The organism is Stenotrophomonas sp. YJH_SMC_32 (assembly GCF_059369975.1).
The window spans coordinates 1-54,553 of record NZ_JCAFTE010000011.1 but is presented as its reverse complement, the minus strand read 5'-3'; the positions used below and the strand labels follow the sequence as shown (position 1 = coordinate 54,553).

Annotated in this window: 55 protein-coding genes, 1 pseudogene and 1 riboswitch (1 of these 57 cut by a window edge); of the genes and pseudogenes, 31 read left to right on the top strand and 25 right to left on the bottom strand. The window is 67.3% G+C overall.

The window, feature by feature from the left end; translation table 11 throughout:
* Together AC5P7S_RS13735 and AC5P7S_RS13730 are read left to right on the top strand one after the other, a co-directional pair.
* Positions 1-156, top strand: the 3' portion of a protein-coding gene (locus AC5P7S_RS13735) for a superoxide dismutase family protein (RefSeq protein ID WP_095378432.1). The gene continues 414 nt to the left of window position 1, outside the view; 156 of the gene's 570 nt are visible here — the last part of the coding sequence; its start codon lies beyond the left edge, outside the window; its stop codon occupies positions 154-156.
* 32 nt (positions 157-188) lie between these two features.
* Complete coding sequence (locus tag AC5P7S_RS13730) at positions 189-815, top strand: superoxide dismutase family protein (protein ID WP_053497798.1); 627 nt, start codon at positions 189-191, stop codon at positions 813-815.
* Positions 816-936: 121 nt separating this feature from the next.
* On the opposite strand, the gene AC5P7S_RS13725 is transcribed toward AC5P7S_RS13730, so the two are convergent.
* Positions 937-1,824, bottom strand: a complete 888-nt coding sequence (locus tag AC5P7S_RS13725; RefSeq protein ID WP_032954708.1) for a hypothetical protein — start codon at positions 1,822-1,824, stop codon at positions 937-939.
* 93 nt (positions 1,825-1,917) lie between these two features.
* On the opposite strand from AC5P7S_RS13725, the gene AC5P7S_RS13720 reads away from it, so the two are divergent.
* Complete coding sequence (locus AC5P7S_RS13720) at positions 1,918-3,213, top strand: acetyl-CoA C-acetyltransferase (RefSeq protein ID WP_005420942.1); 1,296 nt, start codon at positions 1,918-1,920, stop codon at positions 3,211-3,213.
* Positions 3,214-3,374: 161 nt separating this feature from the next.
* Here AC5P7S_RS13720 and AC5P7S_RS13715 read toward each other — a convergent pair whose 3' ends face one another.
* The 3 genes from AC5P7S_RS13715 to AC5P7S_RS13705 form a co-directional block, all read right to left on the bottom strand.
* Entirely contained in the window at positions 3,375-4,670 is a 1,296-nt protein-coding gene (locus AC5P7S_RS13715) for a heme biosynthesis HemY N-terminal domain-containing protein (protein WP_005420940.1), read from the bottom strand.
* 6 nt (positions 4,671-4,676) lie between these two features.
* Complete coding sequence (locus AC5P7S_RS13710) at positions 4,677-5,654, bottom strand: uroporphyrinogen-III C-methyltransferase (protein ID WP_053497792.1); 978 nt, start codon at positions 5,652-5,654, stop codon at positions 4,677-4,679.
* 105 nt (positions 5,655-5,759) lie between these two features.
* On the bottom strand, positions 5,760-6,569 hold the full coding sequence (locus tag AC5P7S_RS13705) for a uroporphyrinogen-III synthase (protein WP_095378431.1): 810 nt from the start codon (positions 6,567-6,569) through the stop codon (positions 5,760-5,762).
* A gap of 35 nt (positions 6,570-6,604) precedes the next feature.
* Between AC5P7S_RS13705 and AC5P7S_RS13700 the strand changes: the two genes are divergently transcribed.
* The 5 genes from AC5P7S_RS13700 (at position 6,605) to AC5P7S_RS13680 (ending at position 9,690) form a co-directional block, all read left to right on the top strand.
* On the top strand, positions 6,605-7,072 hold the full coding sequence (locus tag AC5P7S_RS13700; RefSeq protein WP_005407593.1) for a YiiD C-terminal domain-containing protein: 468 nt from the start codon (positions 6,605-6,607) through the stop codon (positions 7,070-7,072).
* Positions 7,073-7,104: 32 nt separating this feature from the next.
* Positions 7,105-7,530, top strand: a complete 426-nt coding sequence (locus tag AC5P7S_RS13695; RefSeq protein ID WP_095378430.1) for a hypothetical protein — start codon at positions 7,105-7,107, stop codon at positions 7,528-7,530.
* A gap of 57 nt (positions 7,531-7,587) precedes the next feature.
* Positions 7,588-8,025 (top strand): rhodanese-like domain-containing protein, encoded by a 438-nt coding sequence (locus tag AC5P7S_RS13690; protein WP_049416566.1) that lies wholly within the window; start codon positions 7,588-7,590, stop codon positions 8,023-8,025.
* 100 nt (positions 8,026-8,125) lie between these two features.
* Complete coding sequence (gene secB / locus AC5P7S_RS13685; protein ID WP_005407596.1) at positions 8,126-8,644, top strand: protein-export chaperone SecB; 519 nt, start codon at positions 8,126-8,128, stop codon at positions 8,642-8,644.
* Positions 8,645-8,664: 20 nt separating this feature from the next.
* Positions 8,665-9,690, top strand: coding sequence for an NAD(P)H-dependent glycerol-3-phosphate dehydrogenase (locus tag AC5P7S_RS13680; protein WP_005420929.1), 1,026 nt, complete (start codon positions 8,665-8,667; stop codon positions 9,688-9,690).
* Positions 9,691-9,833: 143 nt separating this feature from the next.
* On the opposite strand, the gene AC5P7S_RS13675 is transcribed toward AC5P7S_RS13680, so the two are convergent.
* A complete protein-coding gene (locus AC5P7S_RS13675) occupies positions 9,834-10,289 on the bottom strand; it encodes a YybH family protein (RefSeq protein WP_095378429.1) in 456 nt (151 codons plus the stop codon).
* 135 nt (positions 10,290-10,424) lie between these two features.
* On the opposite strand from AC5P7S_RS13675, the gene AC5P7S_RS13670 reads away from it, so the two are divergent.
* Positions 10,425-11,099, top strand: a complete 675-nt coding sequence (locus tag AC5P7S_RS13670; RefSeq protein WP_095378428.1) for an Ivy family c-type lysozyme inhibitor — start codon at positions 10,425-10,427, stop codon at positions 11,097-11,099.
* Positions 11,100-11,112: 13 nt separating this feature from the next.
* Here the strand turns inward: AC5P7S_RS13670 and AC5P7S_RS13665 are convergent, their stop codons facing one another.
* From AC5P7S_RS13665 to AC5P7S_RS13645, 5 genes and pseudogenes are all read right to left on the bottom strand, one after another.
* Positions 11,113-11,487 carry a hypothetical protein gene (locus AC5P7S_RS13665; RefSeq protein ID WP_065185557.1) on the bottom strand — a complete coding sequence of 125 codons (375 nt, stop codon included), beginning with the start codon at positions 11,485-11,487 and terminating at the stop codon, positions 11,113-11,115.
* A 487-nt stretch (positions 11,488-11,974) separates the two neighbouring features.
* The gene (gene arsB, locus AC5P7S_RS13660) at positions 11,975-13,006 is read right to left on the bottom strand and encodes an ACR3 family arsenite efflux transporter (protein ID WP_095378427.1); all 1,032 of its coding nucleotides are present in this window, start codon (positions 13,004-13,006) and stop codon (positions 11,975-11,977) included.
* A 13-nt stretch (positions 13,007-13,019) separates the two neighbouring features.
* Positions 13,020-13,523, bottom strand: coding sequence for an arsenate reductase ArsC (locus AC5P7S_RS13655; RefSeq protein WP_242441377.1), 504 nt, complete (start codon positions 13,521-13,523; stop codon positions 13,020-13,022).
* Positions 13,524-13,559: 36 nt separating this feature from the next.
* Positions 13,560-13,979, bottom strand: a pseudogene (arsN2, locus tag AC5P7S_RS13650) (arsenic resistance N-acetyltransferase ArsN2); the annotation flags it as partial.
* 1 nt (position 13,980) lies between these two features.
* A complete protein-coding gene (locus AC5P7S_RS13645; protein WP_053497775.1) occupies positions 13,981-14,310 on the bottom strand; it encodes an ArsR/SmtB family transcription factor in 330 nt (109 codons plus the stop codon).
* Between the two features lie 17 nt (positions 14,311-14,327).
* On the opposite strand from AC5P7S_RS13645, the gene arsH reads away from it, so the two are divergent.
* A complete protein-coding gene (gene arsH, locus AC5P7S_RS13640) occupies positions 14,328-15,056 on the top strand; it encodes an arsenical resistance protein ArsH (RefSeq protein ID WP_095378425.1) in 729 nt (242 codons plus the stop codon).
* A gap of 15 nt (positions 15,057-15,071) precedes the next feature.
* Here the strand turns inward: arsH and AC5P7S_RS13635 are convergent, their stop codons facing one another.
* The 3 genes from AC5P7S_RS13635 to AC5P7S_RS13625 form a co-directional block, all read right to left on the bottom strand.
* Positions 15,072-15,758, bottom strand: coding sequence for a L,D-transpeptidase family protein (locus AC5P7S_RS13635; RefSeq protein ID WP_095378424.1), 687 nt, complete (start codon positions 15,756-15,758; stop codon positions 15,072-15,074).
* 158 nt (positions 15,759-15,916) lie between these two features.
* Positions 15,917-16,189: a hypothetical protein gene (locus AC5P7S_RS13630; protein WP_069138119.1), complete on the bottom strand. Its 273-nt coding sequence runs from the start codon at positions 16,187-16,189 to the stop codon at positions 15,917-15,919.
* Between the two features lie 218 nt (positions 16,190-16,407).
* Positions 16,408-17,397, bottom strand: a complete 990-nt coding sequence (locus AC5P7S_RS13625; RefSeq protein ID WP_242441376.1) for a DUF2268 domain-containing putative Zn-dependent protease — start codon at positions 17,395-17,397, stop codon at positions 16,408-16,410.
* A gap of 161 nt (positions 17,398-17,558) precedes the next feature.
* Between AC5P7S_RS13625 and AC5P7S_RS13620 the strand changes: the two genes are divergently transcribed.
* The 4 genes from AC5P7S_RS13620 to AC5P7S_RS13605 all read left to right on the top strand — a co-directional run bounded on the left by AC5P7S_RS13620 (position 17,559) and on the right by AC5P7S_RS13605 (position 20,478).
* On the top strand, positions 17,559-18,134 hold the full coding sequence (locus AC5P7S_RS13620) for an OmpO family porin (protein WP_049416584.1): 576 nt from the start codon (positions 17,559-17,561) through the stop codon (positions 18,132-18,134).
* A gap of 193 nt (positions 18,135-18,327) precedes the next feature.
* Positions 18,328-18,651, top strand: a complete 324-nt coding sequence (gene yecR, locus AC5P7S_RS13615) for a YecR family lipoprotein (RefSeq protein WP_495213635.1) — start codon at positions 18,328-18,330, stop codon at positions 18,649-18,651.
* A gap of 254 nt (positions 18,652-18,905) precedes the next feature.
* Positions 18,906-19,880: a Dyp-type peroxidase gene (locus tag AC5P7S_RS13610; protein WP_095378422.1), complete on the top strand. Its 975-nt coding sequence runs from the start codon at positions 18,906-18,908 to the stop codon at positions 19,878-19,880.
* A gap of 181 nt (positions 19,881-20,061) precedes the next feature.
* Complete coding sequence (locus AC5P7S_RS13605; RefSeq protein ID WP_095378421.1) at positions 20,062-20,478, top strand: hypothetical protein; 417 nt, start codon at positions 20,062-20,064, stop codon at positions 20,476-20,478.
* Between the two features lie 96 nt (positions 20,479-20,574).
* Here the strand turns inward: AC5P7S_RS13605 and pnuC are convergent, their stop codons facing one another.
* The 5 genes from pnuC to AC5P7S_RS13580 all read right to left on the bottom strand — a co-directional run bounded on the left by pnuC (position 20,575) and on the right by AC5P7S_RS13580 (position 26,361).
* Positions 20,575-21,159 (bottom strand): nicotinamide riboside transporter PnuC, encoded by a 585-nt coding sequence (pnuC, locus tag AC5P7S_RS13600; protein ID WP_095378420.1) that lies wholly within the window; start codon positions 21,157-21,159, stop codon positions 20,575-20,577.
* Positions 21,156-23,345, bottom strand: a complete 2,190-nt coding sequence (locus AC5P7S_RS13595; protein WP_095378419.1) for a TonB-dependent receptor — start codon at positions 23,343-23,345, stop codon at positions 21,156-21,158. Before AC5P7S_RS13595 ends, pnuC begins: the two co-directional genes overlap by 4 nt.
* Positions 23,346-23,415: 70 nt before the next feature.
* A riboswitch (TPP riboswitch) is annotated at positions 23,416-23,511 on the bottom strand.
* 98 nt (positions 23,512-23,609) lie between these two features.
* Positions 23,610-24,734 (bottom strand): phosphotransferase enzyme family protein, encoded by a 1,125-nt coding sequence (locus tag AC5P7S_RS13590; RefSeq protein WP_095378418.1) that lies wholly within the window; start codon positions 24,732-24,734, stop codon positions 23,610-23,612.
* Between the two features lie 128 nt (positions 24,735-24,862).
* Positions 24,863-25,255 (bottom strand): glycine zipper 2TM domain-containing protein, encoded by a 393-nt coding sequence (locus tag AC5P7S_RS13585; protein ID WP_053497758.1) that lies wholly within the window; start codon positions 25,253-25,255, stop codon positions 24,863-24,865.
* A gap of 467 nt (positions 25,256-25,722) precedes the next feature.
* Positions 25,723-26,361: a response regulator gene (locus AC5P7S_RS13580; RefSeq protein ID WP_005420808.1), complete on the bottom strand. Its 639-nt coding sequence runs from the start codon at positions 26,359-26,361 to the stop codon at positions 25,723-25,725.
* A 75-nt stretch (positions 26,362-26,436) separates the two neighbouring features.
* Between AC5P7S_RS13580 and AC5P7S_RS13575 the strand changes: the two genes are divergently transcribed.
* Complete coding sequence (locus tag AC5P7S_RS13575; RefSeq protein ID WP_095378417.1) at positions 26,437-30,036, top strand: ATP-binding protein; 3,600 nt, start codon at positions 26,437-26,439, stop codon at positions 30,034-30,036.
* Here AC5P7S_RS13575 and AC5P7S_RS13570 read toward each other — a convergent pair.
* Positions 30,030-30,431, bottom strand: coding sequence for a c-type cytochrome (locus AC5P7S_RS13570; protein WP_053497753.1), 402 nt, complete (start codon positions 30,429-30,431; stop codon positions 30,030-30,032). The genes AC5P7S_RS13575 and AC5P7S_RS13570 overlap by 7 nt on opposite strands.
* A 65-nt stretch (positions 30,432-30,496) precedes the next feature.
* Positions 30,497-32,173, bottom strand: coding sequence for an electron transfer flavoprotein-ubiquinone oxidoreductase (locus AC5P7S_RS13565; protein ID WP_095378416.1), 1,677 nt, complete (start codon positions 32,171-32,173; stop codon positions 30,497-30,499).
* Positions 32,174-32,475: 302 nt separating this feature from the next.
* Here AC5P7S_RS13565 and AC5P7S_RS13560 point away from each other — a divergent pair, with 302 nt between their 5' ends.
* The gene (locus AC5P7S_RS13560; protein WP_095378415.1) at positions 32,476-33,639 is read left to right on the top strand and encodes an acyl-CoA dehydrogenase family protein; all 1,164 of its coding nucleotides are present in this window, start codon (positions 32,476-32,478) and stop codon (positions 33,637-33,639) included.
* Between the two features lie 82 nt (positions 33,640-33,721).
* Complete coding sequence (locus tag AC5P7S_RS13555; protein ID WP_141239382.1) at positions 33,722-34,207, top strand: hypothetical protein; 486 nt, start codon at positions 33,722-33,724, stop codon at positions 34,205-34,207.
* A 302-nt stretch (positions 34,208-34,509) separates the two neighbouring features.
* Here the strand turns inward: AC5P7S_RS13555 and AC5P7S_RS13550 are convergent, their stop codons facing one another.
* Complete coding sequence (locus tag AC5P7S_RS13550) at positions 34,510-34,989, bottom strand: tRNA (cytidine(34)-2'-O)-methyltransferase (RefSeq protein ID WP_005420795.1); 480 nt, start codon at positions 34,987-34,989, stop codon at positions 34,510-34,512.
* Positions 34,990-35,058: 69 nt separating this feature from the next.
* Entirely contained in the window at positions 35,059-35,535 is a 477-nt protein-coding gene (locus AC5P7S_RS13545) for an XAC0231 family protein (RefSeq protein ID WP_014035556.1), read from the bottom strand.
* 416 nt (positions 35,536-35,951) lie between these two features.
* Between AC5P7S_RS13545 and AC5P7S_RS13540 the strand changes: the two genes are divergently transcribed.
* The 4 genes from AC5P7S_RS13540 to AC5P7S_RS13525 all read left to right on the top strand — a co-directional run bounded on the left by AC5P7S_RS13540 (position 35,952) and on the right by AC5P7S_RS13525 (position 41,496).
* Complete coding sequence (locus AC5P7S_RS13540; protein WP_095378414.1) at positions 35,952-38,801, top strand: M16 family metallopeptidase; 2,850 nt, start codon at positions 35,952-35,954, stop codon at positions 38,799-38,801.
* A 227-nt stretch (positions 38,802-39,028) separates the two neighbouring features.
* The gene (locus AC5P7S_RS13535) at positions 39,029-39,346 is read left to right on the top strand and encodes a DUF4156 domain-containing protein (RefSeq protein WP_095378413.1); all 318 of its coding nucleotides are present in this window, start codon (positions 39,029-39,031) and stop codon (positions 39,344-39,346) included.
* A gap of 102 nt (positions 39,347-39,448) precedes the next feature.
* Positions 39,449-40,465 carry a 3-oxoacyl-ACP synthase III gene (locus AC5P7S_RS13530; protein WP_005420782.1) on the top strand — a complete coding sequence of 339 codons (1,017 nt, stop codon included), beginning with the start codon at positions 39,449-39,451 and terminating at the stop codon, positions 40,463-40,465.
* 140 nt (positions 40,466-40,605) lie between these two features.
* Positions 40,606-41,496, top strand: coding sequence for an alpha/beta fold hydrolase (locus AC5P7S_RS13525; protein WP_095378412.1), 891 nt, complete (start codon positions 40,606-40,608; stop codon positions 41,494-41,496).
* Positions 41,497-41,572: 76 nt separating this feature from the next.
* On the opposite strand, the gene AC5P7S_RS13520 is transcribed toward AC5P7S_RS13525, so the two are convergent.
* Positions 41,573-42,004 (bottom strand): YkgJ family cysteine cluster protein, encoded by a 432-nt coding sequence (locus AC5P7S_RS13520; RefSeq protein WP_005407630.1) that lies wholly within the window; start codon positions 42,002-42,004, stop codon positions 41,573-41,575.
* A gap of 104 nt (positions 42,005-42,108) precedes the next feature.
* Between AC5P7S_RS13520 and oleC the strand changes: the two genes are divergently transcribed.
* The 3 genes from oleC to AC5P7S_RS13505 all read left to right on the top strand — a co-directional run bounded on the left by oleC (position 42,109) and on the right by AC5P7S_RS13505 (position 44,993).
* Positions 42,109-43,767: an olefin beta-lactone synthetase gene (gene oleC, locus AC5P7S_RS13515; RefSeq protein ID WP_005420778.1), complete on the top strand. Its 1,659-nt coding sequence runs from the start codon at positions 42,109-42,111 to the stop codon at positions 43,765-43,767.
* Positions 43,764-44,756, top strand: a complete 993-nt coding sequence (gene oleD, locus AC5P7S_RS13510) for a 2-alkyl-3-oxoalkanoate reductase (RefSeq protein WP_095378411.1) — start codon at positions 43,764-43,766, stop codon at positions 44,754-44,756. The genes oleC and oleD overlap by 4 nt, the downstream gene beginning before the upstream one ends.
* Before the next feature lie 81 nt (positions 44,757-44,837).
* Positions 44,838-44,993 carry a DUF1328 domain-containing protein gene (locus tag AC5P7S_RS13505; protein WP_005407633.1) on the top strand — a complete coding sequence of 52 codons (156 nt, stop codon included), beginning with the start codon at positions 44,838-44,840 and terminating at the stop codon, positions 44,991-44,993.
* Positions 44,994-45,069: 76 nt separating this feature from the next.
* On the opposite strand, the gene ddlA is transcribed toward AC5P7S_RS13505, so the two are convergent.
* Entirely contained in the window at positions 45,070-46,164 is a 1,095-nt protein-coding gene (gene ddlA, locus AC5P7S_RS13500; RefSeq protein WP_095378448.1) for a D-alanine--D-alanine ligase, read from the bottom strand.
* A gap of 417 nt (positions 46,165-46,581) precedes the next feature.
* On the opposite strand from ddlA, the gene AC5P7S_RS13495 reads away from it, so the two are divergent.
* From AC5P7S_RS13495 to AC5P7S_RS13480, 4 genes are all read left to right on the top strand, one after another.
* Positions 46,582-47,217, top strand: a complete 636-nt coding sequence (locus tag AC5P7S_RS13495) for a ubiquinone biosynthesis accessory factor UbiJ (protein WP_095378410.1) — start codon at positions 46,582-46,584, stop codon at positions 47,215-47,217.
* On the top strand, positions 47,214-48,869 hold the full coding sequence (gene ubiB, locus AC5P7S_RS13490; RefSeq protein ID WP_005420771.1) for a ubiquinone biosynthesis regulatory protein kinase UbiB: 1,656 nt from the start codon (positions 47,214-47,216) through the stop codon (positions 48,867-48,869). Before AC5P7S_RS13495 ends, ubiB begins: the two co-directional genes overlap by 4 nt.
* 32 nt (positions 48,870-48,901) lie before the next feature.
* Positions 48,902-49,453, top strand: coding sequence for an O-methyltransferase (locus AC5P7S_RS13485; protein ID WP_170944945.1), 552 nt, complete (start codon positions 48,902-48,904; stop codon positions 49,451-49,453).
* A gap of 85 nt (positions 49,454-49,538) precedes the next feature.
* Positions 49,539-50,282 (top strand): pseudouridine synthase, encoded by a 744-nt coding sequence (locus AC5P7S_RS13480; RefSeq protein ID WP_005420759.1) that lies wholly within the window; start codon positions 49,539-49,541, stop codon positions 50,280-50,282.
* A 75-nt stretch (positions 50,283-50,357) separates the two neighbouring features.
* On the opposite strand, the gene AC5P7S_RS13475 is transcribed toward AC5P7S_RS13480, so the two are convergent.
* Positions 50,358-50,912: a DUF2059 domain-containing protein gene (locus AC5P7S_RS13475; protein ID WP_428993469.1), complete on the bottom strand. Its 555-nt coding sequence runs from the start codon at positions 50,910-50,912 to the stop codon at positions 50,358-50,360.
* Positions 50,913-51,025: 113 nt separating this feature from the next.
* Between AC5P7S_RS13475 and arfB the strand changes: the two genes are divergently transcribed.
* From arfB to dcp, 3 genes are all read left to right on the top strand, one after another.
* The gene (gene arfB / locus AC5P7S_RS13470; protein WP_005420755.1) at positions 51,026-51,457 is read left to right on the top strand and encodes an alternative ribosome rescue aminoacyl-tRNA hydrolase ArfB; all 432 of its coding nucleotides are present in this window, start codon (positions 51,026-51,028) and stop codon (positions 51,455-51,457) included.
* 4 nt (positions 51,458-51,461) lie between these two features.
* The gene (locus tag AC5P7S_RS13465) at positions 51,462-52,064 is read left to right on the top strand and encodes a lysophospholipid acyltransferase family protein (RefSeq protein WP_049405171.1); all 603 of its coding nucleotides are present in this window, start codon (positions 51,462-51,464) and stop codon (positions 52,062-52,064) included.
* Between the two features lie 110 nt (positions 52,065-52,174).
* Positions 52,175-54,331, top strand: coding sequence for a peptidyl-dipeptidase Dcp (gene dcp, locus AC5P7S_RS13460; protein ID WP_049405170.1), 2,157 nt, complete (start codon positions 52,175-52,177; stop codon positions 54,329-54,331).
* Positions 54,332-54,553: the final 222 nt, after the last annotated feature.

Here is a 54,553-nt window from a genome sequence, read left to right as displayed (position 1 = left end):
ATCCACCTCAAGGGGGTTACCCTTGGCGGAGGCGCCGCCACCGATATCGCCGGACGCGCACTGGTCGTGCATGCCAACGCCGACGACTATCGCAGCCAGCCCGCCGGCAATGCCGGCGTCCGCATCGCCTGTGGCGTGATCCGGGTCGTCCGCTGATCACTGCAGGCATCATCGAGGGAGAGATTCCAATGCGTCTGATCCACACTTCGCTGTTTGCGGCCATCGCCGCGCTGGGCCTGGCGGCCTGCAACCAGCAGCCCGCCGCGCCGCAGACTGAAACCCCGCCGGCCGCGCCGGCTGACGGCGCCACCACCGAACCGGCTGCAGCGCCGGCACCGGCGGCTGCACCGACGGGCGATGCTTCGGCAACGGCCGAACTGGCACCGACCCAGGGCAACGAGACCAAGGGCAGCGTCACCTTCAAGGTGGTTGATGGCAAGGTCCACGTGACCGGCCAGATCACCGGCCTGAAGCCGGGCAGCGAACATGGCTTCCACATCCACGAGAAGGGCGACTGCAGCGCGCCGGACGGCATGAGCGCCGGCGGCCACTTCAACCCGGGCAAGCAGGATCACGGCAACGTCGCCACCGATCCGCACCACGGCGGCGACATGCCCAACATCAAGGCCGACGACAAGGGCGTGGCCACCATCGACGGCCCGGTGTCGAGCAACGTCAACATCGGCAAGGGTGATGACTTCGACATCATCGGCCGCGGCCTGATCGTCCACGCCGACGCGGACGACTACAAGACCCAGCCGACCGGCAACGCCGGCGCGCGCCTGGCCTGTGCGGTGATCCAGAAGGCCCCGTAAGAAACAAAGAACGCCGGCACAAGCCGGCGTTTTTCCTGATGGGTAGTGCCGGCCGCTGGCCGGCAATCACAGATCCGGAGGGTGCCGGCCAGCGGCCGGCACTACCCACATATCACCCGGATCAGCGCGCCAGCAGTTCGCGCGCGTCCTGCCCGGCCTCGCAGTGCACGAACAGTACCGGCACGCCATGTGCTTCCAGCACCGCGGCCATCTGTCGCTGGCGCATCAGGAACTGCTCGTAGATACCCTTCAGGCGATCGCAGTCGTTCTTGCTGTGGCTGTAGTGCGCGCACCAACCGGCCGGGTCGAACAGCGCCATGCGTGCTTCGCCATGCGTATAGCGCAGCAGCGGCTCGGGCGCGGCATTGAGCCACTCGTCCTCGCCCGGCGCCATGATCGCGGTCTCGATCAGCGGCCACAGTGCGGCCAGGCCCTGGTTGTCGTACTGCATCGACATCATCGCGGCCAGGTCGTTCACGGTGAAATAGCGCGCGTGCTCGATGCGGGCACCGAAGGTGTTCTGCGCCATCAGCGCGGTGTCGGCGTGCGCCATGCCGTTGGCCAGCAAGGTTTCTTCCAGCGCATCGGCGACCGCGCTGGTGGTGGCCACGTCGCTGCCGGTCAGCAGGAACGGCACCACGCGCAGGCCACCGCCCACCAGCGTGGCATCGGCCTGGAACGGCAGTGGCACGTCACCTTCGGCATCGCTACCGAAGGCCAGCAGGCGCGGGCCCTGGTTGCGGCCCGGGGCACGCATCTGCAGTTCTTCCAGGCGGCGATGGATCGGCCAGCCCGGACGCAGCACTTCGGCCGGGTCGAAATGCGCGGCGGCGAACACCAGGTCCAGCTCGGCCACCTGTGGCACCAGCTTGGCCAGGTCACGGCCGACGCGTTCGGCCAGTTCACCGGCCTGTTCAGCGCTGAGCACCGCCTGGCGGGGGATTTCGCCGCCGGCCAGTTCCAGGGCCAGCACGCCAAGGGCATTCATCGCGGGGTCGGGTTTGCTCATGGTTCCACGGTTGGCCCATCACAGGGCGGCAGCTACACTTGGCTCCATTATGCCTGCTCCGTCGTGCAGGCCATGTTGCAGACACCCTCATCCATGCCAGGTATCTCCATGCCCAACGCTCGTCCCGTCGCCATCCTCGGTGGCGTCCGCATTCCGTTCTGCCGCCAGAACACCGCGTATTCGGATGTCGGCAACCTCGGCATGTCGGTCCGTACGCTGGGTGCGCTGGTCGAACGGTTCGGCCTGCATGGCCAGCAGCTGGGTGAAGTGGCGATGGGCGCGGTGATCAAGCATTCCAGCGACTGGAACCTGGGCCGCGAAGCCACGCTGTCGTCCGGCCTGTCGCCGCTGACCCCGGGCATCACCCTGCAGCGTGCCTGCGGTACCTCGCTGGACAGCATCATCACCGTGGCCAACAAGATCGCGCTGGGCCAGATCGAATCGGGCATCGGCGGTGGTTCGGACACCACCTCCGACGTGCCGATCGTCTACGGCAAGAAACTGCGTGCACGCCTGCTGGCGGCCAACCGCGCCAAGAGCACCGGCGACAAGATCCGTGCGCTCACCGCCGGTTTCAAGTTCTCCGAGCTCAAGCCCGAGTTCCCGGGCGTGGCCGAGCCGCGCACCGGCAAGAGCATGGGCGACCACTGCGAGGACATGGCGAAGGAGTGGAACATCTCGCGCGACTCGCAGGATGAGTGGGCGGTGTCGTCGCACAAGAAGCTGGCCGCCGCCTACGAGCGCGGCTTCTTCAACGACCTGATCGCACCGTTCCGTGGCGTCGAGCGCGACAACATCCTGCGCCCGGACACCTCGCTGGAAAAGCTGGCCACGCTGAAGCCGGCGTTCGACAAGGTTTCCGGGCGTGGCACGCTCACCGCCGCCAACTCCACCCCGCTGACCGACGGTGCCGCTGCAGTGCTGCTGGCCAGCGAAGAGTGGGCACGCGCGCATGGCCATGAACCCCAGGCTTACCTGCGTGACGCGCACGTGGCCGCGGTGGACTTCGTGCACGGCGAAGGCCTGCTGATGGCACCGACCATCGCGGTGCCGGAGATGCTCAAGCGCAACGGCCTGACCCTGCAGGACTTCGACATCTACGAGATCCACGAAGCCTTTGCCGCACAGGTGTTGTGCACCCTGCGTGCGTGGGAGAGCGAGGACTACTGCCGCAACCGCCTGGGCCTGGACGCGCCGCTGGGCCGCATCGACCCGGACAAGATCAACCTGCTGGGCTCGTCGCTGGCCACCGGCCACCCGTTCGCCGCTACCGGCGCACGCGTGATCGCCACGGCAGCCAAGCAGCTGGCCGAACGTGGCGGTGGCCGCGCACTGGTGTCGATCTGCACCGCTGGCGGCATGGGCGTGGTGGCGATCGTCGAACGCTGATCGCATCCATCGGTGGGTGCCGACCGTTGGTCGGCACGATCCGGCCGGCACTCCTGGAACTGAAAACGCCGCCCATCGGGCGGCGTTTTTTTTGTTCGGATTGTTGCTCTGGTGGGTGCCAAATTCACCGGTGGATGCCGGCCAGCGGCCGGCACTACCCATCAGGGCAACCGCGGGTTGCCGAATTCGTCGCGCTCTTCGTTGGCGTCATACACCGGCGGCTGTGCAACGATGGGCTGCTCCTCCACCGTGGCGCGCAGCGGCGTCTCGGTGCCACGCACCAGTTCCACGCTGTCCTCGCCGCGCTGCAGGCGCAGCGCATTGGCCAGGCACTGCGCGGCCAGCGCGTGTTCGCCACGTTGCGCGAACACTTCACCCAGCGCTTCCCACGCCGGTGCACCGGCGCCAGCGGCAATGGCCTCGTGCAGGAACGCATCGGCGGCATCCCATTGCTGCTGGCCCAGGGCCACGCGGCCCTGTGCCAGGCGCAGGGCGGCCGAGCCGTCATGCACGTTGCGCCAGCGCGCCAGATTGGCCTGGCGGGTGGCCAGGCGCTCGGCGGGCAGGCGGCCATACAGCGTCACCAGATCGTCATTCCAACGCTGGTCCAGTGCCTGTTCCAGCGCCAGCAGCGCCGGCTCATCCCAGTCCAGCGCCACCGCACGGCTGGCATAGGCGCCCACCACGTCCGGGGTGGGGCGCAGCGCCTTCGGGGTGGCCTCCCACTGTGCGGCCAGCGCGTTGACGTCGGCCGCTTCCAGCAGCGCCTGTGCGGCCAGGCGTGCCTCCAGTTCGCTGTTCGCGTCGGCCGGCAGCACCTTGCTCTGGCGCAGCGCACCCAGCTGGCCATACGCTTCGTGGGCGCGGCCGGCCTGTGCCAGCGCTTCGGTACGCAGCCACAGGCCGCGTGGTGGCAGCGGCTGGATCGCCGCTACGTCCAGCGCGTTGATCGCATCGACCGGCAGATCGCGCGCCAGCAGCTGTTCGGCGCGCAGCAGCGCCTGCAGGGTGGCGTCGCTTTCACCCAGGCGCTGCAGCAGCGCCTCTCCGGCGGGGCCGTCGGCGCGTGCCTGCGCGCTGCGCACGGCGGTGGCCAGTGCCACCGCGCTCACTTCCGGGTCCCTGGCGGCGCCGTCCAGCAGCTTCTCCGCACGCTGCCACTGGCCATGCTCGTAGGCCTGCAGGCCGTCGATCAGGCGCACCCGGCCCTGCTTGCGGCGGTAGCGGCCCCAGGCACGGAACGGTGCAGCGATCAGGCTCCACAGCAGCCACAGCACCAGCACCGTGATCACTGCCAGCAGCGCTACCTTCGGCAGGTTGCTGTGATAGTCGTAGCCGCCGTAGCGCAGGGTCACTTCGCCGAAGCGGTTCAGGTCATCGGCGCCGAGCCATTGCGCGGCGACCACGCCGATGGCCACGGCCAGCAACAGCACGACCAGGGATTGCAGGGGTTTCATGCGGGCTTACCTCCGGTCGGTCTGGGTGCGCAGTTGTTGCAGGGTGCTGCCAAGAACAGCGTCGCTGGCCTGCAGCGGAAGTTCGCGCAGGGCCTTCAGTTCAGCACGTTGTGCGCGCAGGGCCGGTGAATCCGGCCAGCGCCGCTGTGCCCAGTGCTCCACGCGGTCCAATGCGGTGTTTCGGCCCGGGCGGTCGCCGCGCTCGATCGCGGCACGCGCCAACGTCAGTTCCAGCTGCAGGGCATCGTCGGCGTTGCGCTGTTCGGCGGCAGTCAGTGGGCCGTTCTGGCGGCTCGGGGTGATGTCCACGAACGGTGCCAGCGTGGCCTGCCACCAGGGCTTGGCGGTGCTGCTGCCGGTCGTGCCGGTGATCTGCGAGGGCAGGCCCTGCAGCGCCCGGGCCACAGCATCCAGACGCTGCAGCGACTGCACGCGCGGGCCACTGCCGAGCGCATCCAGTGCCTCGCGCTCCTGCACCAGCGCCTGGCGCAGGTTCAGGCCGTCGGCGTCGGGCAGATCGGCCAGCGCGGTGGCGGCCTGTGCATACAGGCGGCGTGCGCCGTCCACGTCGTCGGCGTAGTTCAGACGCTGCGCAGCCTGGGTCAGCAGCAGCTCGGCCTCGTCGCGCTGCACCGCCTGGCGGCCCTGGTTGGCGCTGTCGGCCAGCTTGGCCAGGTTCTCTTCCAGCAAAGCGCTGCGCTGCGAGAGTCCCAGCATCTCGTCGCGCAGCACGCGGTTGGTGGTCGCCGCGTCCTGCAGGCGCTGGCTGGTCGCACGCTGGTCACGGCGCAGCGCATCCAGCGTGGCCTCCAGGCCCTTCAGCTGTACGGCCGTGGTCTGTGCCTGCGCTTCCTGTTCGCGCTGTTGCTGCTGCCAGACGTACCAGCCGGCATAACCGCCCGCGCCGAGCACGACCACGGCGGCCAGCGGCAGCAGCCAGCGCACGGGTCGACGGGGTGGGGGTGCGGGCGGCGTATCGTTCATCGGGCTTCCTTGTCGGCAACGGCGCCGGTCGGGGTGCCGGCAGGCTGCGTTGTGCACAGCATCACCGTTGCCGACGGCAGCGGCAAGCGTGATCCACGTCCCTGTTCAGGTCGCTGCCGGGACGGTGAGCGTGGCGTGTGCAGCGGCCACCAGCTGCGCAGCGGTGGGGCCGGCGCTGCGTGTGATGCGCTGCAGGCCGAGCGCCTGCGCCTGTTCGCCGAGGCGGTCACTGGCAACCACCACGCGGGCAGACGCCCGCAGGCGCTGCTGCCCGGCCGGCGGAAGCTGTTGCCAGAAATGCTGCAGGGCTTCGCCACTGCTCACCGCCAGCACCCACGGCTGTGCTGAATGCGCCAATCGCGCCAGCGTTCGCGGGGGCAGTCGCAGCAGGCGACGCTGGTAGACATCGGCACGTTCGATCGTGGCGCCCGCCGCCTGCAGCTGCGCGGCAATCAGGCCACGCCCGCCGGGGGCGGTCACCAGGCCGATGCGCTGGCCCTGTACGTCGGCCAGCACCGGCAGCGCCAGCAGCCCCTCGCTGTCCATCCGCTGCGGCGCGTGCACCTCGGCGATGCCGTGTGCCTGCAATGCGCGCGCAGTGCCTTCGCCCACGGTCAGCCACGGGCTGCGCTGCACGTCGGCCAGCGGCAGCAGGGACGCGGCTGCGGCCACGGCGGCCGGGCTGGTGAACACCACCCGGTCGCAGTTCAGCGCGCGTTGCAGCTGGCGCACCACAGCCGTGCCATGCAGGCGCTGCAGGCGCCAGGGCGCCAGGGCCAGGACATTCCCGTCCAGCCCGGCAACGGCGCGGCGCAGCGCCACGTTCTGGCCCCGCGGGCGCAGCGAGATCAGGGTCCAGCGTGGGCCGGAACGGGTGGCGCCAGTGGGTATCGTATGGTCGACCATTGCCTGCATTATGCGGGCCCTTCGTTGTCGTGGTCGCTGCTCCGATGTCCGTTGATGCCCTGACTTCCTCGTTGGCCGCCCTGCAGGACGTGCTGGACTGCATGCCGGCGGTCCGCGCCATGCAGATCCAGCTCGACGGCTATGCCGATGGCGTGCTGCGCATCACCGCGCCGCTGGCGGCCAACGTCAACGACAAGGGCAACGCCTTCGGCGGCAGCCTGGCCTCGGTGCTGACCCTGTCCGGCTGGGCGCTGGTCAGCCTGCGCCTGCGCCTGGCCGGCCACGATGCCGAGGTCTATGTGGCCGACAGCAACCTGCGCTATCTGGCGCCGGTCTATGAGGACCTGCACGCCCACGCCGAAGCGGCCGAAGCCACCGGCTGGGACGCCTTCCTGAATACCTTCCGGCAGCGCCGCAAGGCCCGCATCAGCATCATCGCCACCCAGCCCGGTGCCGATGGCAAGCCCGCCGCCGAATTCAGCGGTCGCTTTGTTGCCTTCGCCAAAGGGTAGGATGGCAGGCTGACGTTCTGGGGAAACCACCGATGCGCCGCCTCATCCAGTTCCTGATGTATTCCCTGCTGCTGGCCAGTGCCGTGGCCTCGGCCGACGACCTCAGCCGCAAGCAGCGCAAGCTGCTGGAAGAGACCCAGGTCGCGTATGGCGCGACCATCCGCTGGGGCAGCATGGACGATGCCATCGGCTACCTCGACCCCAAGCTGCGCAAGGAAAAGCCGCCGACCGAGTTCGAGCTCAACCGTTACGCGCAGCTGCGCGTGTCGTCCTATCGCGAGCGCAGCAGCGCCTCGCTGGACGGTGGCCTGGTCGAGCGCCGGGTCGAAATCGGGGTGATCAACCAGAACACCCAGGCCGAGCGCACCGTGGTCGTGGTCGAGCGCTGGCGCTGGGACCCGGAGGCCAAGCGCTGGTGGCAGACCGCCGGCCTGCCGGACCTGTGGAAGGGGCAGTGACGGGCCGCGTCCGGCTTGTGCGACAATCGGCGCCCGCTTAATCGACCCGTGACCTGAGTGAATTACGAAGAGTTGCTGGCCTTTGCAGGCCGAAACCCGATGCTGTCCGCGGCCCTGGTCGGCCTGACCGTGGCCATCATCGTCACCGAGATCCGCCGCCTGTTCCGGGGCTTCAAGGGCATCAAGCCCGCCGAACTGACCCAGCTGATCAACGCGGGCGGCACGGTGGTGGTCGACCTGTCGGCCAGCGGTGACTTCGAGAAGGGCCACATTGCCGGCAGCCGCAATGCCCAGGCCAGTGCCTTCGGCCCGGAAAACAAGCTGGTGGCCAATGCCAAGCAGTCGCCGGTGGTGCTGGTGTGCCGCAGCGGCAACGCCTCGGAAACCGCCGCCAAGGCGCTGAAGAAGGCCGGTTTCGAGAAGGTCTACGTGCTCGACGGCGGCATCCCCGCCTGGCAGCAGGCCGAGCTGCCGCTGGTCAAGGGCCGCAACTGATTGTCGCAGGTGGCGGATCCGGCCTTGTCTGGGCCGGGTCCCGCCCCCATCGCAGTAGTTCGACCATCGTTTTCATTGCATTCACCTGGAGTTACTGGAAATGTCCGAAGAGATCACCAACGGCGCCGCTGCGCCGGTCGATGCCGCTACCGGCCCCGCTTTCACCGTCGAGAAGATCTACGTCAAGGACGTCTCCTTCGAGTCGCCGAACGCGCCGACCATCTTCAATGACCAGGTGCAGCCGGAGCTGCAGCTGAACCTGAACCAGCAGGTGCAGCGCCTGGGTGAGAACGCCTTCGAAGTCGTGCTGGCCGTGACCCTGACCTGCCAGGCTGGTGAGCGCACCGCCTACGTGGCCGAAGTGAAGCAGGCCGGCGTGTTCGGCCTGGTCGGCCTGGACCCGCAGTCGATCGACGTGCTGCTCGGCACCCAGTGCCCGAACATCCTGTTCCCGTACGTGCGCCAGCTGATCAGCGACCTGATCCAGGCCGGCGGCTTCCCGCCGTTCTTCCTGCAGCCGATCAACTTCGAAGGCCTGTACGCAGAAACCCTGCGCCAGCGCCAGGAGCAGGGCGACGCACCGTCGCTGGCTGACTCCGAGCCGGCCGGCAACGCCTGATTCCTGCCGCGACGTCACGGATGAGCACTCCCGCTGACAAGATCGCCGTGCTCGGCGCCGGTTCCTGGGGAACCGCGCTGGCCAGCCTGCTCGCACGGCACGGTCACCCGACCGTGCTGTGGGGGCGCGATGCTGCCGTGGTCGAGGCCATCGACCAGCGCCACGAGAATCCGCGTTACCTGCCGGGCATCCCGCTGCCGGACAGCCTGCGTGCTACCACCGACCTGGCGTCGGCGGTGGAAGGCGCGGCCTGGATCCTGGTGGTGACCCCCTCGCATGCCTTCGGCGAAACCGTGCGTGCGCTGGCGCCGCTGCGTCCTGCCGGTGCCGGCGTGGCCTGGGCCACCAAGGGCTTCGAACCCGGTTCGGGCCGCTTCCTGCATGAAGTGGCGCGCGAAGTGCTGGGTGAGGACGTGCCGTTGGCCGTCGTCACCGGGCCGTCGTTCGCCAAGGAAGTCACCCAGGGCCTGCCGACCGCGATCACCGTGCACGGCGACGTGCCCGAGTTCGCGCAGACGGTGGCCGAGGCGATGCATGGCCCGGCGTTCCGCGCCTACACCGGCGACGACATGGTCGGTGCCGAGCTGGGCGGCGCGATGAAGAACGTGCTGGCGGTGGCCACGGGCGTGGCCGATGGCATGCAGTTGGGCCTCAACGCCCGTGCCGGCCTGATCACCCGCGGCCTCAACGAAATGCTGCGCCTGGCCGCTGCGATCGGCGCCAAGCCGGAAACGCTGATGGGCCTGGCCGGCCTGGGCGATCTGGTGCTGACCTGCACCGGCGACCTGTCGCGCAACCGCCGCCTGGGCTTGGCCCTGGGCCGCGGCCAGACGCTGCAGGATGCCGTGCGCGAGATCGGCCAGGTGGTCGAGTCGGTGCAGACCGCCGACGAAGTGATGCGACAGGCACGCCGCCATGGCATCGACCTGCCGATCTCCGACGGTGTGCGTGCCGTGCTGCATGGCGAGCAGACCCCCGAAGAAGGCTTGCGCGCACTGCTGGCGCGGGAACAGAAACCGGAGTATCCGGACACGCTGTTCAAGTGAATCGAAAAACCCCGGCCAGGTGCCGGGGTTTTTTCTTGTGCGCCTCATCCACGCATGGCGTGGATCCAGGACGGAACCCGCTTCTGGTAGCGGCCAACCTTGGTTGGCGCCCAGTAGCGCCGGGCCATGCCCTGCGGAATCCCTCACCGCGCCCGCGGCGGCGCGTTGCTGTTGTCCATGTCCGAAAAGATCAGCCACGGCCCATCACGCTCACGCTTCAGCGTGAGCGTGAACTTGCCGGTATCGCCCACGTTGTTGCCGTAGCTGTACGCACCGACGATGTAGCCCGTGTTGCCCTCCATCGAATACGCCAGCGCACGCAGCCGCAACGGGCTGCCGCCCTGGCCGGCATACGCGGCCTCGATCGCACTGCGGCCGCGCACCGGCGGCTGGTTGCTCTGCAGCACAAAGCCATCCTCGGCGAACAGCGCAGCCAGTGCCTTGGCATCACCCGTGCGCCACGCCTGCTCGTAGTCGCGCAGTACACGGTCCAGCGGTGCGGGCAGCGCGATATCGGGAAGCGGCTGTGCGGGCTCCGCGCCTTCTGCATCGTGGACATTTGCCGGCGATGCCATCAGCAGGGCACTGCAGAAGATCATGGCGAGTGGTGTACGGCGCATGCGTCCGGCTCCAGGCGATGACGGGAAGCTGCGAACGCATCCTGGCGCGGCGCTGGTTAGAATCACGCGGCCGCCGATTCGGCGGACGCAGCGCAGATCAGACAAGGACACGCGATGAAGACGCGAATCACAGGGATGGCGATGATGGCCACGCTGCTGGCAGCCTGCGGACAGGCACCGGAGAAGACTGGCGGGACTGCACCTGCTGCGGCGCCAGCGCCGACCTCCGAAGCACCGGCCGCCACGGCCACGGTGGTCGAGAAGGAACCGTCCATCGAAGACAGCGTGGATCCCGCGGTGTGGGACAACGAAGGTGAACCGGAAGACCTGGGCGCCGGCGGCGAACTGACCTGCGCGGACAACCCGCTGGCGACCCACTTCTTCACCCTGGTCGGCGGCAGTACCGTGGACGACTGCGGCCGCAAGGACCCGAAGGTGCTGGCGGCCTTCAACGCGCTGATGAAGGACACCGCGGCAGCCGAATCCAGCGACAAGGAGATTCCCACGCTGCGCGAGCGCCTGTTGAGCGGACCCAGCGGCCCTGGCGAGCTGGTAGTGCTGCAGGGCGAGCCGTGGTGGTTCTACACCGCCTGCCAGGCCCACGACTGCCCCGGCACCGCGTTGGCGATGCTGTACTCACCCACGCAGGCGAAGATGGTCGGCCGTCTTACTGCGCGCTGCCGTGTGTGGTGGCTGGGCGAGCCGACGGCGGAACAGCGTGTGCAGATCGAGCAGCGCCAGCCACTGCAGGATGCCGCGCTGAAGGAAGACAGCGCGCTTTGCGAGTGATGTGGCGCCGGCGTCACCCGTCCGGCTGCATGCGCGCGCTGGCCTGTGCGTTCATCGTCAGGCACGCCATGATCAGCCCTTCCATCACCCGGTCGCCCACGTACTCGGCCTCCGCGCCGTTCTGACGCACGCGCTCGGCCGCCAGCAGCAGCTCCAACGTCACGCGTTGGCCGGCCAGTGCACAGTCCGCATCGGCCAGCGCCATGCAACGGCCCGGCATCTGGTGACGCTCCGGCCAGGGCTGGCCATCGGCGGCCGCGCCTTTGCCGATGCGGTGAAGCGTGGCGATGAAGGCGTTCGGGTCGGTCGCAGCCGCGTGCTCTGAGGGCTCACCGCCAGTGGCGGACGAGCGATGCGGATGCAGGCGGGGGAAGTCCGGTGAGGTCATGGCAGTGCTCCGTGCAGGACAGACGGTAGCCGCCACGCAAAGGTGGCGGGCGGAGACGTGGCTCGAAAACCGGGAGATCACGAACAAGACCGGCAGGCGCAAGGCCTCCACGCTCCGCCCGCCATAGCCGGCAGACGGAATGCCAGCCGGCGCCACGCGGGGTGACGCCGGCTGGCAAGCGCAAACAACGTTCGTGATCTGACGGGTTTTCGAGGCCCGGCCACCCATCTTCCGGTGGCCCGCCATCTGTACCGCTGTCGCTGCGCAACGCCAATCAGACGAGTTGCAAACAGCGTTTGATCGAAGACGCTTTCAGCATTCTTGCACGCTGTTAAGCCGTCGCGGACGCAGGTGCCGCAACGTCCGTAGCAGCATGGGGAATATGCGACATGGTTCGAACTTGATGACAGGGATGTGGGTACCCCACCAAGCCGATGACGACAGTGCGCAGCGAAGAACGTAAATCGAACTCGCCCCACTCTGGTTGTCAGCGCTCTTTGGGTCCTTCGTACCAAGCCTGAGTACGGTTCACGATCCGCACCACGGACAGCATGACCGGCACCTCGATCAGCACGCCCACCACCGTCGCCAGCGCAGCACCCGAATGCACGCCGAACAGTCCCACCGCAGTCGCCACCGCCAGTTCGAAGAAGTTGCTGGCGCCAATCAGTGCTGACGGGCCTGCCACGCAATGTGCCACGCCCAGGCGGCGGTTGAGCAGGTAGGCCAGGCCCGAAGTGAAATAGACCTGGATCAGGATCGGCACGGCAATCAGCGCGATCACCAGCGGTTGCTTCACGATCTGCTGGCCCTGGAACCCGAACAGCAGCACCAGCGTCAGCAGCAGGGCGGACAGCGACAGCGGCCCCAGCCGTCGAAGCGCACGCTGCAGCCCCGTCTCACCGCTGCGCGAAAGGATCCAGCGCCGCAGCAACGCGGCCACCAGCACCGGCACCACGATGTAGAGACCAACCGACAACAGCAGGGTGTCCCACGGCACGGTGATCGCCGACAGGCCGAGCAGCAGTGCAACCACCGGTGCGTAAGCGACCACCATGATCGCGTCGTTCAACGCCACCTGGCTCAGGGTGAAATTCGCATCGCCACGGCACAGGTTGCTCCACACGAACACCATGGCGGTGCAGGGCGCGGCTGCCAGCAGGATCAGCCCGGCGATGTAGCTGTCGATCTGTGCTGCGGGCAGCCAGTCGGCGAAGGCATGGCGCAGGAACAGCCAGCCCAGCAGCGCCATCGAGAACGGCTTCACGGCCCAGTTGATGAACAACGTGACGCCGATGCCTTTCCAGTGCTGCTGCAACTGGCGCATCGCAGTGAAGTCGACCTTCAGCAGCATCGGGATGATCATCAGCCAGATCAGCACCGCAACCGGCAGATTGACCTTGGCCACTTCGGCGGAGGCCAGCGCCGCGAACGCACCGGGCAGGACGTGGCCCAGCAGCGTGCCCATCGCAATGCACAGCCCAACCCACAGCGTCAGGTGTCGCTCGAACAGGCTCATGGCAGTGGCACCGTCACTGCGCGCCGTCGGTCGGCAGCAACTGGCCGATCCGGTCCAGCGCGTGCTGCAGCGTTTCGCGTTCGGACCACGCCGATTCGGGCAGTGCGAGCAGCGCACGCAGGCGCGTTTTCACGATGGCATGGGCCAAAGCGAAGGCTGCGGCCTTGTCGGCATCGCTGCCTGCTACGGCGGCCGGATCAGGCAGGCCCCAGTGGCTGCGGATGAAGTCACCGAACACCACAGGGCAGGCTTCGGCAGCGGCCGCATCACACACGGTGATCACCAGGTCCATCGGGGCTGCACCCACGAACTCATCCCACGACTTGCTGCGCAGCCCTTCAATGGGCATTCCTTCGGCCTGCAACTGGGCGAGCGCGAAGGGATTGATCTGGCCAGTGGGCTGGCTGCCCGCACTGAATGCGCTGAAGTGATCGCCGCCCCAGGCGCGCAGGGTGGCTTCAGCCAGCACGCTGCGCGCGCTGTTGCCGGTGCAGAGGAACAGGACATTGCGGGTCATGTGGCTTCCGTGGTCAGTGAGTGGCTTGGACATGCACAGCGCGCTGGCCGGGCAGAGACTAGTGAACTCGGCAGAGCTGCGGATCGCCTCCGCTATCTGCGCGCGATCGCATCCGGCATAGCCGTGCCGCGCGAACCATGGGCCTGCCGACGTTGTCAGCAGCACCAGTTCCCTGACCTGCATGCGGCGGGCCATGTCCTCGGCCGCTGACAGCAACGCGCGCCCAAGGCCGGTATTGCGTCGGTCGTCGGACACCACCAGCGAGCGAAGCAGAGCCGACGCGCCGAAGATCTGCAATCCAACAGCACCCACGGGTACGCCGTCGAGGTCTGCGACGAGAAACGCCACCTCGCTGCTTTCCAGATCGGCCACGGGCAACTGCGCCTGCTGCAGAAGGTCGCGGACGGAGCACAGGTCGTCGCGCGTGCCTGCACGAATCACCGGGTCGGGTTTCATCTCAGCACCTGCATGCCGGTTCGCTCACCGCGCACCGCTCATCCGGGGAGCCCGCGCAGCAGTTGTGCGTCAGGTACTGGATCAAGCCGTTCATCGCATCGAAGTTGGCGCGGTAGCAGACGTGGCGGCCTTGGCTTTCGCTCTCCACCAGCCCGGCCTGCACCAGCTCCTTCAGGTGGAAGCTGAGCGTGGCGGGAGGCACCTGCAGGGCCGTGGCGATGTCGCCCGCCATGCGCCCTGCCGGGCCGGCCTCCACCAGCAGCCGGAAGGCAGCCAGACGGGTGGCATGGCCGAGGGCGGTCAGGGCAGCGATTGCATTCGACGTTTCCATATTTCTAGAATAATCGAATGAATAAGCCAATCACAAGCCTGGACCTGCCCAACCTGGTGGAATCGTCATTGCCCCAGCCCGATCATCACCAGCTCGCCGCGGCAGATCTGGGGCCGCCACGCATTCTCCTGCTCTACGGCTCGCTGCGGCCCCAGTCGTTCAGCCGCAAGCTTGCGCTGGAAGCCGAGCGGCTGCTGCGCCACCTGGGGTGCGAAACCCGGGTGTTCGATCCGCATGCGCTGCCGATGCTGGACAGCGTGGACAGGAATCACCCCGAAGTGCAGCGACTGCGCGAATGGTCACAGTGGTCGGAAGGGCAGGTCTGGGTCAGCCCCGAGCGGCATGGCACGGTCACCGGCGTGTTCAAGAACCAGATCGACTGGTTGCCGCTGGAAGATGGCAGCGTGCGGCCCACGCAGGGCAGGACGCTGGCGGTGATGCAGGTGAGCGGCGGCTCGCAGTCGTTCAATACCGTCAACACGTTGCGCGTGCTCGGCCGCTGGATGCGCATGCTGACCATCCCCAACCAGTCGTCGGTGGCCAAGGCCTGGCAGGAATTCGATGACGACGGCCGGATGAAACCCTCGCCGTACTACGATCGGGTGGTGGACGTGATGGAAGAACTGGTGAAGTTCACGCTGCTGACGCGGGGCCGGTCGGACTACCTGGTGGACCGCTACAGCGAGCGGAAGGGCGACGCGCACGCCGCGGCATTGGCGCGGGCTGCAGGGGCTACGGCTTCCTGAGTTCCAGCACGCGCGCTACCTGCTCGCGCGCTGCGCGCCCTTGCTGTTCTCGTCCTTTGCATCGCCACGGCTCTGCGCGAACGCGGGGAAAGTCTTTGCGATCGAATCCTTGTCCGGCAGGATATAGAACACGCCGCCCTTCTCGAACATGGGCTGCACGATCTGCCCGTAGAACGCGGGCGAGACGTTGATGCAGCCGTGGGTGACGCGGTTGTCGTCCGGCGTCGGCGTCGCCAGTCGTTCGGCGCGCTTTTCCTTCGGGCTGCCCGGTGGCAGCGGATGCATCGACACGGCGGAATCGTAGTCCACCCACAGCACGCGCCCGGCATCGTCGGAGGGGCCATAGGCGCCAATGAAGCGGCCCGCAGGCGTGGTGCGGTCGTGGCCGGGAATCGCGCTCAGGGCAAGCTTGGCGACGCCGGGTGCGGAATGATCGCCGATGGCCGAACCGAACAGCGCCGGCGCGGCGCCGCGCAGCTTGCCGTCGCCGCCGAAGACCAGGACCTGCGCGGCGGCCTTGTCCATGATCGCGAACGGATAACCCTGATTGTCCTTGCTGGCGACCACCCAGCCGGCCAGCTCGATCACTGTTTCGGAGACGCTCTGGTCGGGCGGAAGCTCATCAACGGCGGCCGCCGGTGGTGCGGGTGCGTCCTTGTCCCTGGCGTTGGCTACGCCGCTGCATGCAACGGCCAGTGCCACGGCCAGAGTGGCGTGCAGGGCGCGGTGTGCAGGGGAGGAGGAGGTACGAATGGGACGGCTCCTGGCAATGCAGATCTGAGGTGGAAGGACGCCAGTGGCCGGCGAGGGCCACTGGTTCCCGATACAGAGGTGGATCAATTCAAACAGTGAGGGAGCGATCAGCCGCGCGGCTTGCGACCGGCCGGTGCCCTTTCAAGCTGCTGCACGCGGCCTTCGATCTGGTCCAGGCGCTGGTTGGCCTGCTGTGCCGACTGGTTGGCGGACTCGGCACTCTGTGCAGCGCCCTGCACCTTTACATCGAGCTGATCGAGGCGCGAGTTGATGGTTGCGAACTCGTCCTTGTAGGTGGCACAAGCGCCAAGGCTCACGGTGGCGATGAGCGCTACAGCAAGTGCGCGGGCCGTCTTCATGTGTTGCGGGTTCAGGTTCATTGCACTCCCTCCTTCGTCTGGGGAAGCTGGAATATAGCGGCGTTTGTTCCCCGCGCTGACAAGCCCTTTCAGCTGAAGTTGGAAGACGTGGAAGGGTTGTGAAATATGTTCGTCAGCGAAGCTTAACGAGTGAGATCAGGCGAGCTGATGTGCACAGAGGCGATGGCCTTGCGGTTGCTCGAATCGCCCAATTCATCAGCCTGAAGACGGCTTCATTCCTACCGGTTTTCCACAGACCCACACGCCGGGCGCCATTCACTTGCGGCAAACAGTGCCGGCGCAATTTCCGGGCGCACCGCCAGCAGCGTGGCGACGGCACCGGCTTTATCATCGGCGCGGGCAACGTAGTCAGCGGCAATGCGGTAGCCGATCCAGTAGCCAAGATCGCCGCGGCGCGTTTCGTCGCCGGCTCCGTTGTAGAGCCATTGCGTCAGATCAGTACCGGCGCTGTCCCGGGCGAACTGGCGTTCCAGGGCGCATTCGCGGCCCTGCGTCCAACGACGCAGATGCGCGTTGGCCGGTTGCCCCGAGATCAGTTCGCCCACGTACTCGGCGCCGCCTTCAAGCAACGTCTGATAGAGCAGGGTCGGCTGCGCGACATCGACGCTCGCACCGGGCTGCTGCACGTGCACGTACTCATGGGCGATCAGGTGCACGAAACGATCGCCGATGTCGGGCTGCATCCAGTCGGCATTGCACAGCGCCTCCAGTCCGATCACCACGCCGTCGGGCGTGGTGACACCGCCGCTGTTTCCCCGACCCACCAGCACGGTGACCGGCGGAAAACGTGCGGAGGGAAGCAGCGTGCCCAACCGATCGAGTGCCTTGGCAGCCCGCTCGCGGATCTCCGGCAGCGCAGTCGCACAGGTACGGGCTTTGGCAAACAGCGCAGGTTTGTGCTGGATCGCATTTGCAAGACGATCCATCGAGCCGATACGGCTGTCAGTGAAGCTGCGTAGTGCATCCGTACCCGCATGCAGATAGCCGCGCTGCAGATCGTCGGCACTTGGCTTCCCTCCGCTTGCATCCAGCACGCTGAAGAAGCGCGCGACATCGTCGGTCTGAATCACGATGCGCCCGGAAGGGCGGGTACGTTCGGCTGCGTTGGCTACCTGCAGCATCATCGGCAGGGCGAAGAGCAGCAAAGCCCGCACTGTGCGCCGGGCATGAAGCGGAAACAGCAGTGACGCGATGGATGCGTGCGGCATGAGGAGTTCCCTGAACGCCAGCCTTATTTATACACCAGTCAGTTCAATATTCAGGGTCGATTAGACCCCCTAACGGATAATTCACACCTGTCGACCGCCTCCTCTCTCTCCCCCTCCCGGGAGGCGGGCGACGAAACCAAAATAATTAAAGGTGTGTCCCGATGAACAAGAATTCGCTGCTCGCCCTGGGTCTTCTGGCTGCCCTGCCGTTCGCTGCATCGGCAACCGATGGCCTGTCGTACAACTACGTTGAAGGCGGCTACGTGAACACCGATGCCAAGGGCGGCGACGCCGATGGCTGGAAGGTGAAGGGTTCCGTGGCGGTGCACCCGAACTTCCACATCTTCGGCGACTACAGCGCGCAGGAGACCGACACGTTCAAGAACGACGTCGACCAGTGGCGCATCGGTGCCGGCTACAACTACGGCATCGCACCGAACACCGACCTGGTGGCCCGTGTCGCGTACCAGAAGTTCGACATGAAGCACGGCCTGGACTTCAACGGCTACTCGACCGAAGTCGGCGTGCGTACCGCGTTCAACCCGTACGTGGAAGGCTACGTGATGGCCGGCTACGAGGACTACGCCAAGAAGCACGGTATCAACCCGGACGGCGAGTTCTACGGCCGCGTCGGCGCCACCGCCAAGTTCAACCAGAACTGGGGCCTGAGTGGCGAAGTGAAGCTGGCCAAGGCCGGCGACCGCGAGTGGTTCGTGGGCCCGCGCTTCACCTGGTAACAAACGCCTGTCGTTAGAGCGTGTTGTGCTGGCGTGTGACTCTCTCTCTCTCTCCCACACGCCAACCGAAGCCCGGCCTCGCGCCGGGCTTCTTCTTTTCTGTGCATCCGGTAGAGTGCAGGGCCGCAGGGCGGTCCTGCAGAGCCTGGCGCGGCGGATTCCAGCGCAATCACGATCAAGGGACATGATGAAGATGAAGGCGATCACCGCTGTGGCAGCACTGCTGCTGCTGGGAACGACGCAGGCGCGTTCGAGCGCCGAATGGAATCTGAAAGGCGCCAACCGTTCGGAAGGCCGGGTTGTGCTGACCCTGGTGAGCAAGACGCCCGAACTGACACCAGCCAACCGGCAGGCGGCCGAACAGACCGCAACGCGCCAGTGTGCAACCTGGGGCCTTCCCGCTGCCGAACTGAACGGTGAGATCGAGCGTGCGTGCGATGGGCGCAGCCGTTTCGGCAAGTGCAAGCGGTGGCAGTTCACCATGCCCTTGCAGTGCAGTGCCGCGGTTTCACAGTGACGTCGTGTCGTTTGCCGCAGGGCATGGGGGTGCCCCGACGAGGTGTTCGACTGGCTGCGCGAACGCGGTCTGCCAAGCGGTCGCTGCCAGCGTATCGCCCGGAGTGGGCCGCAGCAGTTCCATGTAGCGCAGGAATGCACGGTGCTGCGCGCAGGACGGAACGAGAACTGCTCCGTCGCCGGTCAGGCGGTTCCGCTATGATCCCGGCACGTCGCCATTGACGATGCACCCGCCTCAAGCCAGCAGGAACTGCCGTGAATTCCCAGCCCGCACCGATCACCGCTCTCAACCACACGCTCGACAACGAGCCGCAGCAGATCACCGCGCCACTCACCCATTCGGCGGCGTTCCTGGTGCTGAAGGTGAAGGACGACGTGGCGTCGATCGCCAAGGCGCGCGAGGTGCTGGCCAGTACCGACGATCTGATCAAGAACACCGCCATCCGCGAGATCGAGCGCACCTTCACCTGCAACGTGGCCATTGGCCATCGCGTGTGGCAGCCGCTGGTAGGGTCCACGCCGCCACGCGAGCTGAAGCCGTTCCGCGAGATCAAGGGCGCGACCCACACCGCTGTGTCCACGCCCGGTGACCTGCTGTACCACATCCGCGCACGTACGATGGACCTGATCGTGGCGTTCGAGCGCAACCTGCTGATGGCCTTCGGTGATGCGGTCGAAGCGGTCGATGACGTGGCCGGCTTCCGCTACTTCGATGGCCGCGACCTGCTCGACTTCGTCGACGGCACCGCCAACCCGGAAGGACTGTCGCTGCCGGAAGCCACCATTGTTGGCGATGAAGACCCGGAGCATGCCGGCGGCAGCTACGTGGTGGTGCAGAAGTACCTGCACAACCTCGATGCCTGGCGCGCGCAGAAGACCGAGGCGCAGGAGGCGATCATCGGCCGCACCAAGCACGACAACATCGAGCTGGACGATGCGCCGGCCGATGCGCAGAAGTCGCACAAGACGCTGTGCACCATCGAAGACGCCGATGGCGAGCACGAAATCCTGCGTGACAACATGCCGTTCGCCAACCCGGGCCGTGGCGAGTACGGCACCTACTTCATCGGCTACACGCGCCGCCTGTGGGTGATCGAGAAGATGCTCGAGCGCATGTTCATCGGCAATCCCGCGCCGCTGCACGACCGCATCCTCGACTTCTCCACCGCCACCACCGGCGTGACCTTCTTCGCGCCGTCGCGCAAGGTGCTGGCCGACCTGGGCGAGTGATCGCGGCTCCCGTCCTTGCGCATGCTACGGACCGCTCTGTTCCAGTAGATCCACGCCACGCGTGGATGGTGCGCACGCTGCCCGTAGCAGCCACGCATGGCGTGGCTCTACTGTGCCGCCATCCGCCTGTCATCTACCGCGCCGACCATGTCGTGCTGGATGGGAGTGCAGGAGGCGGGCGATGACCATGACCGGAAACAGGAGCGGCGCACGCCGCGGGTGGAAGCGGCTGGCAGCGTGGTTCGGTGCGCTGGCACTGGGGAGTGCCGCAGTGTCCGCACACGAAGCCCCTGCACACTGGATGGCCTACGCCACCGCCGTGGGTGGCCAGCTGCAGCAGCGCCTGCAGCAGGAGCAGGACCCGCAGGCGCAGCGCGTGCTGCAATGGCTGCAGGCACACCCGGACACGCCCACGCCGCTGCCGGTGAGCGTGTGGATCGCGGCGGATGGCCATATCTCGAAACTGGAATTCGACAGCCTGGGTGATGCCCGGGTCGACGCCGACCTGCGCGCGACGCTGCAGGCCGCGCCGTTGCAGGCCGCACCGCCGGCCGACATGCGCCAACCGCTGCGATTGGGTCTGGTGCTTGACCGGTAGATCCACGCCATGCGTGGATGGGCCTACCGGTGACCCTTCAGCCACGCATGGCGTGGCTCTACTGTGGATGGCCAGCGCACAGCCCGGCCATCCGCATCAACGAACCGGCGCCACCTGCGGTTCGCGCGCGGCCGCGCTCCATGCGCGAAGGCCGAACACGGCCAGGCCGAGGAAGAACACGTACAGCGCGGCGGTCACATGCAGCGACTTGAACAGGTACGCACCCACGTACACCACGTCCACGGCGATCCATACCCACCAGCAGGCGACGTGGCGGCGCGCCTGCCACCACTGGCCGACCAGGCTCAGTGCGGTCAGCATCGCGTCCAGCCACGGCAGCGCGGCATCGGTGAAGGTGTGCATGGCCGCACCCAGCGCCACGCCACCGCACAGGCCGAAGGCCAGGTCGCGCAGCAGCTTGCCTCGCGCCAGTGGCACGATGCGGATGCTGCCCTCATCGGCGGCGTGCTGGCGCCAGTTGAGCCAGCCGTAGACCAGGAAGCCACCGAAGGCGACCTGCAGCAGGGTGTCCGAGTACAGCTTGGCCTCGGCGAACACCAGGCCATACAGCGTGACCGACAGCAGGCCCACCGGCCATGCAGACAACCGGCGCCGGGCCATCAGCCAGACGCCGAGCACGCTGCACAGCGCGGCGGTCCACTCGAGTACGACGCCGTTCACAGCGCGAACGTCACCGACAGGCGCGCCTGTCGCGGTGCGCCGGGGAACAGGTAGTAGTCACCGCCGCTGCTGCCGGTGTCACGCCAGTAGAAGCGGTTGAACACGTTGTCCACCGACAGGTTCCAGGTCACCGCACGCTCGTGCAGCCGGTGCTGGAAACGCAGGCCGGCATCGAACACCGAGTAGTCCGGTGCACGCACGGCGCCGTCGGCGCGTGCCACGTTGGCACCGGCATAGCGCCACCCGCCAGTGACATCCAGGCCCTGCACGAACGGCAGTGCATAGGCCACGTGCACGCTGGCACGCACCTTCGGCACGTTCACCAGCTGATGGCCTTCATAGGCTGGCGTGCCGGTGTCGCGCGCACGCGCCTGCAGCACGCTGGCGCTGGCCACGATCTGCAATGCATCCGTCAGCTGACCGTTGGCGGTCAGCTCCAGCCCGGTGTGGGTCTGTGTGCCTTCCTCGACGAAGGTGTAGCCCACGTCGCTGTTGTCCGGCTTGGCGTACTGGTACGGCTGCGAAATGCGGAACACGGCTGCGCCCAGCGTCAGCGCCTCGACCGGCACGTACTTCAGGCCCACTTCCAGCTGCCGCGACTGCACCGACGGCAGGAAGGTATCGGCATTGCTGGTCCAGAACGGCGCTTCCTGGCCCAGCGAAATGCCGCGCACGTAACTGGCGTAGGCGTTGAGCTGGTCGGTGGCTTTCCACACCACGGCGGTCTGTGGCAGGAAGCGCGACAGGCGGCTGTGGCGTTGCGGGGTGCCGCGCTTGTCATAGGCGCGCTCGTCCAGGCGGACGAAGCGGCCACCGGCCAGCCACTGCCAGTCGTCACCGAAGCTCATCCGGTCCAGCGCGAAGAACGCGGTCTGGCGGCTGTCCAGGCGTCGTGCGGATGGGCCCGGCATCTTCGGCGATGGCGCGAACACCGGCACCGGTGCCTCGTGGATGTTGCTGGTACCGACGTACTCGTTGACGCTCGGGCGCTTGTCCACGGTGCGGCGGAAGTAGTCGGCGCCGACGGTCAGCTGGTGACCGACGCTGCCGGTCTCGAAGCGGCCGCGCAGTTCGGCGCGGGCCTGCTGGTTGCGGCGGGTGTCGTCCGGGCTGCGGTAGTCGTAGATGTCATAGTCGCCGTTGGGTGCGAAGTAGTTGCCCGGCACGCTGCCATCGGCACATTGTGCGGCGTAGTAGCAGCCGTAGGCGAAGGCGACGTTGTCATCGATCACCGAACGGCTATGGCCCACCGATACACGTGATTGCCAGGCGTCGTTGAAGTCGTAGGTATGCAGCGCGGTGATGTTGGTGCTGGCGATATCCACCGGGCGCTGCCACGGCTGGTAGCCGAGCAGATGCTCGCGGTCGACACCGCGCGGCAGGTCACGCGCGCCCAGCAGCTGGTAGCCGGACACCGAGCGCTGCGAGCTGGTCTGGTAGTTGGCATCCACTTCCAGCTTGCCGCGCTCGCCGATCAGCCAGTCGGCGGCCAGCGAGTAGAAGTTGCGGCGGCCATCGGCGTGCTCGACGTAGGAATGGCTGGAATCCCATGCGGCATTCAGGCGCACGCCGAAGCGCGGGGTGATCCAGTGGCCGACATCGACGGCAACGTAGCGCGAGCCTTCCGAATCGGTGCCGAGCGTGGCGGTGCGCACTTCCGCCGGGCGCTTGCCGATGTAATTGATGATCCCGCCCGGCGCCATCACGCCTGCCGCCAGGCCGGCTTCACCCTTGAGGATCTCCACCGACTGCACGTTCTCCAGCGCCAGGCGTTGTTCGCCGGCGATGGACAGCCCGTTGAAGCGGTAGCCGGTGGCCGCGTCCAGTGCGAAGCCTCGGATGGCGATGTTCTGGTAGTAGCCCACCGGCGCGTAGGCATCACCCAGCGAGGCATCGTTGCTGGCCAGCTCGGACAGCGAACGTACCTGGCGGCGGTCGAGGTAATCGCGCTCGAGCACGTTCATCGACGCGGGCGTGTCCTTCCAGCTGCCGCCTCCGAAGGCATTCACGCGCGAGGTATCGGCCTTCGGTTTGCCGGCCTGCACGCGCACCGCCGCCAGTTCGGTCGGCGAGCGCTCGGCGCCGGTGGCAGCCGCATCGGGGGACGCTTCGGCCTCGCTGGCGTGCAGCGGCAGCGTGGCGCAGAGTGCGAGGGAGAGCAGGGTGGGGCGCAGGCAGCGGTTCATTCGGTTCGTCTTCGGACAACAAGGGAGACGAAGCGACGGCGCGCAGGTGCACCGGCCCATGACGGGGGTGTGGCTGCGGCTCAAAGCTCCCTACGCCGGTGCAAACCGGATCAGGTTCCAAGGGACTCTCTCAGCCTGGCAGATCCAGGCACCCCCGCTTCAGGTGACCATTTCACTACAAATGGTACGGATTTGCGAGCGCCACCCAGGGTCAGATCCCCTTCCTGCGGAAAGGGATCTGACCCCAACGCTGCGTCAACCGGATCACGCGGCGGCGTGCAGGGCCTGCAGCAGTGCCTGCCCCGGGGCGGTATGGAACCACGCCGGATGGCCAAGCATGAAGGGCTGCCACGCCACGTCGGCATTGGCGGTCGAGCCTGTGACGCCCTCGAAATACTCCACTTCGGACAGTGCGAAGTCGAAATGCACCATCGGCAGCAGGTCGGCCAGCAGGTGCACGCGTGCCGCCGACAGCGGCAGCACCTGGCGGTAGCCATCGAGCAACGCCAGCGCGATATCGATGCGCACCGCCTCCATGCCGCGCTCCAGCTCCAGCCATGCCACGGCGTTGCGCTCGATTGCGGTAGCCAGGTCGAACAGTGCACTGGTGGGCGAGGCCAGGCCGAAATCCAGCACGGTGCTGACCTGCCCGTCGCGCCACAGCAGGTTGGAGACATGCCAGTCGTTGTGCGCCCACAGCCGTGGTTCGTCGCGCAGGCGCTCGGCCAGTCCCGTGTGCCACGGCAGCACGTCACGCCGCAGCTGTGCTTCCCACGGAATGCGCGCGAGATAGCGGGCCAGGCCGGGGCGCGCGTGCAGACCTGCCTTGATTGCGGCGATCGGATCGTCGGCGCGGATCAGGTCGTCGCGCGCCACCAGCAGATGGGTGCTGCGCTGGGGCGCGTGGTAGCTGGCTGCGGCGCGGTGCAGCTGTGCGAGTGCGCGTCCGGCTTCGTGGGCCTGCGCGACATCGGTCAGCAGCGACCACGACACCGCGTCGCGGTACAGGTCATCGCCTGCGCCGACGTCGTGCAGTTCAAACGTCCAGTCACCGTGTTCGACCGCGGTGTGACCATCGGTCGCTGCCAGCACCTGTGCCACCGGCACGCCAGCAGCGTCGAGATGGGCGATGAAGCGGTGCTCTTCCTCCAGGCAGGCCGCGTTGCGCACGCTGTGGTGATGGCGCTTGATGAACACCGCGCCGCGCGTGCCATCGACGATGGCGGCAGCCGACAGCGGTCGCGGGCTGTGCCAGCGCGGCTGGCTGCCGCTGTGCAGCTGCGGATAGCACTGCCGCAACCACGCGATGTCCGCCGCGCTGATCGGTGGCCAGTCGGCAGCGACCTCGTCGTTGTTGAGGCCCTGCACGCGGTGGGAGGAAGACGTCATGCCGCAGCCCGAGAGGGGAAAGTCACATCCAAGGCTGCGCATTCAACGCCATGCGCGCGGCCAACGCAAACGGGCGGGTCATCGACCCGCCCGTTTCTGCCATCGGCAGGGTAACGCCGCCGTGCCGCTTACCAGCCGCGATGGCGACCGCGGTCGTGGTAGTAGCGGTTGTCGTAGTAACGCTCGCGCTGCCAGCGGCGGTCGTCGCCACGGTTGTAGTAGCCGCTGCGGTAGTAGCCACGATCGTAGCGGCGGTCGTAGCGATTGTCGTAATAGCGACGGTCGCGGCGGTCGGAGGTGGTCAGATTGCCGATTGCGCCACCGGCCACGGCACCGCCGACGGTGGCCGCAGGGTCGCCGTTGGAGAGCAGGTTGCCGGCCACGCCACCGACCACGGCGCCGACCAGGGTGCGCTTGTCCTTCCTCGACATCGCGCTGGCATCGCTGACCACGGCGACACCGGCAACCAGCGCCAGGGCCATCGCCAGACCACGGAAGCTGAGTGTGGAAGTACTGAGCATGTTCGTTCTCCTGTGAGGTGCATGCCACGCTGGGCAGGGAGGGCGCGGGGCGCCCCGGCTGCCGTGATGTCCACGCTGGCGTTCCAACATTGCCGGAACATTGCCTGGTGCACCGAGCGGCTTGCGCATTCATCTAGCGGCAGGCGGCATGAAGCAAGGCTGAAAGCGGCTGCGGCCGCTCAGCTGGCGGAAAGGAAAAGGGCCGCGGAGGTGGCCCCTCCCTTCTCTGCCAAGGCGTTGGCATGTCCGACGCCCATCGCTTTCTGGGCCTGCCGCGCCTGCTCCTGCGGGGTCTCCTGCTGCGGCCGCAGCACGTCAGGCGCGCTCTGGCACCGCACCGCGGCGAAGCGCCAGGCTCTGCCCGCTGGCGGCCCGCGTCTCCACGGTGACGCGGCTGGCGGCCGGACATGCGCCGGTCGATTCCTTCGACCTCGCATTGTTGCCGGTGCGATTATGTGAATCGCGTCTCAAATTTTCCCGTCACGCAGATAGTCGAACAATTCGGCATCGCCCTTCAGCCCCAGCTTGAGCATCGCATCGCCCTTCTGCCGGCTGATGGTGCTGACGCTCTTGTGCAGCAGCAGCGAAATCTCCTTGACCGTCATGCCGGTGCCGAGCAAGCGCAGCACCTCCACCTCGCGCGGGGACAGCGGCTTGCCGTCGCCCTCGCGCATGCGCCAGCTGCCGGCCGCCTCCACCCGTTCGCGCAGGCTGCGGCTGATGTAGGGCTGGCCGCGGTAGACCGACTGGATGGCCTGTGGCAGTTCGTCCATCGACGAACTCTTGTCGACCAGGCCGAGCACGCCGCTGTCGAGCACCATGCGCAGGATCGCCAGGTTGCTGGAGACGCTGAGCATCAGCACGGGCAGGTCGGGATGGCGGCGGCGGATCATGCCGATCATGGCGAAGCCGTCGGCCTGCGGGCTGCCCGGCATGGAGTAGTCGGTGACCAGCAGGTCACAGGGCTGGCTGGCGAGCAGGGTCATCAGCGCCTGCGCGCTGTCGGCCTCGCCGACCACGCGGCCGACGCCGCTCGACTCGATGACGGCGCGGGTACCGATACGGACCACGGGGTGATCGTCTGCGATGATGATGCGCAAGCTCATGCTCTAGTATGGCCATCGGGCACGCCGGACCGCGACCATCGCGGTCCCTGGCAGGATTCTAGGAGATCGACGCAGATGCGTAGGTGGGCTGTTCGCGGGCTGCTCCTGCTGCTGGCGGTGCTGGCGCTGCCCGTGGCCCAGGCACAGCCGGCCCCTGGCCTGCTGCCGCTCAGCCCGTTGCAGCGCGAATACCTGGTGGCGCATCCGACCATCGTTGTCGGGCAGTATGACAGCGGCTGGCCGCCCTTCGAGTCCCTCCGTGATGGCGAGCAGGTCGGGCTGGGACCGGACTACCTGTCGCATCTTGCTCGCCAGCTCGGTGTGAAGGTCGAGGCGCGCCGCTATCCGGACTGGACATCCGTGCTGGATGCGGCATGTCGTGGCGAGATCGACGTGGTGATGAATGTCGGCCTCAGTGCCGACCGCACCCGCTGCATGGTCTATACCGCCGCCTACAGTGAGGCGCCGCTCGCACTGGTGGGCCGGCCCGATGACCTGCGTGCCTCCGACATGCCGGACCTGGATGGGCTGAGGGTGGTGATCGAACAGGACTTCCTGACCGGTCCGCAGGTGCGCGCCCGATTCCCGCGTGCCCGCCAGCTTGTCGCAAACGACACGTTGAGCGCATTGCAGATGGTCAGAGACGACAAAGCGGACGTCTACATCGGCAATGCCTTCGTCGCCACCGAGCTGATTGCCAGCCGGCGCCTGCAGGGCGTGGCGCTGTTGCGGCCAAGCGACCTGCCCCCTGAACGGTTGCACTTCGGCATTCCCAACAGCAAGCAACCCCTGGCCGAAGCCCTGGACCTGGCGCTGGCCGCGACCAGCCAGGCCCAGCGCGATGCCCTCGCACAACGCTGGTTGTCACCGCCGCACTGGTCGGCATCGGCGCAGCTGGCGCTGAGCCAGGCCGAGAAGCGTGTGCTGGAGCAGCCGCTGATGATCGGTTTCGCGCCGAATGCCGCGCCCCTGTCGTTCACCGGCGAGGATGGCCGGCCCAGTGGCTTGGCCAGCGAGTACCTGCAGCGCCTGATGCAGGCCGGCGCCAACCTGAAGGTCGAGAACAGCCACGACTGGTACGAGGTGCGTGAGAAGGCCCGCCGCGGTGAACTGCAGGCGGTGATGGGCATACCCGTTGATTCGCGCTACCTGGGCCCGGACTGGGTGTTCAGCCAGCCCTTCATCAGCGTGCCGAACGTGATTGTGGTCAGGAGCGATGGCGAGTCGCTGCTGGGGCTGGCCGACCTGCAGGGCAAGCGCGTGCTGCTGTCCGACCCGGAGCGCGTGCGTGGCTATGTGCAGCAGCAGGCGCCGCAGGCCCGGATCATTGCTGCGCGGAGTGCCGAGCAGGCGCTGCAGCGCCTGCTCGAGGGTGAAGCCGATGCCTATGTCGGCAACCTTGCCGTGGTCGATCACTTGCTGCGCAGCCGTTTCCCGGGGCGGATGCAGGTCTCGGCTCCGGCCGGTTTCAACGACCAGCTGGCGCTGGCAGTGGATCGCCGCCATGCGGCCCTGGCCACGACCTTCGATCGCCTGCTGCTGCAGATGACCCCACGCAAGCGCGAGGCGCTGCGCAGCGCCTGGCTGGCGGTGGAGTACCGCAATGGGGTCGACTGGAGCAATCTGCTGCGGTGGGGCGTGCCCGTGCTGATGGTGCTGCTGACCGCACTGCTGGTGCATGGCGTGGGCCATTGGCGGCTGCGCCGTGAGGTGGCAGGACGCCGCCAGCTGGAGCAGCGCCTGGCCGAGGTGACCGACAACCTGCCGGCGGTGGTCTACCAGGCCCGCCGCGATGCCGATGGCACGCTGAGCTTCCCGTTCATCGCCGGCGACCTGCCTGCGTTGTTCGGCATCACCCGGCAGCAGGCCGAACAGGATGCGAGGGTGTTGCTGGAACGCGTCGAGCAGGAGGACCGCGCGCGCATCCTGCATTCCATCGAGCAGGCCGCGCACCAGTTCGCGCCGTTGATCCTGGAGTTCCGCCTGCGCAGCGACGGGGAAGGCGTGCGCTGGGTGCGCAGCCAGGCCCATCCCTACGCCGCCGAAGAAGGCGCGGTGATCTGGAGCGGGTACTGGGTGGATGTAAGCGAAGCCCGGATGCAGGCCGATGCACTGGCGGCGGCGAAGGCGGACGCCGAGCAGGCCGCTGAGGCCAAATCGCGTTTCCTGGCCACGATGAGCCACGAGATCCGTACGCCGATGAGCGGCGTGCTGGGCATGCTGGAGGTGCTGGCGCACTCACCGCTGGACAGCGAGCAGCAGCGCATCCTCGGCGTGATCGAGGATTCGGCGCAGATGCTGCGGCAGATCCTCGACGACATCCTCGATTACTCGCGGCTGGAAGCGGGTGCACTGCGCCTGGAGCCGGTGCCGCAACCGCTGCGGCCCCTGCTGGAAAGCGTGTGCCGGTTGATGTCGGCGCAGGCCAGTGCACGCGGGCTGGAGCTGCACGTGCAGATCGACCCTCAGCTGGCGGCAGCGCACGAAGTGGATGGCGTGCGCCTGCGCCAGATCGTGTTCAACCTGCTCAGCAATGCCATCAAGTTCACTGCACGCGGCGAAGTGCGGCTGCAGCTGGAGGTACTGGGCCCGACCGCCGAAGACGGCAGCCAGCCGCTGTGCCTGAGCGTCACCGACACCGGCACCGGGATCGCACCGGAACAGCTGCGGCACCTGTTTGCGCCGTTCACCCAGGCCGGTGCCTACATCCAGCGCGACCATGGTGGTACCGGCCTCGGCCTGAGCATCTGCCAGCGCCTGGTGCAGATGATGGGCGGCGAGCTGGAGTTGCACAGCACGCTGGGCGAGGGCACCCGCGCCGAGGTGCGGCTGGCGCTGGTGGAGGCAGGCAGGGGTGACGTTGAAGCGCTGGTTGCGGAGCAGGAGCAGGCGGCGCTGCTGCCGCCGGCGCTGCGCGAGGCACGCGTGCTGGTGATCGAGGACCACCCGACCAACCAGGCGATGATGGCGTGGCGGCTGCAGCAGCTGGGCGTACCCCATGTGCTGCTGGGCGATGGCCAGCAGGCACTGGACCGCTTGTCATCGGAGGCCTTCGACCTGGTCATTACCGACTGCCGCATGCCGGTACTCGACGGCTTCGGTTTCACCCGCCTGTTGCGCGAGCGCGAGGGCCGTACCGGCCAGCCGCGGCTGACGGTGCTGGCGCTGACCGCCAGCGTGCTGGACGACGATGCGCGCCGCTGCCGCGAAGCCGGCATGGACGAGGTGCTTGCCAAGCCGCTGTCGCTGGCCACGCTGCGCACCGCGCTGCTGCGCTGGCTGCCGCAGGCACAGGGCCAGTCATTCGATGCGCCGGTGCAGGAGACTGTCGCCGACGACGCTGAAGTGCTGCCTGATCTGGCCACCCTGCAGCAGCGCTATGGCTCGCGCGCCGTGGCTGAGCAGCTGCGCGACAGCCTGTTGCAGGCCAGTGAAAGTGATCTGGCGGCGGTGCAGCGCGCCGTGCGGGCCGGTGACCGCGCGACTGCGGCGCTCCACCTGCATCGCCAGGCGGGCGGTCTGGGGGCGATCGGGGCAAGCGCACTGGCCGGGCAGGCCAACGCGCTGGTCGAGCGCCTGCAGGATGCGACCGAGGCCGATCCGGCACCGGTATTCGCCGCTGTAACGGCGTTCGTGGCAAGGCTGCAGCATCAGCTGCAGCGACTGGCTCACTGAGCCGACTGCTGTTGCAGGTAGGCGATCACCAGCGCGCGGCGTTCGGCGCTGGGAAAGGCGTTGTACATGCGCGTGCCGGGCACCACGTGGGTGGGCGACTGCAGGAACGCGTCCAGGGTCTGCGCGCTCCAGGTGATGTCGGCGCGGCGCATGCCGTCGGAATAGCCGTAATCGGGCAGGCTGCCGGCGCGACGGCCGATCACGCCGTGCAGGTTGGGGCCGAAGCGGTGGATGCCGCCAGGCTGCACGGTGTGGCAGCCGGCGCACAGTTCGAACGCGCGCTGCATGGCCTGCTGGCGGGCCTGTTCGGGCGTCGCCGGCGCCGCAGGCGGGCGCTGGCAGGCCGTGGCAAGCAGGGCCACGGCAACGGTGGTGAGCAGGCGGGAGGCACGCATGGGCGGGCAGGATAGCGGTGCGGTGGAGCGGCCGGGCTGCGACACGCGGTCGCAGCCCGGGGCGATCACATGCCCGAGTAGTTCGGGCCGCCGCCGCCCTGCGGGGTCACCCAGACGATGTTCTGGGTCGGATCCTTGATGTCGCAGGTCTTGCAGTGCACGCAGTTCTGCGCGTTGATCTGCAGGCGCGCGTCGCCGGCGTCGCCGACGAACTCGTACACGCCGGCCGGGCAGTAACGGGCTTCGGGACCGGCGTACTCGGCCAGATTCACCTTCACCGGAATGCTCGGATCCTTCAGCGTCAGGTGGCTGGGCTGGTTCTCGTCGTGGTTGGTGCTGCTCAGGAACACCGAGCTGAGACGATCGAAGGTCAGCACGCCATCGGGCTTGGGGTAGGCGATGCGGGTGTGCTGCGACGCCGGCTCCAGGCAGGCGTGGTCCGGCTGGGTGCGGTGCAGGGTCCACGGCGGGTTGCGCACGCCCAGCTTCGGCAGCAGCCACTGCTCCACGCCGGTCATCAGCGTGGCAACGGTCTGGCCCTTCTTGAACCACTGCTTGAAGTTCTTGGCCTGCTGCAGTTCGGTGAACAGCCAGCTGGCTTCGAACGCCTTCGGGTAGGCGCTCAGTTCATCGTGCTGGCGATCGGCGGCCAGCGCGTCGAACGCGGCGTCGGCGCACAGCATGCCGGTCTTGATCGCGGCATGGCTGCCCTTGATGCGGCTGGCGTTGAGGTAGCCGGCTTCGCAGCCGACCAGCGCCCCCCCGGGGAACACCGTCTTCGGCAGCGACAGCAGGCCGCCGGCGGTGATCGCACGCGCGCCGTAACCGATGCGGGTGCCGCCCTCCAGGTGCTTGCGGATGGAGGGATGGGTCTTGAAACGCTGGAACTCCTCGAACGGGCTCAGCCACGGGTTCTTGTAGTCCAGGCCGACCACGTAACCAATGGCGACCTTGCCGCCGTCGGCGTGGTACAGGAACGCGCCGCCGTAGGTGTCGCTGTCCAGCGGCCAGCCAGCCGCATGCACCACCAGGCCCGGCTCATGCCTGGCCGGGTCGATCTGCCACAGCTCCTTGATGCCGATGCCGTAGGCCTGCGGGTCCTTGCCTTCGTCCAGTTTGTAGCGGGCGATCAGCTGGCGACCGAGGTGGCCGCGCGCACCTTCGGCGAAGATCGTGTACTTGGCGTGCAGCGCCATCCCACGCTCGAAGGCCGGACCGATGCTGCCGTCCTTCTCGATGCCCATGTCGCCGGTGGCCACGCCGATCACCTCGCCGTTGTCGCCGTACAGCACTTCTGCAGCGGCGAAGCCCGGGAAGATCGCAACCTCCAGCGCCTCGGCCTGCTGCGCCAGCCAGCGGGTCACTTCGCCCAGGCTGATGATGTAGTTGCCTTCGTTGTGGAAGCACTCCGGCAGCAGCGCATTGGGGGTGCTGCGCGCGCCGGTCTCGCTGAGGAACAGGAATTCGTCGCGGGTGACCTTCTGCTTCAGCGGTGCGCCGCGCTCGGCCCAGTCCGGGAACAGCTCGGTCAGCGCGCGCGGATCCATCACCGCGCCGGACAGCACGTGCGCGCCCGGTTCGGAGCCCTTCTCCAGCACGCACACCGACAGCTCGCGGCCGGCTTCGAGCGCGCGCTGGCGCAGGCGGATCGCGGTGGCCAGGCCGGCGGGGCCGGCGCCGACGATCACCACGTCGAACTCCATTACTTCACGCGGGGGCAGGGCGTTGGCTTCAGCGCTCATCGATTGCATGACTCGTGGGTAGGGCCGGCATCGGGGCCACCGGCGGTGCCTGGGAATCGCGCGTGCGGCCACGGGCGAAACGGTTGTTTGAATGTGTCAGGGTACCGGGCCGCGCGTGATCGAGCTAGATCGACGATGTTCACGTCATGATTGCTGCATTGCAGCGAACGCGGCTTCGGTGGTCGCCAACCTTGGTTGGCACCGGCAGAAAATACCAGCGCCGACCAAGGTCGGCCTCTACCCGTGCACCAACGCTGCGCGGATGACCGACAATGGCCGGGTCCTGACTGCGTGTGAGTGCCATGGCTTTGCATCCGTACGATCTGTTCGATGTCCGTTCCCTGCTCAACGAGGAAGAGCGCGCAGTGCAGGAGAGCGTCGCCCGCTTCACCAACGAGCGCGTGCTGCCGATCATCGGCGATGCCTTCGACCAGGCCCGCTTCCCCAATGAACTGGTGCCTGAGATCGCCTCGTTGGGCCTGCTGGGCGCGACCCTGCCGGCCGAGTACGGCGGCGGTGGCCTCGGCGCGATCAGCTATGGCCTGATCTGCCAGGAGCTGGAGCGCGGCGATTCGGGCCTGCGCAGCTTCGTGTCGGTGCAGAGCTCGCTGTGCATGTACCCGATCTACGCCTATGGCAGCGAGGAACAGCGCCAGCAGTGGCTGCCGGCGATGGCGCGCGGCGAACTGATCGGCTGCTTCGGCCTGACCGAGGCGCACGGCGGTTCCGATCCGGCCAGCATGAAGACCCGCGCGGTGCGCGACGGCAGTGACTGGCGCATCAGCGGCAGCAAGATGTGGATCACCAGCGGCCCGGTGGCCGACCTGGCCATCGTCTGGGCGCAGACCGAGGACGGCATCCAGGGCTTCGTGCTGGAAAAGGGCATGGCCGGCTTCACGACGCAGGAGATCAAGCACAAGATGAGCCTGCGCGCGTCGCTGACCGGCGCGCTGTTCTTCGATGACGTGCGCGTGCCCGACAGCCATCGCCTGCCGAACGTGAAGGGCCTGAAGGGGCCGCTGGGCTGCCTGACCCAGGCCCGTTACGGCATCAGCTGGGGGCCGATCGGTGCGGCGATTGCCTGCCTGGATGAAGCACTTGGCTATGCCAAGGAGCGCGTGCTGTTCGGTCGCCCGCTGGCCGCCACGCAGAGCGCGCAGATCAAGCTGGCCGAGATGGCCCGCCGCATCACCACCGCGCAGTTGCTGGCGCTGCAGCTGGGCCGGCTGAAGGAAGCCGGCCAGCTGCAACCGCAGCAGGTCAGCCTGGCCAAATGGAACAACTGCCGCATGGCGATCGACATCGCCCGCGAGTGTCGCGATCTGCTGGGCGGTGCGGGCATCACCACCGAGCACGTGGCGATCCGGCATGCGCTGAACCTGGAATCGGTGATCACCTATGAAGGCACCGAGACCGTGCACCAGCTGGTGATCGGCCGCGAACTGACCGGCATCAACGCGTTCTGAGTGCACCGGTAGTGCCGGCCGCTGGCCGGCATTGCCGAGTAGGGTGGGCGGCAAGGGACGTCTATCCGGAGATGCAAGCTGAATGAAGAACAATCCCGCTGTAAGGCTGCTGTGCCTCCCGCTGCTGTTCCAAGCCTCCGTGCTGCAGTTGGTGTGGGCAGGCAACATGGATAATGGGGCATGGGCGGGCAGCTATTCGCAGGCGAGCGATCTGTGTACCGAACCGGGCAGCGGACGTAGTTGCCGTGATGGGTTCAGGGACAGCCTGTCGATTGTCGAAGAATCACTGGGCTATAGGGTTGAGCTGCACAGTACCCAGGCGATGCAGCACGTCTGCTCTTTCGTGCTGCATATGAAGCCAGAAGGCGGAAAACTGATTCATCAGTCCGAACCAGGCACAGTGGCTATCGAGAAACATGCAGGTGTACTGAGAGTCTCATCCGGCGGGATCGACCCGACGCCAACGGGCTTGGGCATGTGTGGTGCGCATGCCGATATTGATGGCCTGGAGTTTTCTTCTGTGGGCAATCGCACGCGTTCCGGGCAACGCGATGGCGCGCGCCCCTGATTGATCCAGGCGGAACGCATCCACGCATGGCATGGATCTACTGCGCGGCTGTCGGGTCCGCCTTGAAGCGAGCCGAGCACCGCAGGTCCGGCGGGGGCGAAGAGGCGCGGGTGTCTGAGCGCAGCGAGTTCCGCGCCGTCCCCCGGCGGGCCGAGGAGCGCAGGGTACCGGTGCGCAGCACCGGCTCGCAGACGGCGGCGCGTTTCTTTTGGTTACTTTTCTTTCCGCGTGGAAAGAAAAGTAACGCCATGAACGCATGCGCCCGCCACAGCAACAATCAGGCAGAAGAGAGACGCGTGGCGCTACGCCCCACCGGCAAACCCATGCTGCCGCCACGCCTCGTACATCACCACCGCAACGGTGTTGGAAAGATTGAGGCTGCGGTTGTCCGGCCGCATCGGCAGGCGCAGGCGGCGGCCGTCGGGCAGGGCATCGAGCACCTCCTGCGGCAGGCCACGGCTTTCCGGGCCGAACAGGAACGCATCACCGTCTTCAAAGGCCACGCTGTCGTAGCGCACGCTGGCGCGGGTACTGAGTGCGAACAACCGATTCGGTGCGATCCGCGCCAGCGCGGTGTCCAGGTCGGGGTGCACCTGCAGGCGCGAGTACTCGTGGTAGTCCAGGCCGGCGCGCTTGAGCTGCTTGTCTTCCAGTGCGAAGCCGAGTGGCTCGACCAGGTGCAGCTGCGCGCCGGTGTTGGCGCAGAGCCGGATCACATTGCCCGTGTTGGGCGGGATTTCCGGTTGGAACAGGATCACGTGGAACTGGGGCGCGGCATTCATCGGCGCAGTGTACCTGCGACGACCGCCGCCTTTACGGCGCACGCCCTGCGCGGGGCAGGGCGGCACCGGTTACGGGCGCAGCAGGACCTGGGCGGTTTCGGTGGCCAGGGCCTGCAGGTCGGCAGCGCTCGGACGCACCTGCAGGGCTGGCAGGTTGACGATGACCGAGTTGGCGACGTTGGTGGCAGCGGCAGCCAGGGTGGCGGCGTAGCGCTGGGCTTCCAGTTCGGCGGCCAGGGCGACGCGCTGTTCCAGGCTCGGGCGCACTTCCACCGAGGCCAGCGTGGTGATCGGCATCGCGGCGGCGACCGGGGCGGCGACGTAGCCGTTGCGCTCGGCCAGCTGGTCGGCGCTCGGGCGCACTTCCACGGTGGCCAGGGTCGGGATGCCGCTGGCCTGTTCCCAGGCCTGCTGGGCCAGCTGGTCGGCGGCCGGGCGAACCTGCACGGTGGACAGGGTCTTGATGGATTCGGAGGCCTGCACCGACGAAACAACCGCGGTGCCGGCGATCAGGGCGATGGCGATGGCAATGGTCTTGGCGTTCATGACGGGGCCTGTTTGGTGTTGGTGAGCAGTGGTGTGGTAGTAAGGTAGTACACCAGTTCTGGGCATGCAAGAGAAATTTTCGATTTCCTGCATTTGTTCAGTCTTCAGTCAGCTTTTGTCTGAAGCCCTTCTTGGCGCAGGAAGTACCAAGCAATCCGCGTGCCAACTTTTAGTTATTGATTTGCAAGGCTTTTATGTGGTCCCGAAAGTGTCCGCTGGGCGGACACCTGTCCATTCGATAAGCCGCGGACACTGTCCGGACGCCTTCAGCCGGCGTCTGTGACGTTTCAAGAGCGCCCCTGGGCGTCGGGCTGGATGGCCATCTGGGCAAACACCCCCAGTGACTGGCGACCGATTCCGGCCGCCGCGCGCGCAGGCTAGGATCGGGGTTCACCTTCGTGACCAAGGATCCGGATATGTCTCTCGCCCTTCGCCCGCGCGCTGCACTGCTGGCCGTCGCCCTCAGCACCGCCCTGGGCACGCTCGCGCCCACCCATGCGCTCGCCGCCAAGCCGGCGGCACCGGCCAAGGTCGATATCCCGTACGAGCAGTTCACCCTGCCCAACGGCCTGCGCGTGATCGTGCATACCGATCGCAAGGCGCCGATCGTTGCGGTCAACGTCTGGTACCACGTGGGCAGCAAGGACGAGCCGGCTGGCCGTACCGGCTTTGCGCACCTGTTCGAACACCTGATGTTCCAGGGCAGCGAAAACCACGACGGCGAATTCTTCGAACCGTTCAAGCAGGTGGGTGCCACCAACCAGAACGGCACCACCAACACCGATCGCACCAACTATTTCGAAAACGTGCCGACCACCGCGCTGGACATGGCGCTGTGGATGGAATCGGACCGCATGGGCCATCTGGTCGGTGCGATCGACCAGGCCGCGCTGGACGAGCAGCGTGGCGTGGTGCAGAACGAGAAGCGCCAGGGCGAGAACCAGCCCTACGGCCAGGCCTGGGACCAGCTCAACAAGGCGCTGTACCCGGTGGGCCACCCGTACCACCACGGCGTGATCGGGTCGATGAACGATCTGAACGCGGCGTCCCTGGATGACGTGAAGACCTGGTTCCGCACCTGGTACGGCCCGAACAATGCGGTGCTGGTGCTGGCCGGCGACATCGACCTGGCCACCGCCAAGGAAAAGGTCGCCAGGTACTTCGGCAGCATCCCGGCCGGCCCGACCATGGCGCAGCCGGCGGTGAACGTGGCCAAGCGTAGTGCCGACACGCGCGAGACGATGACCGACAAGGTGCCGCAGGCGCGCATCTACCGCGCCTGGAACGTGCCGCAAGTCGGCACCACCGAGGTCGATCAGCTGCAGTTGTTCGCGCAGGTGCTCGGCGGTGCGAAGTCTTCGCGCCTGAGCCAGCGCCTGCAGCACCAGGACAAGCTGGTGGACAGCATCGCGTCGGGCCTGTCGACCTCGCAGTTGGGCTCGAACTTCGTGATCATGGCGACGGTCAAGCAGGGCCAGGACCCGGCCAAGGTCGAGAAGATCATCGACGAGGAACTGGACCGGCTGATCAAGCAGGGCCCGACCGCGGCCGAACTGGAGCGCGCCAAGACCGGTGCACGCGCCGGTTTCATCCGCGGCATCGAGCGCATCGGTGGCTTCGGCGGCAAGGCCGACGCACTGGCCGAGTGCGCGGTGTTCACCGGCGACCCGGGTTGCTTCCGCACCTCGCTGGCCAACATCGAGAAGGCCAGTGCTGCTGATCTGAGCCGGCTGGGCGCGCAGTGGCTGGACAAGGGCAGTCACACCCTGGTGATCGCACCGGGTGAGCGCGTGGCGCTGAAGGAAGACCCGAGCCAGGCGCCGAAGCCGTTCACCGTGCCGGCAGTGGACCCCAAGTACAGCACCCTGCCGGAGCAGGTCGACCGCAAGGCGGGCGTGCCGCAGACCCGCGAGTTCCCGCAGCTGAAGTTCCCGGCGTTGCAGCGCGCCACGCTGAAGAACGGCACCCAGGTGATCCTGGCCGAACGCCATGAAATTCCGGTGGTGCAGTTCAGCTACCAGTTCCCGGGCGGCTTCAGCGCCGACCAGGGCCGCAAGCCGGGCACCGCCAACTTCACCATGAGCCTGATGACCGAAGGCGCCGGCAAGCTCGGCTCGCTGGCCTTCGCCGATGCCGCGGATGCGCTGGGCGCCAGCCTGGATGCTTCGGCCGGCCTGGATTCGATGAGCGTGGACCTGTCGGCGCTGAAGGAAAACCTGGCACCGTCGCTGGCGCTGTACCGCGACCTGCTGCGCGAGCCGCGCTTCGAGCAGGGCGAGATCGACCGGGTCAAGGCGAGCTGGATCGCTGGCATCCAGCAGGAGAAGGTGAACCCGGGTGCGGTGGCGATGCGCGTGCTGCCCCCGCTGCTGTATGGCAAGGGCCACCCATATGCCATTCCGTTTACCGGTAGCGGTGACGAGGCGGCGATCAACGGCCTGACCCGCGAGGACCTGGTCGACTTCCACCACGACTGGCTGCGCCCGCAGAACGGCACCCTGATCGTGGTCGGCGACACCACCCTGGCCGAGATCGTGCCGCTGCTGGACAAGCAGCTGGGCGACTGGAAGGCCAGTGGCGAGGCCCCGCAGGTGAAGGCGACCACCGACGTTGCGCTGCCGAAGGGCCCGCGCGTGTTCCTGATCGACCAGCCGGGCGCGGTACAGGCCAACCTGTTTGCCGGCCAGGTGGTGGCACCTTCCAGCGCCACCAGCTCGACCCGCTTCGACATCGCCAACGGCGTGATCGGCGGCGACTTCACCTCGCGCCTGAACATGAACCTGCGTGAGGACAAGCACTGGTCGTACGGTGCGCGCAGCAGCGCGGTCAATTCGGTGGGCCAGCGCCCGTGGATGGCCAGCGCGCCGGTGCAGATCGACAAGACCGGCCCGGCATTGGCGGAAATGCGCAAGGAAATCGCCGCGTTCGCCGATGGCAGCAAGCCGGCCACCGCTGCCGAGGTCAACCGCATCCGCAACATCCAGACCCTGAGCCTGCCCGGTGCCTACGAGACCGCCAGTGCGGTGGCGTCGACCATCGGTTCGATCGTGCAGTTCAAGCGCCCGGACGACTACGTGCTGCGGCGCAAGGCCGAGATCGAAGCGATGACCCCGGCGCAGGTGCAGCAGGCCGCCGCCGAGATCAAGCCGCAGGCCCTGACCTGGGTGGTGGTGGGTGACCTCAAGCAGACCGAAGCGGCCGTGCGCGCGCTGAACCTGGGCGAGGTGACGGTGATCGACGCCGAAGGCAACCCGGTCAAGAAATAAGGCAAGACCCGGCCCGCCATGTGGCGGGCCGGCTCCCCCCGGGTAGTGCCGGCCGCTGGCCGGCAACTCCGTGACCCGAAGGCTGGGTCAGAGCCCCCTGCGGGGGATCCGACCCCTCTGCCGATCTGGGGTCGGATCCCCCGCAGGGGGCTCTGACCCCGGCCCCGGCTACCCCCGATTCAGGCTGTTCAGGCAGAATCCCCCCCATACCCTTCCAGGATCTGCCCATGCGCGTTCTGCTGCTTTCCTCCCTGCTGCTCACCGTCACCGCCTGTACCTGGGTGCCGATCGAACCGGCCGGCAAGGCAACCCGCGTGCTGCCGGCAGGGCCGGTGCCGGCCGGCTGCATCGCCAAGGGCGAGGTGGTGGTCACCGTGAAGAGCAAGGTCGGCTTCTACAACCGCAACCCCCTGCGGGTGCAGGAAGAGCTGGAAACCCTGGCCCGCAACGAGGCCCCGACCGCCGGCGCCAATGCCGTCCAGGCCGCTGCGGCCCCCGCCGATGGCAGCCAGCGCTTCGCCGCGTTCCAGTGCCCGCCGCGCTGAACGCTTCACCATACGGCCGAGGCTGAATTCGTAAAGATGCGGTGAAAGCGCGGGGGTTATAGAATAGCGCCCCCTTTTGCCTGAGCCTTGGCGCTAACCTCGATGCTCTTCAAGAATGTCTCGATCGCCGGCCTGGCACACGTCGACGCACCGCATACGCTGACGACCAAGGAAATCAACGAACGCCTGCAGCCGACGTTGGATCGCCTGGGTATCCGTACCGATGTGCTCGGCGACATCGCCGGCATCCACGCCCGCCGCCTGTGGGACAACGGCGTGCTGGCGTCGGACGCCGCCACCATGGCCGGCCGCAAGGCACTGGAAGACGCGGGCATCACCGCGACCCAGGTCGGCCTGCTGGTCAACACCTCGGTCAGCCGCGACTACCTGGAGCCGTCCACGGCCTCGATCGTGTCGGGCAACCTCGGTGTCAGCGACGAATGCATGACCTTCGACGTCGCCAACGCCTGCCTGGCCTTCATCAACGGCATGGACATCGCGGCGCGCATGATCGAGCGCGGTGATATCGACTACGCGCTGGTGGTGGACGGCGAGACCGCCAATCTGGTGTACGAGAAGACCCTGGAGCGCATGACCGCCCCGGACGTCACCGCCGATGACTTCCGCAACGAGCTGGCCGCGCTGACCACCGGGTCGGGCGCCGCCGCGATGGTGATGGCGCGCGCGGAGCTGGTGCCGGACGCGCCGCGCTACAAGGGCGGCGTGACCCGCTCGGCCACCGAGTGGAACCAGCTGTGCCTGGGCAACCTGGACCGCATGGTCACCGACACCCGCCTGTTGCTGATCGAAGGCATCAAGCTGGCGCAGAAGACCTTCAGCGCCGCCAAGATCGCACTCGGCTGGGCCGTGGAAGAGCTCGACCAGTTCGTGATCCACCAGGTCAGCCAGCCGCACACCGCCGCGTTCATTAAGAACTTCGGCATCGACCCGAAGAAGGTCATGACCATCTTCGGCGAGCACGGCAACATCGGCCCGGCCTCGGTGCCGATCGTGCTGAGCAAGCTCAAGCAGCTGGGCAAGCTGAAGAAGGGCGATCGCATCGCGCTTCTGGGTATTGGCTCGGGCCTGAACTGCTCGATGGCTGAAGTGGTCTGGTAAGCAGCCCGTTGCCCGACCTCCTGTAGAGCCGAGCCATGCTCGGCTCACGCGCGCAGCGCGGCTCTTCCGCAGCGGACCGGAGAGCAGCCGAGCAACGGCTCGGCTCTACATTGCGCCGCGACTCTCCTTAGGTGCTCCGCATGCGCGATCTTCCCGGTTACCCCGCCCACCCGCAGCGCTTCGAGGTCCGCCCCGGCCTGTCGATGAACTATCTCGACGAGGGCCCGCGCGATGGCGAGGTGGTGGTGATGGTGCACGGCAACCCGTCGTGGAGCTACTACTGGCGCACGCTGGTGGCCGGCCTGTCGGACACCTACCGCTGCATCGTGCCGGACCACATCGGCATGGGCCTGTCGGACAAGCCGGACGACAGCCGCTATGAGTACACGCTGCAGTCGCGCGTGGACGATCTTGATGCGCTGCTGAAGCACCTGGGCATCACCGGCCCGGTGACCCTGGCCGTGCACGACTGGGGCGGCATGATCGGGTTCGGCTGGGCGCTGTCGCACCACGAGCAGGTGAAGCGCCTGGTGGTGCTCAACACCGCTGCCTTCCCGATGCCGGCGGCAAAGAAGATGCCGTGGCAGATCGCACTGGGTCGCCACTGGAAGATCGGTGAGTGGATCATCCGCAGTTTCAACGCGTTCTCGTCCGGTGCCTCTTGGCTTGGGGTGGAGCGCAGGATGCCGGCCGATGTGCGCCGCGCCTACGTGTCGCCGTACAACAGCTGGGCCAACCGCATCAGCACCATCCGCTTCATGCAGGACATCCCGCTGTCGCCGGCCGACAAGGCCTGGTCGCTGCTGGAACGCGCCGGCAAGGCGCTGCCGTCGTTCGCCGACCGTCCCGCCTTCCTCGGCTGGGGCCTGCGCGACTTCGTGTTCGACCATCATTTCCTGAAGGGCTTCCAGGCCGCGCTGCCGCAGGCCCAGGTGCATGCCTTCGAGGACGCCGGCCACTATGTGCTGGAAGACAAGCACGAAGTGCTGGTACCGGAGATCCGCGCGTTCCTGGACGCCAACCCGATCTGAGCGGTGTGCCGACCAACGGTCGGCACCCACAAGTGGAAGGTATGGGTGGGTGCCGACCGTTGGTCGGCACACCGGATTATGCGGCGACCGGTGCCTGCGGCGGCGAGGACGGGCTGTTGCCGTTGTCGTCCGGATGATCGTCGTCATTGTCGGCGTCATCGCGCCAACGCCAGTCGGCCGGCGTCAGCGGATCCAGGCCATAGGCAATGCGCGCCTTGTCGCACTGCGGGCTGGCCTTGCCGTATTCCCACGATGCATCCACCTCACGGCACACGCTGGGCCGGTTGGGGTGGATCGTGCAGCGTGAATACACGCCGATCTGCGCATCCAGCGCGACGCAGCGCACCGGCTTGGAATGGGTGCCGCGCATGCACAGGCGATGCGGGTCCAGCACCTCGGTAAGCTGGTGCGGCACGCCGCCGGGGGTGACCTCGTCCGATTCCATCCAGTGGAAGGCCACGCGGTACTGGGTGCAGCAGGCGCCGCAGGTCATGCAGGGATGTTGCATGGGCAAGCCGCCTCGGGCGGCAGTCGGAATCGGGAACGAGGGTGCGGATTTTCCACGAAGTGGGCCGCCGCGCAAGAAATTCCGTAAGCGGCGACAATGAACGGATGAACCGACCCTGCAACATTGCGGCCCGTTTGCCTGAACTGGCGCGTGAACGCCCCGACCAGATCGCCATCCGCTGCCCGGGCCGCCGCGGCGCCGGCAACGGCATGGCCGCCTACGATGTCACCCTCGATTACCGTCAGCTGGACGCCCGCAGTGATGCCATGGCCGCCGGCCTGGCCGGCTACGGGATCGGCCGTGGCGTGCGCACGGTGGTGATGGTGCGGCCTTCTCCGGAGTTCTTCCTGCTGATGTTCGCGCTGTTCAAGCTGGGCGCAGTGCCGGTGCTGGTCGATCCGGGCATCGACCGGCGCGCGCTGAAGCAGTGCCTGGACGAGGCGCAGCCGCAGGCCTTCATCGGCATTCCGCTGGCGCATGTGGCGCGGCTGGTGCTGCGCTGGGCGCCGTCGGCCACCCGGCTGGTGACGGTCGGCCGCCGCCTCGGCTGGGGCGGTACCAGCCTGGCCGCGCTGGAACGTGCCGGTGCCAAGGGGGGGGCCATGCTGGCCGATACCGATGGCGAGGACATGGCGGCGATCCTGTTCACCAGCGGCTCCACCGGCGTGCCCAAGGGCGTGGTCTACCGCCACCGCCACTTCGTCGGCCAGATCCAGTTGCTGGGCAGTGCCTTCGGCATGGAAGCGGGTGGGGTGGACCTGCCGACCTTCCCACCGTTCGCGCTGTTCGACCCGGCGCTGGGGCTGACCTCGGTGATCCCGGACATGGACCCGACGCGGCCGGCGCAGGCCGACCCGGGACGCCTGCACGATGCCATCCAGCGCTTCGGCGTAACCCAGCTGTTCGGCTCGCCAGCGCTGATGCGGGTGCTGGCCCGGCACGGGCGGCCACTGCCGACGGTGACCCGGGTGACCTCGGCCGGGGCACCGGTGCCGCCGGACGTGGTCGCCACCATCCGCAGCCTGCTGCCGGCCGATGCGCAGTTCTGGACCCCCTATGGCGCCACCGAGTGCCTGCCGGTGGCGGTGGTCGAAGGCCGCGAACTGGAGCGCACCCGCGCGGCGACCGAGGCCGGTGCCGGCACCTGCGTGGGCAACGTGGTGGCCCCCAACGAGGTGCGCATCATCGCCATCGACGACGCACCGTTGGCCGACTGGTCGCAGGCACGTGTGCTGGCCACCGGCGAGGTGGGCGAGATCACCGTGGCCGGGCCGACCGCCACCGACAGTTACTTCAACCGCCCGCAGGCCACCGCCGCCGCGAAGATCCGCGAGACGCTGGCCGATGGCAGCACCCGCGTGGTGCATCGCATGGGTGACGTTGGTTATTTCGATGTGCAGGGCCGCCTGTGGTTCTGCGGGCGCAAGACGCAGCGCGTGGAAACCGCGCGCGGGCCGCTGTACACCGAGCAGGTCGAGCCGATGTTCAACACCGTGGCCGGCGTGGCGCGCACTGCGCTGGTTGGCGTGGGTGCCGCCGGTGCGCAGGTGCCGGTGCTGTGCGTGGAACTGCAGCGTGGCCGGTCCGACAGCCCGGCACTGCAGGAAGCGCTGCGTGCCAAGGCCGCCGCATGCCTGGCCGGAGCCGGGCTGGAGCACTTCCTGGTACACCCTTCGTTCCCCGTCGATATCCGTCATAACGCCAAGATCGGCCGCGAGAAGCTCGCCGTCTGGGCCAGCGCCGAACTGGAGAAGCGCGCATGAAGATCCTGGTCACCGGTGGCGGTGGTTTCCTTGGGCAGGCGCTGTGCCGCGGGCTGGTCGAGCGTGGCCACCAGGTGCTGGCGTTCAACCGCAGTCATTACCCGGAACTGCAAGCGATGGGCGTGGGCCAGATCCGCGGTGATCTGGCCGATGCGCAGGCGGTGCTGCATGCGGTGGCCGGCGTCGATGCGGTGTTCCACAACGGCGCCAAGGCCGGCGCATGGGGCAGCTATGACAGCTACCACCAGGCCAACGTGGTCGGCACCGACAACGTCCTCGCGGCCTGCCGCGCGCATGGCATCAACCGGCTGGTCTACACCTCCACGCCCAGCGTGACCCATCGTGCCACGCACCCGGTGGAAGGCCTCGGGGCTGACGAGGTGCCGTACGGCGAAGATTTCCAGGCGCCGTATGCGGCTACCAAGGCAATCGCCGAACAGCGCGTGCTGGCCGCCAACGATGCGTCGCTGGCGACGGTGGCACTGCGCCCGCGCCTGATCTGGGGCCCGGGCGACCAGCAGCTGGTGCCGAGGCTGGCCGAGCGTGCGCGGCAGGGCCGCCTGCGCCTGGTGGGGGATGGCAACAACAGGGTGGACACCACCTACATCGACAACGCCGCACTCGCGCACTTCCTCGCCTTCGAGGCACTGGCGCCGGGCGCTGCGTGTGCGGGCAAGGCCTACTTCATCTCCAATGGCGAGCCGCTGCCGATGCGCGAGCTGGTCAACAAGCTGCTGGCCGCTGTTGGCGCGCCGACGGTGGACAAGGCGATCAGCTTCAAGACCGCGTACCGTGTTGGCGCCATCTGCGAGCGGCTGTGGCCGCTGCTGCGCCTGCGTGGCGAGCCGCCGCTGACCCGCTTCCTGGCCGAGCAGTTGTGCACGCCGCACTGGTACAGCATGGAACCGGCGCGCCGTGACTTCGGCTACGTGCCGCAGGTCAGCATCGAAGAGGGGCTGCGCAGGCTGAGGGCTTCATCTGCTGCATAGATCGCCGTCACTGGTTGCACACCGCAGGATCGGGAGGATGGACCCACGCCATCCAAGGCTCGACCACCCGCGAGGAGCGCCATGCTGCACTACGCCATCATCTTCTTTGTCATCGCCATCATCGCCGCTGTTCTGGGTTTCTCCGGAATCGCCGGCGCCGCAACCAACATCGCCTGGATCCTGTTCGTGGTGTTCCTGATCCTTGCGGTGATCTCGATGTTCCGCAAGCGCGGCTAGCCGGTAGTGCCGGCCGCTGGCCGGCATCGCTTTCCGCAGAGTCGAGCTATGCTCGACTCTGCGGGCGATCACGACGTTACACAGCGCTCTGCAGCCCGCGATCGGCCTCATGGCGCTCCAGCGCCAGCTCGATCAGGCGGGTGATCAGCGTGGTGTAGTCCACGCCGCTGGCACCCCACAGCTTCGGGTACATGCTGATGCGGGTGAAGCCCGGCAGCGTGTTGACCTCGTTGATGATGATGTCGCCGCCCGCAGTGAGGAACACATCCACGCGCGCCATGCCGGCACACTCCAGCGCCTGGTAGGCCCGCAGCGCGATCTGCTGGATGCGTGCCTGGATTGCAGCATCGATATCCGCGGGTACCACCACTTCGGCACCATCGGCGTTGATGTACTTGGTGTCGTAGGCGTAGAACTCGTCGTGCACCACCACCTCGCCGCACAGGCTGGCCTGCGGATGTTCGTTGCCCAGCACCGCGCACTCGATCTCGCGGCCGATCACCGCCGATTCCACCAGCACCTTGTGGTCGTAGCGCAGCGCCAATGCCAGCGCTTCGGCAAAGCCCGCCGCATCCTTGACCTTGCTCACGCCTACCGACGAGCCTTGGTTGGCCGGCTTCACGAACAGCGGCAGGCCAAGCTGGGCAATCACCGCATCGACATCCACTTCCGCCACCTGGTGGCGGCGGATGCACAGCCACGGCGCCACCTGCAGCCCGGCGTCGCGCAGCAGGCGCTTGGTCACGTCCTTGTCCATCGCCACTGCCGAGCCCAGTACCGGCGAACCGACGAAGGGCAGGTTCGCCATGCGCAGCAGGCCCTGCAGCGCACCGTCCTCGCCCAGAGGCCCGTGCACGATCGGCAGCACCACATCGATCTGGCCCAGCACGCTGGCCGCATCGGAGGGCTGCAGCTGTGCCTGCTCGGCACCGGGAAGGACCGCCAGCGACTGGCCGGAGCGATGCAGCGCGATGCGTGCCGGATCATCGGCATTGAGCAGGAAGGTCGCAGGCTCGCTCAGATGCCACTGGCCCTGCTTGTCGATGCCGACCAGCACCGGCTCGAAGCGCTCGCGATCAAGCGCATCGAGGATGTTCTTCGCCGACTGCAGTGAAACTTCGTGCTCGGAAGACTTGCCCCCGAAGATGATGCCGACCCGGGTCCGTGCCATGGGGAATGCGATGTCCTGTGCGTTGCGTGGCCCCATAGCATGAACCTTCATCGGCCCACCGCGTGAGGCACAGATGAACCAGAAATCCATCCACGCATGGCGTGGATCTACCGTCCTCATGGCCCATCAACAGGGGTCGGAGCCCGTTGCGCAACAACGGGATCCGACCCCACGGACGACAGGAAACTGTCGAAGGCGGGATGGGTCCGGTTGCGGGGGTGTCCGCGGCATGGATGCCGCGGCCAAGCCCCCACGGACGGGTTTACGGCGTCCCCCGCAACCGGACCCATCCCGCCAACCCACGGAATGCATGCTGTTGCTGTTGGTGTTGAGGTTGCCGGCCAGCGGCCGGCACTACCGCGGGTGCCGGGCGGCAGCCCGGCCCAAGCCCCCCACCCACGCAGGTAGAATGCGCCCATGGCTCTTTCCCTGCTCAAGTCCCTCAAGCCGGTCGCTGGCCGCGCCCTGCAGATCTCCCTGAACCGCGCGCTGGCGCTGGATCCGGATACCCGCCATGCCCTGGCCAGCCTCGATGGCCGGCACATCGACCTGACCCTGGAAGCGCCGTCGCTGGCGATGCGCATCAGCGTCGACGGCGACCAGCTGCGGGTCGGCCCGGTGGATGCGCAGGAAGCCGACCTGGCCGTGCGCAGCAGCCTGGCCGGCGTGCTGGCGCAGCTGCCGCTGCTGGCCAACGCACGGCGCGGCGAGTCCAACAACAAGGGCCGTGTACGCGTGGCCGGTGACGCCGAACTGGCGCGGCGCCTGCAGCAGCTGGCCAAGGGCTTCGACCCGGACTGGCAGCAGCCGTTCGTCAGCGTATTCGGCGAGGTACTGGGCGTGCAGGTCGCCAACACCCTGCGCAGCGCCCTGCAGCACGCGCGCCAGGGGGCGATCGACCTGGCCCAAAGCGCCGCCGAATTCATCACCGAGGAATCGCGCGACGTGGTGCCGCGCGCCGAACTGGATGCCTTCCATGATGATGTGGACGTGCTGCGCGATGACGTCGAGCGTCTTGGCGCGCGCGTGCAGCGCCTGCGGGGTGCCGCATGAAGGCCGTGCTGCGGGCGAGCCGCATCGGCCGGGTGATCCTGCGTTACCGCCTTGACGACCTGCTGCAGGGCACGCCGGCCGAGCGTTGGCTGCGCCTGGCCAAGCCGTTCGTGCCGCGTGCCTCGGCCGACATCGCCGCACAGTCGCGCGGTGCGCGCCTGCGCCTGGCGCTGCAGGATCTCGGCCCGATCTTCGTCAAGTTCGGCCAGATCCTCTCCACACGCCGCGACCTGGTGCCGCCGGATGTGGCCAATGAGCTGACCCTGCTGCAGGACCGGGTCAAGCCGTTCGACGGTGACACTGCGCGCCGCATTGTCGAGGAAGCGCTTGGCCTGCCGGTCAGCGAGGCGTTCGCCAGCTTCGATACCGAACCACTGGCCTCGGCTTCGATCGCGCAGGTGCATGCGGCCACGCTGGCCGATGGTCGCCAGGTGGTGGTCAAGGTACTGCGCCCCGGCATCGAGAAGCAGATCGATGCCGACATCGCCCTGCTCAACTCGCTGGCCGCGCTGGTCGAGCGTACCCATCCGCGTGCCGACAAGATCCGACCGCGCGAAGTGGTGGCCGAAGTCGAGAACACCCTCGCCGCCGAGCTGGACCTGCAGCGCGAAGGCGCCAATGCCAGCGTGCTGCGCCGCTTCTGGGAGAACAGCGACGACCTGTACGTGCCGGAAGTGATCTGGAGCCATACCGCCGAGCGCGCGCTGACCCTGGAGCGCGTGTGGGGCATTCCGTCCGACGACATCGCCGCGCTCGACAAGGCGGGCATCGACCGCAAGGCACTGGCCGCCAAGGGCGTGCGGGTCTTCTACACCCAGGTGTTCCGCGACAACTTCTTCCATGCCGATGCGCACGCCGGCAACATCTGGGTCGACACCGATCCGGGCCGCCGCGCCAACCCGCGCTTCATCGCGCTGGACTTCGGCATCATGGGCCAGCTGTCGCAGGAGGATCAGTACTACCTGGCTGAGAACTTCATGGCCATCTTCAACCGCGATTACCGCCGCATCGCCGAACTGCACGTGCAGGCGCGGTGGATGCCCGATCACGTACGCATCGATGATCTGGAAGCGGCCGTGCGTTCGGTGTGCGAGCCGTACTTCACCCGCCCGCTGTCGCAGATCTCGCTGGCCGAAGTGCTGATGAAGCTGTTCCGCGTGGCGCAGCGCTACCAGCTGACCCTGCAGCCGCAGCTGATCCTGCTGCAGAAGACCCTGCTGAACATCGAAGGTGTTGGCCGCCAGCTGGATCCGCAGATCGATATCTGGGCGGTGGCCAAGCCGGTGCTGGCGAAGATCCTGCGCGAGCGCTACAGCCCACGCCGGGTGGTGCGCGAGATCGGCAAGCGATTGCCGGAAATCATGACCCACGCGCCGGACATGCCGCGCCTGGTACACGCTTGGCTGACCCAGCAGGTGGAGGGGCGCCACGAGCTGGCGATGCGCTCGCGCGATCTGGTTGCGCTGGATGCCAGCGTGCAGCGCCTGCAGAGGCGCGCGGTCGGCGCGATCACCGGCGTCGGCCTGCTGGCCATCGCCGCGCTGATGTACGTGCTGCAGCCACCGGGCTGGTACTGGGGCGACCTGCCGATGTGGAGCTGGGTGTCTGGTGCCGTCGGCGCGGCGGCGCTGGCGCGCGCGTGGTGGAGATAGACCCGGTGCTGCAGACGCTGAAGAACGAACTGATGCACTTCGGTGCTGAAAACGACGCGCATGAAACCGAGCGCGCTCGGCGCATGCTCAACATCACGCCGGACACCGGTGAATTCCTGTCGGTACTGGTGCGTTTCGGCACCGCGCGCCGGGTGCTGGAAATCGGCACCTCCAATGGCTACTCCACGCTGTGGCTGGCCGAAGCCGCCGCCGCCATCGACGGCCACGTGACCACGCTGGAATTCGCCGAGGACAAGGTGGCGATGGCGCGATCCACGTTCGCGCGCAGCGGGTTGGCCGCGCACATCACGCTGGTGCATGGCGATGCCGGGCAGTGGTTGGCAGAGGCCGGCGAAGGCTGCATCGACCTGTTGTTCCTGGATTCGGACCGCGGGCAGTACGCCGGCTGGTGGCCGCAACTGCGCCGCGTGCTGCGGCCAGGGGGCCTGCTGGTAGTGGACAACGCCACCTCGCACGCGGAAGAGATGGAGCCCTTGTGCCTGCTGCTGGATGCCGATCCGGACTTCAGCACCAGCGTGGTGCCGGTGGGCAACGGCGAACTGCTGGCCGTGCGCAACGCCTGATTGCCACGCCACAGACCCGGGGTCAGATCCCTTTTCCCGTGGAAAAGGGATCTGACCCCATACAGGGCACCCTTATAATCCTGCGGTGAGTACCGAACCTGACACCCTCGCCGCGGTCGAGACTGAAACCGCGCCCCTGCAGCTGCTCCACCTGGATGAGCGCCTGGCCGTGGTCAACAAGCCTGCCGGGCTGATGGTCCACGACAGCAAGCTGGCCCGTGGCGAAGATGATTTCCTGGCCGACCGCCTGCGTGAGCAGCTGGGGCGGCCGATCTTCCTCGTGCACCGCCTGGACCGGGCCACCAGTGGCTGCCTGCTCCTGGCCTTTGACCGCGAAACCGCCAGTTCGCTGGGCAAGGCACTGATGGGTGGCGAAGTGGCCAAGGACTACCTGACAGTCTGCCGAGGCTGGCCGGCCGAGCTGTCCTGGCGGGTGGACCATGATCTGGACGGTGGGCCGGGCAAGCCGGTGAAGAAGCCGGCGATCACCGATTTCCAGCGCCTGGCCACTGGCGAGCTGTCGGTGCCGGTGGGCGAATTCAGCAGCTCGCGCTACGCGCTGCTGCGCTGCCAGCCGCAGACCGGGCGCTTCCGGCAGATCCGCCGTCACCTCAAGCACCTGTCACATCACATGATCGGCGATACCAGCCACGGCGATGGGCGCCACAACCGCATCTTCCGCATGCAGGGCGTGCACCGCATGCTGCTGCACGCCGAGCGCCTGCGTTTTCCGCATCCGGAGGGCGGCAACGTGGATGTCAGTGCGCCGCTGGACCGCCAGTTCCAGAAGGCACTGGACCTGTTCGGCTGGCAGGTGGACGCAGTTTGACGGTAGTGCCGGCCGCTGGCCGGCAGCTGCGTGATTCCAGGTGTACTGGGGAGCCGGCCAGCGGCCGGCGCTACCTCATTCTCGTTTCTTTTCCGGCTCGTTGACGATCGCTTCCAGGTCTTTCTGCAGGTCCGCGAACAGCGGCTGCATGCGCGCCTGGATCGCCACCATCACGTTCTGCATCAGCGCCGGGGTCTTGTCCAGCAGGCTCTGGCCGGCCGCGCTCTCGTAGAACTCGGCCATTGCCAGCACGTCTTCCTTGCTGAAGGTCTTCTTGTACAGGTCCACGTACATGGGCCGCAGCTGTTGCCACGACATCGCCTGGCGCAGGGTCTGGCTGGTCCGGGCCTGGATCCGCTTCAGCTGTTCCTGCTGCTGGGGGGTGAGCTGGCGCTGCGCGGCCACCTGCTGGAACTGCTGCTGCTGCATGGCTTCGATCTGCGGCACCATGGTGTCGATCATGCTCTGCGCGCGCGAGGCCGACAGCAGGCGGTTGATGTCGCCGTCGGTCGGCGGGGCGGCCAGGGCCGGAACGCTGGCCACGGCCAGCGCCAGCAGCAGGGCGGCGCGGCGCAGCAGGGACGGCAGGGCGGGTGTGGAGCGGGTCATGCGGGGCTTCCTGCGGTACATGGGACCGCCAGCATACCCGCAGCCCAGGCGAAGGCGGCGTGTTCGGTGCCTGATCGGCGGCATACGGGGCGCGATGGCGTACTTCACCACGTGCCTGCCGCTACAATGCGCGGATGGGCAGTGGACCGGTCACCATCAGCGCGCAGCTTGAAATCCCCGACGGCGAGATCGTCGAGCGGTTCGTGCGCGCCAGTGGCGCCGGCGGCCAGAACGTCAACAAGGTGTCCACCGCGGTGGAACTGCGTTTCGACGTGGCCAACTCGCCCTCGTTGCCCGAACCGTTGCGCGCGCGCCTGCTGGCGCGGCGTGACCGGCGCATGACCGGCGAAGGCGTGCTGGTCATCGACGCGCAACGATTCCGCACCCAGGATCGCAATCGCGAGGATGCGCGCGAGCGGCTGGCGGCCTTCATCCAGGCCGGGCTGAGCGTGCCCAAACCGCGCAAGGCCACCAAGCCGACCCTCGGGTCGAAACTGCGTCGTCTGGACGCCAAACGCGGGCGCGCGCAGATCAAGCGCGGGCGCTCATCACGTGACTGGGAGTGATTGCTTGAACAACCCGACTTCGTTGCTGCCGGCCGTGCCGCCGCAGATGCCGCAGGTCAAACCCAACGCCTTCCTGCGCTGGCTGGCGCGCTGCACCCTGCGCATGGGCGGCTGGAAGGTGACCGGCACCCTGCCGGACATCCCCAGGCTGGTCTTCATCATCGCCCCGCATTCGTCCAACTGGGACGGGCTGTGGGGCATGGCGGCGAAGATCGCGCTGGGCATGAAGGTGAAGGTGCTGGGCAAGGCCTCGCTGTTCTGGTGGCCGCTGGGCCCGCTGCTGCACAAGCTGGGCGTGATCCCGCTCGATCGCAGCTCGCCGCAGGGCACCGTCGGCCAGGCCGTGGACCTGCTGCGCAACAACGAGAAGATGTGGTTCGCCATCACGCCCGAGGGCACCCGCAAGGCGGTGAAGGACTGGAAGGCCGGTTTCCTGAAGATCGCCCGGATGGCTGACGTGCCGATCTTGGCGGCGTATTTCCACTATCCGGAAAAGACCATCGGCATCGGTCCGCTGTTCACCCCGAGCGGCGACGATGTGGCCGACATGGCTGCCATCCGCGAGTTCTACCGGCCCTGGATCGGCAAGACCCGCGGCACGGTCTGAGCCGGTTGCAGGCCGCCGCATAGACGCCACGTCCGGCACATGCCGGGCGAGCGCGACAGGAGTAGGGTGGAGGGCTGGTATCCATACCGTCTGCCCAAGGAGCGTTTTACATGTCGCGTACCGTAGTCCTGGCCGCCGCCATCAGCCTGGCGCTGGCGGCCTGTTCCGGCAAGGAGTCCACCCCCGTGTCCGATGCCCAGAAGACCCCGGCCCAGCAGCCGGCCGAAGCCTCCACCAATCCGCTGCTGAGCGCGAGCACGCTGCCGTTCCAGGCACCGCCGTTCGACAAGATCAAGGACAGCGACTACCTGCCGGCGTTTGAAGAAGGCATGCGCCAGCACCTGGCCGACGTGCGCAGGATCGCCGACAGCAGCGAGCCGGCCACCTTCGACAACACCATCGTGGCGATGGAGCGCAGCGGCGAGACCCTGACCCGCGTGTCGCGCATCTTCTTCGGCCTGGTCCAGGCCGATACCAACGATGCGCGCCAGAAGATCCAGGAAGAAGTGGCGCCGAAGCTGGCCGCGCACCAGGACGAGATCAACCTCGATCCGAAGCTGTTCGCGCGCGTGAAGTCGCTGTACGACCAGCGTGACACGCTGGAACTGGACCCGGTGCAGAAGCGCCTGGTCGAGCACTACTACGACGGCCTGGTGCGCGCCGGTGCGCAGCTGTCCGACGCCGACAAGGCGAGCCTGCGCAAGCTCAACGTGGAAGAGACCACGCTCTCCACCCAGTTCCATACTCGCCTGGTGGCCGCCACCGCCGCTGCGGCCGTCGTCGTCGACGACAAGGCCAAGCTGGCCGGCCTGGACGAGGGCGCTATCAACAACGCTGCGGCCGCCGCCAAGGACCGCAAGCTGGATGGCAAATTCCTGCTGCCGCTGCAGAACACCACCCAGCAGCCGGTGCTCGGCTCGCTGAGCGATCGCGACCAGCGTGCCGCCGTTCTGAAGGCCTCTGAAACCCGCGCCGAGCGCGGTGATGCCAACGACACCCGGCAGACCGTGCAGCGCCTGGCCCAGCTGCGTGCGCAGAAGGCCAAGCTGCTCGGCTTCGACACCTTCGCCGACTATCAGCTGGGCGACCAGATGGCCAAGACTCCGGCTGCCGCGCTCAAGCTGCTGACCGACACCGTGCCGGCCGCCACCGCCAAGGCGCGCGCCGAGGCCGGTGAGATCCAGAAGGTCATCGACGCGCAGAAGGGCGGATTCCAGGTCGCCGCTTCGGACTGGGACTTCTACGCCGAGCAGGTGCGCAAGGCCAAGTACGATCTGGACGAGTCGCAGATCAAGCCGTACTTCGAACTGGACAACGTGCTGCAGAACGGCGTCTTCTACGCCGCCACCCAGCTGTACGGCATCACCTTCAAGCCGCGCACCGACATTCCGACCTACAACCCGGACATGAAGGTGTACGAAGTGTTCGACAAGGACGGCACCTCGCTGGCCCTGTTCTACACCGACTACTTCAAGCGTGACAGCAAGTCCGGCGGCGCCTGGATGGACGTGTTCGTCGAGCAGGACGGCCTGACCGGTGCCAAGCCGGTGGTCTACAACGTCTGCAACTTCACCAAGCCGGCCGCCGGCCAGCCGGCGCTGATCAGCTTCGACGACGTCACCACCATGTTCCATGAGTTCGGCCATGCGCTGCACGGCATGTTCTCGAACGTGAAGTACCCGTCGATCGCCGGCACCGCCACCTCGCGTGACTTCGTCGAGTTCCCGTCGCAGTTCAACGAGCACTGGGCACTGGACCCGAAGGTGTTCGCCAACTACGCCAAGCACTACAAGACCGGCGAGGCGATGCCGCAGGAACTGGTCGACAAGATTCTCAAGGCGCGCAGCTTCAACCAGGGCTATGCGACCACCGAATACCTGTCGGCCGCGCTGCTCGACCTGGCCTGGCACACGCAGAAGGCCGATGCACCGCTGCAGGATGTCGGCGCCTTTGAAGCCAGCGCGCTGAAGAAGTTCAAGGTCGACCTGCCGCAGGTGCCGCCGCGCTACCGCACCACCTACTTCGACCATATCTGGGGTGGTGGTTACTCGGCCGGTTACTACGCCTACTTCTGGGCCGAAGTGCTGGACCATGACGCCTACCAGTGGTTCACCGAACACGGTGGGCTGACGGCGGCCAACGGCCAGGAGTTCCGCGACAAGATCCTCTCGCGCGGCAACAGCGTGGAGCTGTCGACCCTGTACCGCGATTTCCGCGGCAAGGACCCGTCGGTGGAACCGCTGCTGAAGTTCCGCGGGCTGAAATAAGAAAGCGGAAACGGCGGGGGCAACCCCGCCGTTTTTCTTTGTGTAGAGCCGAGCCCATGCTCGGCTGGCTTTTTCTGGAGACGCAGCCGAGCATGGGCTCGGCTCTTGTGTCTCGGATGGTGCCCTGATCAGGCACAATTCCCCGGTGACCCGGGAGGCTCCGATGACGCTGCCTCGGCTCTTAAGCCTTTGAGCTTGCAAAGTAGATTCAGCGCGTCGGCG

Bases quoted from the DNA above. Each gene is read 5' to 3' on its own strand.
- AC5P7S_RS13730 (WP_053497798.1), top strand. From the start codon at position 189: ATGCGTCTGATCCACACTTCGCTGTTTGCGGCCATCGCCGCGCTGGGC.
- AC5P7S_RS13725 (WP_032954708.1), bottom strand. From the start codon at position 1,824: ATGAGCAAACCCGACCCCGCGATGAATGCCCTTGGCGTGCTGGCCCTG.
- AC5P7S_RS13720 (WP_005420942.1), top strand. From the start codon at position 1,918: ATGCCAGGTATCTCCATGCCCAACGCTCGTCCCGTCGCCATCCTCGGT.
- AC5P7S_RS13715 (WP_005420940.1), bottom strand. From the start codon at position 4,670: ATGAAACCCCTGCAATCCCTGGTCGTGCTGTTGCTGGCCGTGGCCATC.
- AC5P7S_RS13710 (WP_053497792.1), bottom strand. From the start codon at position 5,654: ATGAACGATACGCCGCCCGCACCCCCACCCCGTCGACCCGTGCGCTGG.
- AC5P7S_RS13705 (WP_095378431.1), bottom strand. From the start codon at position 6,569: ATGCAGGCAATGGTCGACCATACGATACCCACTGGCGCCACCCGTTCC.
- AC5P7S_RS13700 (WP_005407593.1), top strand. From the start codon at position 6,605: ATGTCCGTTGATGCCCTGACTTCCTCGTTGGCCGCCCTGCAGGACGTG.
- AC5P7S_RS13695 (WP_095378430.1), top strand. From the start codon at position 7,105: ATGCGCCGCCTCATCCAGTTCCTGATGTATTCCCTGCTGCTGGCCAGT.
- secB (WP_005407596.1), top strand. From the start codon at position 8,126: ATGTCCGAAGAGATCACCAACGGCGCCGCTGCGCCGGTCGATGCCGCT.
- AC5P7S_RS13680 (WP_005420929.1), top strand. From the start codon at position 8,665: ATGAGCACTCCCGCTGACAAGATCGCCGTGCTCGGCGCCGGTTCCTGG.
- AC5P7S_RS13675 (WP_095378429.1), bottom strand. From the start codon at position 10,289: ATGATCTTCTGCAGTGCCCTGCTGATGGCATCGCCGGCAAATGTCCAC.
- AC5P7S_RS13670 (WP_095378428.1), top strand. From the start codon at position 10,425: ATGAAGACGCGAATCACAGGGATGGCGATGATGGCCACGCTGCTGGCA.
- AC5P7S_RS13665 (WP_065185557.1), bottom strand. From the start codon at position 11,487: ATGACCTCACCGGACTTCCCCCGCCTGCATCCGCATCGCTCGTCCGCC.
- arsB (WP_095378427.1), bottom strand. From the start codon at position 13,006: ATGAGCCTGTTCGAGCGACACCTGACGCTGTGGGTTGGGCTGTGCATT.
- AC5P7S_RS13655 (WP_242441377.1), bottom strand. From the start codon at position 13,523: ATGACCCGCAATGTCCTGTTCCTCTGCACCGGCAACAGCGCGCGCAGC.
- AC5P7S_RS13645 (WP_053497775.1), bottom strand. From the start codon at position 14,310: ATGGAAACGTCGAATGCAATCGCTGCCCTGACCGCCCTCGGCCATGCC.
- arsH (WP_095378425.1), top strand. From the start codon at position 14,328: ATGAATAAGCCAATCACAAGCCTGGACCTGCCCAACCTGGTGGAATCG.
- AC5P7S_RS13630 (WP_069138119.1), bottom strand. From the start codon at position 16,189: ATGAACCTGAACCCGCAACACATGAAGACGGCCCGCGCACTTGCTGTA.
- AC5P7S_RS13625 (WP_242441376.1), bottom strand. From the start codon at position 17,397: ATGCCGCACGCATCCATCGCGTCACTGCTGTTTCCGCTTCATGCCCGG.
- AC5P7S_RS13620 (WP_049416584.1), top strand. From the start codon at position 17,559: ATGAACAAGAATTCGCTGCTCGCCCTGGGTCTTCTGGCTGCCCTGCCG.
- yecR (WP_495213635.1), top strand. From the start codon at position 18,328: ATGAAGGCGATCACCGCTGTGGCAGCACTGCTGCTGCTGGGAACGACG.
- AC5P7S_RS13605 (WP_095378421.1), top strand. From the start codon at position 20,062: ATGACCATGACCGGAAACAGGAGCGGCGCACGCCGCGGGTGGAAGCGG.
- AC5P7S_RS13595 (WP_095378419.1), bottom strand. From the start codon at position 23,345: ATGAACCGCTGCCTGCGCCCCACCCTGCTCTCCCTCGCACTCTGCGCC.
- AC5P7S_RS13590 (WP_095378418.1), bottom strand. From the start codon at position 24,734: ATGACGTCTTCCTCCCACCGCGTGCAGGGCCTCAACAACGACGAGGTC.
- AC5P7S_RS13585 (WP_053497758.1), bottom strand. From the start codon at position 25,255: ATGCTCAGTACTTCCACACTCAGCTTCCGTGGTCTGGCGATGGCCCTG.
- AC5P7S_RS13580 (WP_005420808.1), bottom strand. From the start codon at position 26,361: ATGAGCTTGCGCATCATCATCGCAGACGATCACCCCGTGGTCCGTATC.
- AC5P7S_RS13575 (WP_095378417.1), top strand. From the start codon at position 26,437: ATGCGTAGGTGGGCTGTTCGCGGGCTGCTCCTGCTGCTGGCGGTGCTG.
- AC5P7S_RS13570 (WP_053497753.1), bottom strand. From the start codon at position 30,431: ATGCGTGCCTCCCGCCTGCTCACCACCGTTGCCGTGGCCCTGCTTGCC.
- AC5P7S_RS13565 (WP_095378416.1), bottom strand. From the start codon at position 32,173: ATGAGCGCTGAAGCCAACGCCCTGCCCCCGCGTGAAGTAATGGAGTTC.
- AC5P7S_RS13560 (WP_095378415.1), top strand. From the start codon at position 32,476: ATGGCTTTGCATCCGTACGATCTGTTCGATGTCCGTTCCCTGCTCAAC.
- AC5P7S_RS13555 (WP_141239382.1), top strand. From the start codon at position 33,722: ATGAAGAACAATCCCGCTGTAAGGCTGCTGTGCCTCCCGCTGCTGTTC.
- AC5P7S_RS13550 (WP_005420795.1), bottom strand. From the start codon at position 34,989: ATGAATGCCGCGCCCCAGTTCCACGTGATCCTGTTCCAACCGGAAATC.
- AC5P7S_RS13545 (WP_014035556.1), bottom strand. From the start codon at position 35,535: ATGAACGCCAAGACCATTGCCATCGCCATCGCCCTGATCGCCGGCACC.
- AC5P7S_RS13540 (WP_095378414.1), top strand. From the start codon at position 35,952: ATGTCTCTCGCCCTTCGCCCGCGCGCTGCACTGCTGGCCGTCGCCCTC.
- AC5P7S_RS13535 (WP_095378413.1), top strand. From the start codon at position 39,029: ATGCGCGTTCTGCTGCTTTCCTCCCTGCTGCTCACCGTCACCGCCTGT.
- AC5P7S_RS13530 (WP_005420782.1), top strand. From the start codon at position 39,449: ATGCTCTTCAAGAATGTCTCGATCGCCGGCCTGGCACACGTCGACGCA.
- AC5P7S_RS13525 (WP_095378412.1), top strand. From the start codon at position 40,606: ATGCGCGATCTTCCCGGTTACCCCGCCCACCCGCAGCGCTTCGAGGTC.
- AC5P7S_RS13520 (WP_005407630.1), bottom strand. From the start codon at position 42,004: ATGCAACATCCCTGCATGACCTGCGGCGCCTGCTGCACCCAGTACCGC.
- oleC (WP_005420778.1), top strand. From the start codon at position 42,109: ATGAACCGACCCTGCAACATTGCGGCCCGTTTGCCTGAACTGGCGCGT.
- oleD (WP_095378411.1), top strand. From the start codon at position 43,764: ATGAAGATCCTGGTCACCGGTGGCGGTGGTTTCCTTGGGCAGGCGCTG.
- AC5P7S_RS13505 (WP_005407633.1), top strand. From the start codon at position 44,838: ATGCTGCACTACGCCATCATCTTCTTTGTCATCGCCATCATCGCCGCT.
- ddlA (WP_095378448.1), bottom strand. From the start codon at position 46,164: ATGGCACGGACCCGGGTCGGCATCATCTTCGGGGGCAAGTCTTCCGAG.
- AC5P7S_RS13495 (WP_095378410.1), top strand. From the start codon at position 46,582: ATGGCTCTTTCCCTGCTCAAGTCCCTCAAGCCGGTCGCTGGCCGCGCC.
- ubiB (WP_005420771.1), top strand. From the start codon at position 47,214: ATGAAGGCCGTGCTGCGGGCGAGCCGCATCGGCCGGGTGATCCTGCGT.
- AC5P7S_RS13485 (WP_170944945.1), top strand. From the start codon at position 48,902: ATGCACTTCGGTGCTGAAAACGACGCGCATGAAACCGAGCGCGCTCGG.
- AC5P7S_RS13475 (WP_428993469.1), bottom strand. From the start codon at position 50,912: ATGTACCGCAGGAAGCCCCGCATGACCCGCTCCACACCCGCCCTGCCG.
- arfB (WP_005420755.1), top strand. From the start codon at position 51,026: ATGGGCAGTGGACCGGTCACCATCAGCGCGCAGCTTGAAATCCCCGAC.
- dcp (WP_049405170.1), top strand. From the start codon at position 52,175: ATGTCGCGTACCGTAGTCCTGGCCGCCGCCATCAGCCTGGCGCTGGCG.